Raw genomic sequence first — 57,671 nt, 5'->3', positions numbered from 1 at the left:
CTCGAAATATATCAGCGATTTTTGAAATATATCGACTTACCGACAAAACGCGATAATCTACGAAAAAAAAAGAGGCTGTCCGTTACGGCAGCCTCCCTTATTTTTAGAAGAACAAATGTAAGAAATCTTCTGTTGTAATATTACCGAAGTAGCGTTTAATATCTACGCCTTCTAAAGCTACAGTGAATGCATCTTTATCAAATTGTACACCTGTTAGACGCTCTTCAATGTCATGCACATCTAATGAACCGAAGAAGTCACCGTAAATTTTACATTCTGTTACTGTTCCTTTTTTCACTTCAAGACGAACGTCAACTTGTCCAACTGGGAAGCGGTGTGAATGTTGTAAGTTGAACTTCGGAGATTTTCCGTAGTTCCAATCCCAATTTTGGTAACGTTCTTCAGAAAGTTTATGGATCTCTTTCCAATCATTTTCTGTTAATTCGTACGTCGGAATTTCTGTTTCCCCTTCAAAAATTGTTTCTAGAAGAAGTTGTCTAAACTCTTCTGTCGTCATTTCTTCGTTTAGGAACTCTGTAATATTCGCAACGCGGCTACGGATTGATTTAATGCCTTTTGATTGAATTTTATCCATTTTTACTTTTAACGCTGATACGACGTGATCGATTTCAGAGTCAAATAGTAACGTACCGTGACTAAACATACGACCTTTCGTTGAGAACTGCGCGTTACCTGAAATTTTTCTACCTTCAGCTAAAATGTCGTTACGACCACTTAGTTCTGCATTTACGCCTAATTTACCAAGCGCTTTCGTTACAGGCTCTGTGAATTTTTTGAAGTTGCTGAAACTGTCTCCATCATCTTTCGTAATAAAGCTGAAGTTTAAGTTTCCTAAATCGTGATATACTGCGCCTCCGCCTGATAGACGACGAACGACATGAATTCCTTGTTCTTTTACGTAATCAGCATTAATTTCTTCTACTGTGTTTTGGTTTTTACCAATGATAATAGAAGGTTCGTTAATGTAGAACAGTAAATATGTTTCGTTAATATCTAAATTCTTCACACAATATTCTTCAATTGCTAAGTTTATTCTAGGATCTGTAATCCCTTTATTATCAATAAATAACATCGTATCACCTCATGAATTCCATACGTAGCCACTATGCGCTAGCGTAATATGGCCACTGAAAATTTGTTTTGCTTCTGTTACTAAATCAGATGTGTTGCCTGTATGCGGTAAGTGCGTTAATAAAAGTTCTTTTACATTTGCATCTTTTGCAATACTTGCCACTTCTGTACTATTCATATGCCCTGCTTTTGCAGCCTCTTGATGTGCATACATATTACACTCACAAATGAAAAGATCAGCATCTTTTGTGAATGGAATGAATTCAGGAATATAACTGGAATCTGCGCTATATACTACAGCGTCACTACCAGCTGTAATACGCATCGCAAAGCATGTAACAGGATGAACAGTTTTTAAGAATGAAATCGAGAACGGTCCAACTTGAAGTGTTTCTTCTGGGTTGTACGCGATTCCTTTCGTATGTGGTTCATGCGTTAAAGACTGGAATCCATTCTCGTCAAACGTATGACCGTATATTGGTAATTCCGGTAGTTGTCCCTTTGTCGCACTCGTAATTAATCTCGCATATTGCAATACCCCAATGTCTGCAACATGATCGTGATGATAATGCGAAAGTACAACTGCATCTATATCAGATGGTGTTATATATTTTTGAAGCTGTGCTAGTACACCACTACCACAGTCGACAAGTAAACGAAAACCATCGTGTTCAAACAAATATCCCGACGTTGCTTCTCCCGCTTCTGGAAAGCCGCCCCAAAAGCCGACAACAGTCATTTTCATATGTATCCATCCTTTCTAAAACCGAGTAGGAATGCATGTTTCACTTACATCCTACATTGTTAACTATAATCCATTTCCTAAACTTTTTCATTAATTTTCATTTTGTTATAAAACAGTTGTTGACTTTTATTTTTTGTACTAATACAATGATAGTAAGAAATGGAAATGGAGGGATTGACATGATCGATCAACCAATGGAGTTTTTCAGAAATTTACCAACAAAAACTTGTGCACATTGCGGGAAAGAAATTGATGAGCAGCACGAAGCATACCATAACAAATGTGATGACTGCGTTCACGAAGAATAGTAGTTTATGAACATAAAAAAACCTAGCAGACATAGTCTACTAGGCTAATAACATCGTATTCTTCTTCATCGTTGAACCTTTCACCAAGAGCTCCAGTTCAAACTCATATAATTCTTTTTGTCGATAATTTTTCGTATGGATTTTATCCATCATGAGGTCGACAACTTTTCGGGCCATCTCATCGATTGGCTGTTCAATTGTCGTAATACCTGGCTCTGTAATCTGTGATAATATTTGATTATCAAAACCGATAACAGCGAGATCATCTGGAATGCTCCAGTCATGGCGTTTTGCCTCTGAAATGATTCCAGCTGCAACCTCGTCGCCTCCTGCCAAAATCGCGGTAGGATTTTTTTTGTCCTTTAATACTTCATGAAATATTCTCTTTCCATCATCCCAAGAGAAAGCGTTTTCAAGAAAATCGATCGCTTCTACTTGGCGGCTCTTCTCCGTTATGGCACGTAAAAAGCCCATTTTTCGCTGTTGGCTAACCACTTTGGTTTCGTTTCCACGGCAAAAAATAAGATTACGATATCCTTGTTCTAACACATGCTTAGCAGCTATGTATGCTCCTTGTGCATGATCAAACTTCACTGTCGGAACATTTGCTTCCTCAATATATTCATTACATAACACGATTGGACCGTGCTGTAAGTATGGCTCTACATCTTCCCACGGATTTTCTAGTGAACATAGAATAATCCCATCTACTTGTTTCGTAGATAATAATTGTAAATACTCCATCTCTTTTTCCGGTAAATATCTTGTTTGACAAATAATCAGTTTATATTTATGTTCAGAAGCAGCAATCTCGATTGCTTCAATAAATCGACTGAAGAAAGGATTTGTAATCCTTGGAACTAGCACCGCAATTGTTTCCGTCTTTTGTTTACGAAGCCTTCTCGCCGCAGAATTAGGAACGAAACCTAAATGCTTCATTGCTAATTGAACCCTTTTTTTCTTCTCATCTGAAACATATGGATGATTATTGATTACCCTAGAAACCGTTGTCCTTGATAACCCCGCTAATTTCGCCACGTCCTCTATAGTCGACACGAAATTCTCCCCCTTTGCATGAAAACGTTTTCTTAAACTGATTATATAGTATATTATTGGAAACTGCAATATCGGTTGTTATGATTTTACTATATTAATATTATACATAGGGAAAAGTATGTTAATGGGAGGGAAATTTATATTAGTTTTAGAAGTTTACAGGAGGCATATTTATTAAAGATAAAAGGAGATATTTCATGAATCGGACGGATCGTTTATTAGCTATATTAATTGAGTTACAAAGAAGACAAACTGTTACAGCACAAAGCTTAGCAGAAAAATTTGAGACAAGTATAAGAACGATTTATCGAGACATGGATGCACTTAGTGAATCTGGCGTCCCACTTTTCGCCATGCCCGGCCACGGCTACTCATTAATGGATGGTTATTTCCTACCACCCATTCAACTTACGCCTGAAGAGGCTGTTACTCTTTTATTAGGCGGTGATTATATCGAGAAAACTTTCACTTCTTCTTTTTCTGTACATGCACGATCAGCAAAAGAGAAACTTGAGGTTATCCTACCTACTGATCAACAAAAGAAAGCCCAGGAATTACGAGGAACTTTTCGTTTCCTTTCTCCTATATTTTCACATCAGCAATCTGAACAAGAGAAGCTGGAAAATCAAATTTTCTTATTGCAAGAAGCTATTCAAAAAGAACAGGCTATCTCTTTTTCTTATCTGAAACCGAGAGAAACTACAAAAATAAAACGGACCGTTCATCCTTACGGATTAGTCAATATTTCAGGGATTTGGTACATCGTTGCCCATTGTTTACTTCGAAAACAAATACGTAATTTCCGTTTAGATCGAATGGATGGACTACAACAAGAACAAGAATTCTTTACAAAACCCGAAGACTTTTCTTTGCAAAAATATCAGCCTGAAAGCAACCGTACTGTGATGATTCATTTATTATTCCCAGCCCATATTGCACATAAAATTATTGAATCACGATACTTCTTTATAGATTCATACGAGCATAGAGAAAATGGTTTTCACGTCTTTTTGAAATCAAGAAACATAGACGAAGTATTTCAATGGGTATTAAGTTGGGGAAGCCAAGTACAAGTACTTGAGCCAAAAATTCTTTCTGAGAAAATCCGTGACGAAGCAAAGAAAATGTTACAACTTTAATTATTGCATTTCACTACTGACATAATGTTGTCAGCATTACTTCTTTATAGTAGGGAGTAACAAATACATTTTCATAAAAAGGAGTTAGTGATATGAAAAAATTTGAAGAGTTAGCAACGTACTACATAGAGGAATTAGAAAAGTACTCTATAGAACAATTTAGGATGAAGCCTTCTCATGAGGAATGGTCTCTCGGTCAAATGTATAATCACTTAATTTCAGCTACACGCATGCAGTTAAATGCAATCGTGAAATGCAGAACTGAAGCGCCTTCTGCAACTAACCCAAAAACGGATATGGGCGAAAAGGTATATATGATGGGAGCTTTCCCAGACATAAAAATCAAATTACCAGATCTTCCTGGATATACGCCTGAAAACCCAGCTAATAAAGAAAACGTACAGAAACAGCTTCTAGAATTAATTACAATTGTAAAAAACATAGAGCCAACACTTTCTTCTATCCCAAGTAATTGTAAAGTCGAACATCCCGGGCTTGGTTACTTACATGCAGCAGAATGGTTCCAGCTTATTTCTATGCATTTTGCACATCATCTTCGTCAGAAAGACAGACTGGAGACAAAAGTTTTAGTATAAAAAATGCTAAAAGGTGGTTTGATCTATATCCAAACCACCTTTATATTTCTACTTCCCATATATCTTTACGGTTTAGATATTTCCTGCATAAATCCAGCCATACTCGCTAATAAACTAGTGAAAACGAAAAGGACAATAATAAGAGGAATAAGTTTCTCCTTATGTAAATTTGTTATCGTTTTCAAACCGATGCCTAATAAAATGTAATACCAAATATTAAATATATCTATTCTTTGAGCGATTGTATGCAAAACCATGTTATCCGTTGCTATTGCCCCTAGACTCGTATAAGATATCTCATATCCATTTAGAGACAATGCAATGAATCCGTTTAAAATCATCCCTAATCGTAATACAAACGAAGCATAAATAATGATAGGAAATGTTTCTTTATAGGTAATATCAACCCCGAAAAAAATCATAATGTTTTTATAGAATATAGGCGCAAAAAATAAGGCTATGATTCCACTGATTACGGAAACCCCCAATGTAGTAAAGAAAGTTATATATTTCGGTACCGTAAATCCCGTTTTATCATGAAACATACTAAGCGCAGGATTGTTTAAAGTATTCCATGACATGAAAGCACTTGAAATTATAATTAGTACTATTAAAAGTACAAGTGGTAAAAGTATATTTCTTTGATTCTTCATCCTTTTAAATTGCAGTGTTGGCGAAGTGAATATCCCTAAAACTGATGGTTTTCCCGAAATCTCTTCACTTATAAGACTACTAGCTTGCAAGAAAATTCCCCTTCCTCATTACATTTATAACTCCTCCCACTTCGTCCAAACTTCTCTCCCGTTTATATGGTACATATTATCCTCTCGATCCATAAATCCGTGCACAATAAACTCACGTCTAATCGTACAGAAATCATCGTGATATTGTTTTATAAATGTATTAATTTCTTTTTCCGTATATTGATTTTCAGCGTTTAACTTTCTAATTAAATGCTCTAACAATACTAGTTTTTTCTTCTTTTGACCTGGAATCGATTTTAGGCGGTCCTCTTTATCGAAAAAGTTACGAATCGTCGTATCCCTGAATTTCATTTCACTTTCAGTCATTTTGTTGTCCTCCATTGATTTTTATACAATAAAACTTTATTGTTTGTCCTTACTATTCTTCTTCATTCTTTCACTTACAACATCCATAAGGTAATACCCGCTAATTAGCACATAGTAAACTAAAAGTATTCCTAGTGCATCTTTCATATTTATATATTTTTCTTTGTGAAACAAGATAGGTGAAAGGGCGTAAACAAGAAAGATGATTAGCGGATTTACGATAGAATAGTAAGTAAGATTTCCTTTCATCATATCAACTCCTCTGTAATATACTTCTGTTCAAATCGTTGCAATTCCTGTCCTTTTATTTAGCCCTACATTAAAATAAAAAAGCACCGAAAAGGTGCTTTTTTCTATGCTTCAACCGATTGGTTTTCCGCAATATTTCTAAATTGTCGTTTGTGCATCCAAGTTAAGGCTGCAATTGTTCCAAGTGATAATACAACGATGAAAATCATGAGTACTCCTACGTTTTGCCACATGAAGTTAAAGTCTCCACTTGATACGACTGCTTTCAATCCTGATACAGAGTATGTCATCGGTAACCAAGCATTGAATGGTTGTAAAAACTTCGGAATCAATTCTAGCGGGAATGTTCCGGCACTTGTTGTAAGCTGAATAATTAATGTAATGATGGCGATGAAACGTCCTGCATCACCAAATGCTGTTACTAAACATTGAATTAATGCGATAAACGCTAAGCTTGTAACGATGCTAAAGAGTATGAAATACGGAATACTTTGTACTTCTACACCTAATCCGAATAGTAATATAACATCCGCTACTACCGCTTGAATAATACCGACTGATAGTAATACGCCGAACTTACTAATAAACCAACTAAATCCTGATTTCGGAACGCCAACTGTATCACGTAATGGATATACGATAGATAATAGTAATGCCCCAACAAATAAACCGAGTGATAAGAAATACGGTGTAAATCCAGTTCCGTAGTTTGGAACTTCCGCCATTTTCTCCGTCTTCACTTTTACAGGACTTGCAAACATATCATACGTTTTATCCGTCCCTTTCACTTCACCAGTTTTCTCTGCCCCTTCGCCAAGTTTTTCAGCAAGTTCACCTGAACCATCATTTACTTTTACGAGGCCATCTGTTACTTTACCAGATCCGTCTGCTAGTTTATTTACGCCGTCGATTAGCTGGGTTGAGCCAGTTGACATTTTATTTAGACCACCATTTAGAGTACCTAAGCCAGTTGTTACTTGACCGGAGCCATCTGCTAATTGATTTACTCCACCTGTCATTTGGTTTGCTCCTACAGATAATGTACCTAAACCGCCTGTTACTTGGCTTGAGCCATCTGCTAATTGATTTACTCCACCCGCCATTTGGTTTGCTCCTGCGGATAATGTACCTAAACCGCCTGTCACTTGGCTTGAGCCATCTGCTAATTGATTTATCCCACCTGCCATTTGATTTGCTCCTGCAGATAATGTGTCTAAGCCGCCTGTTACTTTACCCGAGCCATCTGCTAATTGATTTATCGCATCAATTAATTGACCGGATTCGTTTTTAAATTTATTTGCGCCTTCTTTAGCAGTATTTAACTTCGCACCAAACCCTTGAAATTTTTCAACAAACCCTTTTTGTGCACTGGATAATTGATCAATACCAACAGTTAAAGATTTTAATTCTGCTGGATTTGGTAGTTTGCTTTGCCCATAACCTGTTTTTTGATCTATTTCACCTTTTAATTGTTTTACTTCTTCATTTAATTTATTTGTTCCACCCGCTACTCCAGCAGCTTTTTGCTGAACTGTCGCTGTATTTTTTACAGCACTTGTTATGAATGGTTGTAACTGCTCTTGATATTCTTTTGGTAAACTTTCAATTTGCTTTTGTAAATTCGCTACATCTTGCGCTGCATTTTTTGCATCTCCTGCTGTTGATTGCGTAAATTCATTTAACTGATTTACATTCGCCTCAGCTCCATCTATTTTCTCATTTACTGTATTCAATATAGAAGGGCCTTTCGACTGCATTTCCTCTAAGACTGCAGCAGACTTTTGTACGTTACTATTTAAATCTTGCAATCCCTTTTGAATTTCTTGAGACCATTTTTCTAATTGACTTTGCCCTTCAGCAAGTTTTCCCATACCATTTGATAGATCAGTTGTTCCTGTTTTTAATTCACCGGATTTACTTACTAATTGGTTCAAACCACCGGTCACTTTCTCAGATCCATCATGTAATTCACCAATTCCTTTTTGCATTTCACCCGTTTTACTATTTAACGTATTTAAACCGTCTGTTACTTTTCCAGAGCCATCTACTAATTTTCCGATACCTGTTTGCATCTCACTTGTTTTACTATTTAACGTATTTAAACCGTTCGTTACTTTTCCGGAACCGTCTAATAATTTCCCGATACCTATCTGCATTTCACCTGTTTTGCTATTTAGCGTATTTAAACCATTTGTTACTTTGCCTGACCCATCTACTAATTTATTAGATCCATCTGCTAATTTCTGAACTCCATCCTTCATCTCTCCAGACTTCCCTTGAAGTGTATGAAGGCCATCTGTCACTTTACTTGAACCATCATGCAGCTCACTTGATCCGTCGTGTAGTTTGTTTGCTCCTTCCTCCCCATCTGCTAATCCTTTTGAGACGTCTTGAATGGAATCAAACATTTTCTCTGCATATGTTTTCGTTAACGTACTTGATACTTCACCTTTAATTTTTTCAATGGCTGTTCCGCCAATTTGTGAAGATAAGAAATTTAAGCTTTCGTTCGGAATGTATTCTAAGTTTAATGGTTTTGGATCATCTTTTAATAACGTTGTAGCGTTACTTGAGAAGTTATCTGGAATGCGTACTAACATGTAATACTTTCTGCCTTCCATTCCTTTTTTCGCTTCTTTTTCACTTACAAATTCCCATTTAAAACTCTTATTGTCTTTTAAATTATCAACGAGCCCTTTTCCGACCTCAATTGGTTTCCCATCAAATACTGCACCTTTATCTAAATTGACTACCGCAACTGGTAAATCATCTAACTGTTTATACGGATCCCAAAAGGCCCATAAAAACATACCCGCATATAAAATCGGTACGAATAAAACAGCGATAATTGGAATTAATATTTTTTTACTTTTTATAATTTGTGTGAACTCTTTACGAAGTAACTGATTTCCTTTCATCATTTCTCCCCCTTTTTAAAATGACCAAAATGTTCAATTGGTCATTTTTACCCAAACAAAAAGGCTATACTGATTCATACATATGCCTTATCCCCGAATTTATACTATGCAACTTTTTCTTCATATGAAGTGAATATTTCTATTATCCCTCCCTAAAATAAATATATGACCATTTTGTTCAAGTGGTCACTTTTTTATAATAATAAAAGGATTATCTTAGTTTGACAATCCTTTTAATAAATAAAGTTCAAATAATTCTGCAATTTTTTCTTTTTCTAGCGGTTCATGATTTTTTTCCCAATCAAAAATAAGCGATACGTATAAGCGAAGCATAATAAATGCTGTAATTTCTGGATCACATTTGCTAATCTCACCTTTTTCAATCGCAATCTTTAAATACGATTGAATGACAGAAACGATTTCCACATCTACTTGTTGCATCACTTCTTGTACTTCTTTCGTTCCCATATCACGCTCTTCTTGAATTAACTTAATCATGAGCTGATGTTCTTTTCTGAATTCTAATATGCTATATAATGCTCTATGTACATTTTCAAAAAATGAAACATCTGAACGAATTGCATTTTCTGCAACTTGCTTCATTTCTGTAATTAAATTAGAAATAATTTCGCCAAATAGCTCTTCTTTATTTTTGAAAAAAGTATAAATCGTTCCTTTTCCTACATTCGCTAACTTCGCTACTTGATCCATCGTTGTTGCTTTATAACCGAACGCTGAAAAAGACTTTGTTGCAGCTTCAATAATAGAACGTTTTCGATCTATCGCCACATCGTCACCTCCAAAAATGACCAATTGGATAATATAGTCAATCAGTACATCTTTGATATTACCACACGCTTACATTGTATACAAGTTCTCTTTTTTATTATTTCCAGCATAAAAAATTCCAGTCAAGTTATATATTACTGTCCATAGTGTATCAGAAGAAAAGAGAAAAGGAAAAGGTGTTCTTAAGATATACAATTAAACCTTACTTAACAACAACAAATTTCCCTTTTTTCAAATAATCAAATAAAAAAACAAGAAAATGTTTACATTTAATAGTAATATAGAAAATAGACAAGTTTATCAAAATAGTGGAGGCTTTTTCAGTCATGATGCGTGCGCTTCGTTTAAATATAAAGCAAGCTTTTTGTAGTCGTATTTCTTTAATTATTATGTTTAGTGGATTCGTTCTTATTTGTATTTATCACTATTACTATGTAATTCGTTATTTAGGAGACGCAGCGAGTGGACCTATTTCAACAGATATAAAATGGATCGGATTTCGCGACAATGAAATGGATGTTTATTTATTATTAATGCCAGTTATTGCGAGTTTCCCCTTTAGTACAAGTTACAATTCGGATAAGTCAGATGGTTTTAAACCGTTTGTGAGTAAGGGGATTTCTTTATTTCCTTATTCAGTAATGAAATATATCGTTACGTTTTTTTGCGGAGGATTTCTTTATACATTTCCATTCATCTTATCGTTATTATTTTGCAAATTAACCATTCCAGACGGAACACCTACGATTGGTTCAGGCATCATAAATGCTGATGGAATGTTCGCAAACCTATATTTCGATGCACCTCTCACTTACATTACTGTATATATCGGAATTAATTTCTTATTTGCAGGTTTAATGGCCCTTTTAGGACTTGCTGCATCTGTATGGTCACAAAAGGACTATATGGCAATTCTCTTTCCATTCGCAGTTGCCTCCATTCCGTACGTCCTGCTAAATACAATACTTCCTTCAATAGGCGGAGCACCTATTCATTTATATGATCCGAAACAACCATTGCAAGGCATGTCACCGTACATTTTAACGATGCAATGTGCTTTCTTCCTTCTCGTTAGCTTATTCATGTATATACAAGGAGTAAAGCGGGATAGAAAAAAATATAGAAGAAGACTGCAAAAAAGAGATCGGTGTAGAAAAGCGTTTCAAGCAATTTCAGACTAAATGATTGAATGAATAAGAGCGTAATTCCCTAAGTTAGTTTAGGGAATTACGCTCTTATTCTCATTTACATTTATCAATCTTATAATCATCTCCCCTTTACGGCGTACCTGCCAATCCCCATAAAATAACGACCGCCGCAAAATAAATCGCTTTAATACCTACAACTGAACATAATAAAATAATTGCATATGTACTTAATTCTCTTCTTGCACCTATTAAAGTAAAAATGACTGCCAAACTAAACGTTACATAGGACGATGCTGTATGTATTAAGTTATATGTAATATCCAAATTTTGAGTAAGTCCTGTTACCTCCGCTACAAATTGGAGCATGACGATTGTACTAAAAAAAATCGCAAGCTGATTTATTAATTTTCCATTTAACCACGCTTGCATCTTTAACCTCCTCATTGTAAAAAGCTGAATTTTCAATTAATTTTAACATGATTTTTACAGAAAAAGAACGCTCAGTATATCTCTAAGCGTTCTTTCATGACTATTTAAGAAGCTTTCTTCAAGTCAATTTGAGCAAGTACTGGGTCGTGGTCACTTACACGTCCATGTTCTTTCATAATGTTTGAGTTTAAGTGTACTGGGTCTACAATTGTGTGTGGTGCGATGTTGTTTGTTACTAAAATATGATCTAACACTTGTGCATTTCCTTCATGAATGTACGTGTAGCGGTTCTCTTTCGGCACTGTGTTTAACATATTTTTTAAGTTTGTTCCTTCTAGTGCTTTTAGTGGTTTAGCGAACTCAAAATCGTTCATATCCCCTAACACAACAACTGGTGCATTCGTGTTCTTTTTCTGAATTCCTTGTACGAATTGATTTACTTCTTGCGCTAACTGAATTCGTTTTTCTTCACTCTTTAATACGAGCGGCTGCACTTTTCCAAATGGCGTTGCATCTCCTATTTTTGAGTTTAAGTGATTTGCAACGACAACAACGTTTTGTCCTTGGAATGTAAATTCTGCTGCAAGCGGTTTACGTGTACTTTCAAATAATGAACTTTCGTCTCCAATACGAACGACATTTTTATCAAGTAACTTCGGTACTGCTGCTAATTTCACGCGTGATGGGTTGTAGAAGAAACCGACGCGAATATTCGCTCCTGGTGCTCCCCCGTCTAGATTATTGTTCGGAGCAATTTCTACATACTCATACTTCGGTCCACGAATTTCTAAAACCGCATCAATGATACGTTTTGCGCTTAACGAAGCATCTGTTGTACCGTCATTAATCGTTCCGTTATTATCTTGCATTTCCTCTACACCGATAATATCTGGCATTTTTAAGTTGTATTTAATAGAATACGCTAACGCTTTTACCTTTTCGTCTGTTGTTTCTTTTTTATTCGCCGAGAAGTTTTCAATGTTATATGTAGCAACTGTTAACTTATCAAGACGAGGCTGAATATTCGCCCCTACTTGCTTAAATCCACCGTCCACTACAGATGGTAATTCCGTTATTGGTGCAATGCGGAACGCACCGTAATCATATCCGACTACCCCTGTTATATCTCCAGTGAAAGTATCTCCTACTTTCGCTACATAATCACGAGGGACTTTTACAGAAAGACGCTCTGGGTTTAATTGATTTTCATCTAATACAGGTGTGCCGTATTTCGTTACGACTTTATTTCCGCCATTTTCTACTGTTACATATAAATTTCCGTTTTTCTGAGGTGCAATAATTTTTGGCGTTGGCATCGTAACGCGCATACCTTCTATACTTTCATAAAAGTCGATTGCATCTTCATTTGGATCAAATAAACCGAATGCATCATTATCGATAATTTGATCAGGGATTTTCACACCGTTTTCTCCAAGTACAATCGGTGCTGGTAAAGGTTGATCTTTTGCGATTACAGCAACGCGGCTCGCTTTAATTTCCGTCGTCGTTAAATCTGTGTCAAACCTTTCTGCATACCCAGGTCCAACATATTCTTCTACTTCTCCATCAATTTGAATAAGATCTCCTACCGCTACATTCGCATCTTTTTTGTATACATACATACCTTCTGACGTAGCTGGATCATTATCCGGCTGGTTATCTTCTATATAAAAACCATTTTTATCAAGTGCTGTTACAATGCCTTCCACATTGTATACTTTCTTCCCTTTGTAAGGAGAAATATGTGATTTTCCTTGAATATCATGAATACGAACTGGTTCATTATTTACGATAATAAATGAAAATGTTGAAATCGCTGAAGAAGTAAGCCCTTCTTTCTCTGCGATTGCTTTAATCACACTATTTTCATTCACTACAATTTGTCCGTTATAACGAACACTCTTATTTGTAGGGTTAGAGCCATCTAACGTATAGTAGATTGTTGCTCCTTCTGTATTCGTTGTTAATGTTACCGCTGTGCCCTTCGCAACTTCTCCGCTACCAGGCGAAGATACTACATCGCTAACACGGTTTTGTCCTTCCCCTTGAAACTTATGAGACGTTACCGATTTTAAACCTGGGCTACTAAAATATAATTCAAGCGTCCCTGTTAAACTAACTTTCTTCCCGATATTTTCAGGATGATCTTTCACGTTTACTGCCGCTCTCACATCACCTTTCGGCAACTGAACAGGCATGATTTTGTCTGGATTCGTCTCATTTGGCGAATCTGCAATTGCTACGTTTGTATCATCAAACTTAGCCGGATCTTTCGTGTATTTAGAAGGACTTTGCGTATATCCAACGATGTATCCTTCCACTGTCCCCTTCGTTTTCCCTTGCTGTTTAAATACTTGAATTGCTTTTTCTACTGACATAGAAGTATTTTCTTCTGCTTGTACTAAAGTTCCAGTAAATGAAAGCAATAGTATGAATGATAAAAAGACACTTAACAATTTCTTCACAGCCATTTTCCTCTCCCTATTTCATATTTTCTCAGCATTTCTATCATATCAAATGATTCGTTATATAGAATGGTATTTCGACAAGTTTTACAAAAAATTTATTTAATTTACAAGCTTTCAAACTATAATACAAAATAATAATTTTACACCTTCTACAAATGCGCTCTATAATGTTAGAGAGAGAAAACAGAAAATATCGAAATTTCATTGGCATGTAAAATGGATTCATTTGAATAGGAGTGATTGGATGGAAGTGCAAACAGAAACATACCGCGCAGCTATGAATGGAACATTAGAACGTCATTTTTCAGATATGATTGCCGTTATACCAACTAGAATTACGATTGAACAGTTAAAACAGCGGCTAGAGACTATCTCTACTAAAGTGGATGAATTAAAAATTATTTACAGTGATGAGACAAGCCTTATTGTTGAGTTACATATGGATGAAACAATCATACCGTATGAACTGCATATTGATGAAACGAGCGATCCAGAAGAATATAAAATGTACAATAGACAAGATTCTACAATCGTAGATCGTAATTTTGAAGATGCTGCTTATGGCACTGAAATTTTCGCTCGTACGCTATTTGTAGGCGATGTGCTGGACTGCTTTTTCCAGCAGTTACAGTTTTTATGGAACCTCGCTCCAGATTTGTTATTTGTAATCGATTCAAGTGCAGCAATGAAAGTAATATCTAGAAGCTATATTAAATATCACGTTGAAAATGAATTATTACCTGACATTCCTGACTTGTATGTTATTCATTCTGTTTATGAAGACGATAAAGAAGGTGAGCCTACGCAATATTGGTTTCATACACATGGCCTTTTAAGAGCAGGCGTAACAGAAATAGAATTAATTATTCCAAATCGCATTTCATCCTACTACGGCATTGGTGATCTCTTTCAAACATTTGCTAATAATGCCGTTGAGAATGGACAAGTCCCTATGAATGAGCCTATCGTGATCGCGCATAGTCAGCAAGGTTCTATCCATACAGTAGCTGTTCCGTGGGAAAAGGGATTATCTTATATTGGGCATAAAACGAGTATGGATCAATTGTCTTCAATCGAGGATGAAGAAGTGAAACTACAACCAATAGATGCACAAAACATATTCTTAGGCGGCATGGATGACCGAGATGAATACCATCAATCTCCATCCGTTCTCTTATTCCAATTTAATACTTCAGAAGAATGTATCGAAAGCTTTTTCAAAGAACATGAGGAAGCTACAGGGCTTATGTTCTATAAAACAAATAGTGAAACCGATCGTATGGCTTATAATGCAAAGAATACTTTCGGGTATTTCAGCAACATTTTTCACATTGAACAATCAAATGAAGATTTTCGTTTCCTCGCTAAGTTTGGTGTCTCCTACGAAGAGGGAAAAAGTGAACATATGTGGTTTGAAATGCAAAACATTACGGAAGACTTCATTCAAGGAATACTCATTAATGAACCATATTTTATAGAAAATATGAGTGAGGGAAATAGTTATCAGTTAGAGTTTGAAAACTTAACAGAATGGGTTATTTATGCGGGAGATGCCGTTATAAAGCCAAATAATTTATATATGTTTATTGGCGAATAAGTATTTTATATAACAAACGAAACGCCTTCAATATGATTGAAGGCGTTTCTTATATTTTATTGTGCGAGTAATTCCGTCTCCATTACTTTTTCCAAATGAGATAGTACACGCTTTGCGGCTTTCTCACCTTGATCAATACAGTCCGGAAGACCAGAACCAGCGTAGGAACTACCTGCCAAGTATATACCTGGCAACTCTTTTTCCATAAATGTTGTGAGTTTCTTCATTCGCTCGTTATGGCCTACTGTATATTGGGGCATCGCTTCTTTCCAGCGACTTACGACTGTAAACTCAGGATCCTCTGTAATATCCATCGTCTTTCGTAAGTCTTCTAGTACAAGCTGAACGAGTTCCTCTTCTGTTTGTTCTACAACCGCTTCATCACCAGCTCGTCCAACGTAACACCTAAGAAGCGTTTTTCCTTCTGGTGTTGTATGTGGCCATTTTTTATGTGTCCACGTACATGCTGTAATTGTGTAGTCGCTATTTCGAGATACGACAAACCCTGTGCCGTCAATATCGCGCTGAATGGCTGATTGCGGGAAAGCCATTGCCACATTTGCAACTGATGTAGACGGAATATTGCGGAAGAAACGAAACTGCTTGTACTGTGCAAACATAGATGGCAATACTTTATGTGAGCTTGCCACTACGACCGCGTCCGCTTCTATTTCTTTTCCGTTACTAAGAGTAATCGTGTAAACATCACCAAGTTTTGCAACTTTTTCAATGCGAGTTCCCTTTATTATCGTACCTTCATGTATCTTCGCTTCGAGAGATTCTACTATAGATTCTAAACCTGTTTTCACTGTTTGGAAGATTCCCTTTTTCGGTTCAGATTTCTCTTTTTTCAGAGCAAGCGTACGCATACCGAGTGAAATACTGCGATGTTTCTGCTCAATTTGATACATTTGCGGGAATGTTGACATTAAGCTCATTTCATCGATATCCCCTGCATAAATACCCGATAGTAATGGTTCTATTAAATTTTCAACCACTTCGTTGCCGAGGCGATGTCTGAAAAAATGCCCGAGTGATTGGTCAGATACTGGCTTTGACCTGGGCATTAACAGATCAAAACCAGCTCTTAGTTTACCAATTGGGGAGAACAGCCTGGAAAATAGAAACGGCGTAATTTGCGTTGGAATTCCCATCATCGATCCGCTCGGCATTTTATGTAACCGATTGTTTACGAGGATAAATGATTGACCGGCCTTATTATTTACAAGTTCATCACCAAGACCTAATTCTCGCGCCAGTATAGAGGCACTTTCTTTTCGTGCTAAGAAAGAATCCGGTCCGCGTTCAATTGTAAATCCATCTTTTCGAACGGTTTGAATTTTCCCACCAAGTTTACCAGATGCTTCTATAAGTAATGTATCGATCGGCAAGTTCTTGTCATGAATATCTTTTTGTAAGTTATACATTGTTGTTAATCCTGTGATACCACCGCCGATGATTACAACTTTTTTCCTCAAGCATGCTCCCCCTTTCTTTTTACAATACAGATTCTTTTTTCTTTAATACAACATCTGTTAAGCAATCAATAAATGCGTCCGATGCATTTGGCATTTCTGGACGATAATATTTTGCGCCAATTTCATCTGTTACAACTTTACACTCAAAGTCATTGTCATATAAAACTTCTAAATGTTCCGCAACAAATCCAACTGGTGCATATACGAATGAAGTATAACCGTGCTTTTCATTTAGTTCTCTCGTTAAATCTTGTACATCTGGACCAATCCAAGGATCTGGTGTGTTTCCTGCACTTTGCCAGCCTACTGCATAGTTTGCTACTTCCGCTCCGCGCGCGATATAATCCGCCGTTTCATTTAATTGATCTGGATATGGATCGCCAAGCGCGATAATTTTTTCTGGTAAGCTATGTGCAGATACGATTAATACTGCTTTTTCACGCTCTGCTTCTGACATACCGTTATATATACCTTTCACTGCATCAACCCAGTACTGGATGAATTTCGGTTCTTTATACCAGCTATCAATGCCGTGAATTGTTAAGTTTCCAAGTTTCTCAGCTTCTTCTTGTGCTCGTCCTACATACGATTTCACGCTAAATGTAGAATAGTGTGGCGCAAGAACAAGTGCGATTGCATCTTGTATACCGTCGTTATGCATATCTTTCACTGCATCTTCAATGAACGGTTCGATATGTTTTAAGCCAAGATACATATGGTACTCTACTTCATCTTGTACTTCATTTAAACGCTGTTCTAACTTTTTAGCTTGCTCTAATGTAATAGTAGCTAAAGGAGAAATACCACCAATTGCACGGTAACGCTCTGTTAGATCCTCTAGCATTTCAGGACTTGGCTTTCTTCCTCTACGAATATGTGTATAGTAACGTTCAATATCTTCTTCTTTATATGGCGTTCCGTATGCCATTACAAGCAAACCAATTTTCTTTTTCATACAGCAATGCTCCTTTACTTCGCTAACTGCCCTTTAGAGTATTCATGAATAAATGTAGTTAAACGTTTTAATGTATCTGGATTTACTTCTGGGAATACACCGTGTCCTAAGTTAAAGATATAACCAGGCTGTTTCATCCCTTTATCTAAAATACCTTTTACATGTTCTTCAATAACAGACCATGGTGCAAGTAAGAATGAAGGGTCCATATTACCTTGTACCGCCTTATGAACGCCGCGTGCACGTGCTTCTTCGATCGGTAAGCGCCAATCTAAACCTACTACATCAAGCGGTAAGTCGTGCCATTCATTTACTAAATGCGCAGCTCCTACGCCGTGCATAATCATCGGTACACCCATCGTACGAACTTCTGCAAAAATACGCTCCATTGCTGGTTTAATAAATATGCGGTAATCTGCTACATTTACTGTTCCAACCCAAGAATCGAAAATTTGAACCGCTTTTGCTCCTGCGTTAATTTGCGCTTTTAAATATGTAATAACCATATCTGCTAGCTTATCCATTAAAGCGAACCAAGCTTTCGGCTCTGCATACATGAACGCTTTCGTATTATGATAATTACGAGATGGACCGCCTTCAATCATATAGCTCGCTAATGTAAATGGAGCTCCTGAAAAACCGATTAACGGTACGTCTAACATTTCTGTCGTTAATAAACGAATCGTATCTAATATGTACGGTACGTCATCTTCTGGATTGATTTCCCCTAGTTTTTCTACGTCTTGTAAAGAACGAATTGGATTATCAATAACTGGGCCAATACCTGATTTAATTTCTACATCCACACCAATTGCAGGTAGTGGTGACATAATATCTTTATACAGAATTGCTGCGTCTACGTTATATTGATCCACTGGTAACTTTGTAACGTAAGCACATAACTCTGGATTGTGTGTAATTTCAAATAAAGAATACTTTTCTTTTATCTTTCTATATTCCGGCTGCGAACGACCTGCTTGACGCATATACCATGCTGGTACATAATCAGTACGTTCCCCCCTACATGCTTTTAAAAATGTCTCATTTATAGTTCTTACCAAGACCCTTGCTCCCTTCCTTGCCAATGCTTTTGCTCTAAATACGTTCTATTCCGATATTTATCTTTTTTTACTATACAGCTTGTAAAAACAAAATGCATAACATTATGTACGTTGTTCATGAAATTGACACAAACATTCGTAAAACCGCTTACTATTTTCACAACATTCTTATTATAGCACAGAGAAAAACTATGGTTTAGCTACTTTTGACTTTTCTCCTTCACGTTTCGTTTGTGTGTTATATGGTACAACGTAAAAACTCGGTTTTGAAAAGATGTTAACGAACTTTTCCTCATATTCTCCGGCACCATTTACAGTGCCTACATGCGTATGAACTCCGTTTTCCACTCTATAAATACGATACATAATTCTTTCATCTGGAAGTGGTGTCCAGCTTAATTTTGCTTTAAATAAACCGAAAGGGCTAAACGCTAATTTCATTTTCACATCTTCAATCTTGCGCAAACGAATCGGAGCACCGATTGTTTCCACACCTTCTGGTTTCATAAACTGCTCTTTCTGTTCTACATTTGCCTTCGTTAAAATTTTCTTAAACAATTTCGTTGCTGACGCACTTTCTCCTTGCAACTGATGCTCTTTATCCGTACGGTCATAACCAATCCAAACAGCACCTACTAAATTTGGTGTATAGCCGACGAACCACATATCTCTAGCTCCATTTTCGTCATTTGGCAAGGAAGTTGTACCTGTTTTCCCAGCTAACGCCCCGCTATATACACCGGCTTTCGCTGTCCCTTCCTTTACAACTCCTTCTAACATTTTCGTCATATACCACGCCGTTTGTTTCGAGAATATTTTCGTTTCTACTTTTGGCGATTCTCCAATAACTGCACCGTGTCTATTTAACACTTTATCAATAACGTGCGGCTCAATAATAGCACCATTTGCTAAAAACGCACGATACATTTTTACAAGATCAAATGGTGAAACACCATTTTTCAATCCGCCAAGCGCTGTACTTAACCCTGCGTCTGCAATATGAACATTTCCTTTCTCTAAATATTGCTTTCCTTCTTCTACCCCTAACTCATTTAATAAAGAAACTGCCGGCACATTTGCTGACTCTAAAATCGCATCGTACATCGTCATTTCTTTCGAATATGAATGGTTATAATTTCGAGGTTCATAGCCTTCAAATGAATTTCTTTCATTCGTCAATAAAGAATACGGATTATACTTTTTCGTTTCGAGTGCTGGTGCATAGACGATAAGTGGTTTTAGCACAGAACCTGGCTGTCTTTTTGCGAAAATACGATTAAAGCCTCTCGGGACGTACTTTCTTCCGCCAATCGCCGCTTTAATTCCGCCCGTACGATTATCCATTAATAAAAAAGCACCTTGCGTCCCCTCTTCTTTCCCAGGGAAATTCCTTGCATCTTGAAACTGGTTATACGCTACCTTTTGAATCTTTTCATCCATCGGTACGACAAACGTATATCCTCCGCGCAGTACTTCTTGATGAGACAATCCGTATAAACGAGCTGCTTCATCTATAACCATATCAATATACGGCATATATGCGAGTTCATTCTCATCTAAGTTTTTATAAAGAGCAATGGTCTTTCCTTGATAACGTACGCTATCTTCGGCAGTCAAATAGCCTTGTTTATGCATAAGTGACAATACGAGATCACGGCGCTCCTTACTCTTCTCTGGAGAGAAATAAGGTGAATATCCATTTGGTGACTTCGGAAGACCTGCAAGCATCGCTCCTTCTTCTACTGTTAAATCTTCTACATTTTTATTAAAATACAATTTTGCTGCTGCTTGAATACCGTAAGCCCCATGCCCAAAATAAATATGATTCATATACATTTCAAGAATTTGTTGCTTCGTATATTTTTGCTCTAATTGAAGGGAAATTGCGACTTCCTTCAATTTACGCGTAACTGTTTTTTCACGAGTTAAAAAAACGTTTTTAGCGAGTTGCTGCGTAATCGTACTACCGCCTTCGACCTTCTCTCCAGCTAATGTATCTTTATAAAGAGCACGGAATATAGACGGATAATCAATTCCTTGATGCTCATAAAAACGAGAATCTTCCACCGCAATAAACGCCTGCTGGACATGCTTTGGAATTTGCTCGACTGGTACGAGATCTCTATTTTCTACATATAATTTCGTAATCTCTTTCCCTTTCTGGTCAACGATACGTGATGAAGAGTGGAAAACGAGCTGCTTTTCATCCATCATATAGCCACCAGCTAACACAATAAGTTTATAAAGTACAATCGCTAATACTAGCGTTGCGAATCCACCTAATAAAGTCCACTTTACTTTCTTCATACATCGGCCTTCTTTCCAAATGATGGTACATTTATTATTTGAAAAAGAAGTATCTTTATGTATATAATCTTCGAAGTTTTTTAAGAGAGTTGATATAATAGAAACAAACCATTAAGGGGGCATTAAAATGAAGGCTATTATTTCATACGAAACACCTCTAGAACAAGCACATTTCACTGCAAAAAATAATGAAAAAAATATGTTTTATAAAGAAAATACAGAAGAATCAGTAGAATCAGCGCTTCAATATGACGTACTAGACGCTGTTGGAGAATTTAAAGGACAACCTGGCTATATCGTTTGTAACAACATTTCTGTAACAGACGAAGGTCGCCCAGTATTTGAAAACCGTTTTAAAAACCGCGCAGGCCTTATTGAAAACGAACCCGGTTTCCAAGCAATCCGCGTTCTACGCCCATTAAGTAACGATACATATGTCATCTTAACGATGTGGGAAACGGAGCAAAACTTTAAAGATTGGACAGAATCACGTTCATTCGAAAATGCTCATAAAAAACGCCCTGCACAAGCGGAAGGACAAGCTCAGGCTCAGGTGCATCCACATGCAGAGCAGCAGAAAAGTATTTTCTCTCGTCCGTCATTTGTGACTACTTTTGATGTGTTAGTTTAAGGATTTTTGTACTGTGGTTTCTCCAAGGCTGCGGTACATGAAATTATATTAGCGATTTTTCGAATATATCGGCGCAACTCGAAATATATCAGTGATTTTTCAGATATATCAGCGATTTTTGAAATATATCGACTTATCGACAAATCACGACATAAAAAAGGAAACACCGTTACGCACCGGTGTTTCCTTTTTCTTTATACCAATTATATATACGAAGCGAATCTTTTTTTCTCATATGCTTTACTTCATAACCGCGCCCGGCTACCGCTACAAGAGTTGTACATAATTCATCTTTTCTTTGAAAATACGATTGATCATAACCTACTGCTTGAACATGTCTTCTTCGCATTATTCCTGTATATTTCGAAAAATTACGATATACAACCGTTAGTTGATTTTCTCTTAATTCATAACCACCACTTTTATATCTAGCATACGCAAGTAACGAAAACACGATAAATAACGGTAAAATAACAAACAACGCAATATATTGTTTAAAATATATACTCACGCTGGCAATTAGAACTGTGAGTATGATACTTATTAACCAGCCCATAATGAAATAACGACGCAACGCTGTTTTTGGTAAGTGAACGATCTCCGCTTCGATTTCATAAGGTAACTCTAAATATGTGAGAAGGGGCTGTACATCTTTTTTCTTCATAAATGGATGCAACATTACTTCGTTACTTGCTGCTCCAATACTTTGAATTGCTTCCACTTCAACAGCACAATAGCCAAACGGCTGGCGAAGCATACCTTCTTTTACAGTAATTGCTTGAATGCGGTGCAATTTTAAGACAAACTCTTTCTTTTCAAATAATCCTTGAACGATACGAATCTCTTCCCCTTTTCGCTCAATTTTAAAGTTTGCATATTTCAACACATATCCAGCCGTGGAAATAATCCATGAAATTACCATTAAAATTAATGCAATTACAATTAGTTTATAAACACCGTTTCCCATCACATACGCTTCTACTTTACTTGTGAATCCTTCAGGAAGAACAAAATCAAACTTTGTGTAAAGAAGTACTAGTCCAGAGAACACTAGTCCGAACCGACCAGATGTAATCGCTGCGGCTAAAACCTCTTTCGCTGTTAACTGATAAACCGTCTTGCTTTCTTCCTCTTCTATTTCTTCTTTTACAGTAGTTTCTTTCTTATGTAATAAAGAGATTAAATGTTTTGCCTCGTCTTCTTTAATACCAGCCAACACCACTTCTGGTTCATTACCACCACCCGCTACTTCTATATTTAACTTCATAAGTCCGAGCATTTGATAAATGATGTTAGAAGACGTACTAACATTTTGTACACGCTCTTTATTTAAATAGCTTTCCTTCTTTACAAAAACACCGTGCTTTATATGTAAAATATTATTCTCAATCCAGTACACTTTAAAATACCATTTAATTGCAGAAAAAATAGCCATGATGAATAAAACAACCAAAAGGAAAAGATAAAATAAATACCAAGGTTCCACTTGTTCATCAGGTTTAAATAAAACAAGAATAATAAGTGGCAACAAACTCGCAACCCTAATACCTAACAATATCGTGATCGGATGTTGCCTCTTATACATCCTCATCACTCACTTTCGCAAGTTCTCCAATTTGTCTTTTCAGCTGCTCTGCTTCTTCCTTCGTTAAACCTGGAATACTATGAGAAGTTGCTGCTGTGGAAATATGTAATTCTGCTAAATTATACTTTCTCATAATCGGGCCTTGTTCAATCGTTACGTGCTGCACACGAATCATCGGAATAAGTACGCGTTTTACAACGAACATTCCCTTTTGTATCTCAATCTCTTCTTCATTTAATCTGTAACTATAATAACGTTGACGTAAATTTGGAAACACGAAATAATCAAGCGGGATAAATGTAATAGCGCCTGTTACCAATAAGCCAAACAACCAGCCCCACCAGTTAAAATTGATCATAAAAAAGAAATACGCAATTACGACTGCTAGTATAACTGCCGCCCCAATTAAAGCGTGGATTCGCCACACTTTCAGCATATTAGAATGAATCTCCCTTTCTAACGGCTGCATCTCATCACTCCAATTATATGAATGTATTAATTATATATTAGTTGGTATATACATATTTGTAAAATTATAGTTTTCTACATCGTATCAATCATTTCCTTAAAATTCCCTTCATTAATCGAATACACTTGAAACTGAATGTAATCTATTTCATTTGTATTCGGACAGGCATATGGCAAAATGTTAAATTTAGAAGCAGATCTTCCTAACATATCTACAATCATTAGAGAAGCGTCAATATATTCGAAATCCACACGGAATACTACCGCTTCCCCTGTAAATTCATAATCTTTAATCGCATCATAAGACTTATTCGCACTAATTAACATCACCTTGAATAGTTGGTTTAAATTTTCTGGTTTAAAATTAATCATATACGCAGCTGCTACTAAAAATATAGACAAATGTATATTCTTAGAGTATTCCTGCTTCTACGTGCCCTGCCTCGCTAATCACTTGCTACTACAGTTTGCTATGACACTCCACAGGCGTAAATTCCGATGTAGCCCACCGTACATATATACAATCTATTTACGTTAGTATTGTATATTTTTTTGCTTGTAAAAGGTTGATCGCTGCGTTCAAATCTCTATCCATTACATTGCCACATTCACATGTATATACTCGGTCAGATAGTTTTAAATCCGCTTTCTTTTGACTGCAACATGAGCATAGCTTTGACGATGGATAAAACCGGTCTACTTGACGTAATTCAATTCCATATTCCTCACATTTCGTCAAAAGCCACGTTTTAAAAGCAAAAAAAAGACTGCTTGGCAATTGTTTTAGATAAATGTTTATTCTTCATCATACCTTTCACATTCAAATCTTCCACTGTAATAAACGTTGGCTTGGTTTTCACCACATTCGTTACAATAGACTTTACATACTCTATTCGAATATTCGCTAATCGAGCATGCAACTTTTGCACTCTAAGAACATTTTTATCTATATTCACTCTTTTATTAGTAACAGATTTTTCACCTCTCTTTTTTAGATTTTCAAATTTACGTGCTAAAGAGCGTTGTTCACGTTTTAACCGTTTTTCTATCTTTTTTACTTTTATTGTTTTGTTGATGTTTTCATGAACGATACCATCGCTACGTGTAGCAAAATCCTTCACTCCTAAATCAATCCCTAGACCTATTTTATTGAGTACTAACTTTGTTGCCATTTCTTCCAATTCGCAAAGTACAGATACAAAATATCTTCCTGCTCTTTGATATACTGTGCCACTCTTTACAGTTGCATTTTTAGGGATATACCCATATTCTTTTAACCTTGTCCAACCAATTGTGGGGATTTTTACTCTATGTCTTTCTACTGTCCAATCTGTTTTGTTGTTTTTCGGAAAGTAGCACTTCACATCTTGCTTCCTCTTTTTTTTATATCGTGGAAACTGAGATAAACCTTTAAAAAATCGCTTAAAAGCTTTATCTCCATTCATAATCGCTTGTTTTACCGCTTTGCTCGACACTTCTTTAATCCACTGATCACACTCTTTTGTATGAATGTTGTTTAGCCATTTGGAAAAGTCATAGCCACTAAGAAATTTCCCCTCCGACTCATATGCCTCTTTATTTTTAGAAATATACAGGTTATATACATATCGACACACCCCAATAGTTTGACGGATTTTACTAACTTGTTCAGTTGTCGGTTTGATTTCTATTAAATATGCTCTTTTCATAAGTCTCCATCCTCCGACATTTTCTTTTTGTATTTTCTCAACCCACATATTCTACAGCTAAATACATGAATGATAGATATTAAATCCTGAACAAGTTCTTCTTGAGGAGATAGTTTTTCATTGTTAACAATCATAATTTCCACTCCCATTTTACGAAGAAACTCTTCAAACCAATCATATCCAAAACGTACAAATCTATCTTTGTGTGCAATGATGATCGTCGAAATATTTCTTTCCATACAACTATCAGGTTTATTCCACTGTTTTCTTTTGTAGTTTAATCCGCTACCAATACCTTTGATAACTTTATCTACAATTATCCCTCGTGCATTTGCGAAACTCAACCTGATTTTCTAAATCATCTTTCTGACCTGGATTTGAATAACTACTTCGCCTACTTTATTTTCTTCTTGAATACTCATATATTCCTTATACTGTTCTTCTGTATAGTATCTTCTTCCTTTTTGGTTTCGCTAAGCAGGTAAAACACCTTGATTGTCCCACCTTTGCAATGTCTTAACAGAGACATTAAGCATTTCTGAAAATCCTTTTGGTTTATATTGTTTCATAATTACTTTTCACTATATATGCCTACTTTTGTCTATGTTTTTGTTTACTATTTCTTTCTCCTTTTTTTCAATAAAACACTATGAAAACAGTGTAATCTTATACTTTCATAGCTTTACACATCAATTATATAAAAAATAAAGCTAGTTTTTTATATATTTTTTGATATAATTACATACGGGAAACGGGAAGAATTTTGTCTTCCCTTGTGTTTTTATTTGCATCTAGTACTTTTGCTAGATGCTTTTTTTATGCTAAAAAAGGTACCCTCATATACTTTGAGGATACCTTTTCCATCAATTTAGTGCATTTCAACGATTGTACCATCTTCGAATACTTTAAATACACCAGTAAATCCTGGTCCACCTGCACCTTCTATTTTATATGTCGTACGCACTCTTATTTGATAATATTTCTTTCCATTCTCTACTTGCGTATTTTCTAGCGTGTAATCATAGTCTTCTTTATATTCATTTTTAATATATGCTTTCGCTTTCTCAAAAGTAAATGCATCTTGAGTCTTTCCTGTCTCTACTTTTTGATTCTTTTCTGCCTCAGTTTTGCCGTTCTTTTCTGTTACTGCCTTTTGATTTTTTTCTACCTCAGTTTTTTGAGTCTTTTCTGTTGCTACCTTTTGATTCGTTACTACATTTGTTTTTTGTGCCTTCGCAGCTTCATTCTGTGCAGTTTTTTCTTCTTCATTCATTTTAGTAACTAACCCTACCGCTTTTTTATTATATTCTTCAAGGTTTTTGTTATCTTTTGTTTCTGCAACTAGCTTATTTAAGATCTCTTTCGCTTCTGCATAATTTTTCTTACTTATTAACTCTTCACTTTTCGTCAGTTGCTCACTATACTTCTTGTTTTGCTCTAAGATGGCTAGTAATGCTGTGCGTTCTTCCTTTGCCTGTTTTACAAGCGTAGCATTTCCATTCTTCATGTTCTCTACTTTTTCAAATGACTTGATTGATTCTTCTATCTTTGTTTCTTCTTTTAACTTCACTGCTTCAATCATTACTTTCGTTTGTTCTACAAGCATCTTTGCATCTGAATCGTCTTTTTTCTCATCTAGCGCTTTTTCAAATGATGATAATGCATTTTTATATTCTTTATTCGTTAACGCGGTCTTCCCTTCATCCATTGCTTTGTCAAAATTTCCATTACTACACCCAGCTAACATTAAAAACGTAAGTCCAATTACCATTAATAACTTTTTCATTTTTTCTCCTCCTATATATCCCTAAAACGATAACAGCATATGTATAAAAGTCTGTGTAGTAATTAGACTGAAAATAAAGATGTACTTTGTGTGTGGGAAAGGAAGTACATTTCATTTACTATCATTACTTAAAACTCCCAAATAGTTGGTAGTTGGTTTTCTTCTTCTTTTAAAGACAGAAAGGAATTTTAATAATGTGCGTAAAGCTCTCACCAGGCTCTTTACTACACACACTCTTATACACATAGAAAAACTATTTTTAGGTTGCTATTTTTTTAGCTTTACATATTTTCGTAACATAAAGAAAAACAAAAGAAAACAAACCGTAACATAAGTTACCGTTTGTAACTTTTCTGTAACACAAATGTAACATAAGGTTTTTAAATATACAATAGTTTTTTTTACATTATTTTCCCTTATCTATATTTCAAGGTGTTAATACAGTGCTAAAACGAGTTTCATCTCCCACCTGCTATTGGACTATCATCCTTTGAATACTTTAGGAAAAAGCCCTCTTTCTTAAAGTACTCAAACAAACATTACGAAGGCCTTTAACCTTTTATTTTCACATTAAATATATATAGTTTTTTTGATATAACAATATTAAGAAAAAAGGACGAATTTTTTCTTCCTTTTTGTTTCTATTTGCATCGTGTTCTTTTGCTAAATGTTTTTTATGCCAAATAAAAAAGGTATCCTCCAATACTTTGAGGATACCTTTTCATTTTTATTATCTCTGCTGTTTTCTACCTAATACGAGCAATCCAAAACTCATCATGATAAGAAGTGCTCCCATATATGGTTCCACAGGCATTTTCTGTCCTGTCTTCGGTAATTCTTTTTCAGGTTTTTCTGGATCCGTCGTTTCTGGTTTTTCTGGATTCGTTGTTCCCGGTTTCTCTGGATCCGTTGTTTCTGGTTTTTCTGGATTCGTTGTTTCTGGTTTCTCTGGATCCATTGTTTCTGGTTTTTCTGGATCCGTCGTTTCTGGTTTTTCTGGATCCGTCGTTTCTGGTTTTTCTGGATCCGTCGTTTCTGGTTTCTCTGGGCCTGGTGGTGCTAAAGAAGTCAATTTGTTTAATACTTCTAATTGAACTGGACTTATCATTCCTTTTGTAATTTCAAATGGAATTGGATTAGTTAATTTTTCATAACCCTTTGGTGCTTCTACTTCTACAAGTGTGTAGTGACCTACAGATAAGTCTGAGACTTTCGCTTTTCCTTCTTTATCTGTTGTTACTTTCGTTACTACTTTGCCTTGTTCGTCATGAACTTCAAACACTGCCCCTGATAATACATGCTTACTTTCAGCAGCCATTTTTGTAATTTCTACTGAACCTTTGTCTAACTGTTCATTCTCTACTTTTAGTAATAAAACTTCTGTCATACCTTTTTTGATTTCGAATGATACTGGTTCTGTTAGTTTTTTGTAACCTGGTAAACTCTCCGTTTCTACTAATTTGTATTTTCCTACTGATAGATCTAAAACCTTCGCTTTTCCTTCTTTATCTGTTGTTACTTTTGTTACTACTTTGCCTTGTTCGTCTTGTACTTCGAAGACTACACCTGCTAATGCTTTTTGACTATCTTTATCTACTTTTGTTACTTCTACATTTCCCTTGTCTAACATTTCATTTTCTACTGTTAAAGCAAGAGATTTCGTCATACCTTTTTCAATTTGGAAAGTAATCGGATCTACCAATTGCTTATATCCTTTTGGTGCTTTTACTTCTACTAGCTTGTATGTGCCAACTGATAAATTAGTAACTTGTGCGTGTCCTTTTTTATCTGTCTTTATTTTAGCGACTACTTGTCCTGCTGCATCTTGAATCTCAAATACTGCATCAGCTAAAGCATCTTTCGTTTCTTTGTCTACTTTTGTAATTTCTACATTTCCTACATCCACTAATTCATTTTCTACAGTCAATTGTAATGCTGTAACTCTACCTTTTTCAATTTCGAATGAAATTGGCTTTTCTAGTGGTTTGTATCCTGCTGGTGTTTCTACTTCTACTAACTCATACTTTCCAATAGATAAATCTGAAACGTTTGCTTTTCCTTCTTTATCCGTTGTTACTTTCGCAACTACTTTTCCTTTTGAGTCACGTACTTCAAATACAACATTTTCTAATGGTGCTTTACTGTCTTTATCTATTTTTGTGATTTCTACATTCCCCGTATCTACCATTTCATTTTCTACAGTGAACGCTAAAGATTTTGTCATACCTTTTTTAATTTCAAATGGTACAGGCTTTTCTAATTTTTTGTAGCCTGGTAAACTCTCTACTTCTACTAGCTTGTACTTTCCTACTGATAAATCTGCAACTGTTGCTTTTCCAGCTTTATCTGTCGTTACTTTCGTTACTACTTTGCCTTTGTCGTCTTGAACTTCAAAGACTACACCTGCTAACGGTGCCTTATTATCTTTATCTATTTTTGTAATTTCTACATTTCCCGTATCTACCATTTCATTTTCTATTTTTAATGATAGAACTTCTGTCATTCCTTTTTTAATTTCAAACGATACTGGCTCTGTTAATTGTTTGTAACCTGATAAGCTTTCTTTCTCTACTAATTTGTACTTTCCTACAGATAAGTCTGAGATTTTTGCTTTACCATTTTTATCTGTTTTTACTTCCGTTACTACTTTGCCTTTTTCATCTTGTACTTCGAAAACTACGCCTTCTAATGCTTTCTGACTGTCTTTATCTACTTTTGTAATTTCTACTGAACCTTTATCTACTAGTTCATTCTCTACTTTTAGTGATAAAACTTCTGTCATTCCTTTTTTAATTTCAAACGATACTGGCTCTGTTAGCTTTTTGTAGCCTGGTAAATTTTCTGCTTCTACTAGTTTGTAATTCCCTACAGATAGATCTGAAATTTTCGCTTTTCCTTCTTTATCTGTTGTTACTTTTGTTACTACTTTGCCTGCTTCATCTTGGATTTCAAAGACTACGCCTTCTAATACTTTTTGACTATCTTTATCTACTTTTGTAATTTCTACTGAACCTTTATCTACTAGTTCATTCTCTACTTTTAGTGATAAAACTTCTGTCATACCTTTTTTGATTTCAAATGATACTGGCTTCGCTAGTTTTTTATATCCTGGTAAGCTTTCTACCTCTACTAGCTTATATTTTCCTACTGATAAATCAGCAATTTTTGCTTTTCCTTCTTTATCTGTCGTTACTTTTGTTACTACTTTGCCTTTTTCATCTTGCACTTCAAATGTTACGCCTTCTAATAACGCGCCACTTTCTTTGTCCACTTTTGTAATTTCTGCTGAACCTTTATCTAACAGTTCGTTCTCTACTTTCAATGATAAGACTTTCGTCATACCTTTTGTAATTTCAAATGATACTGGTTTTTCTAGCTTTTTATAACCTGGTAAACTTTCTACCTCTACTAATTTGTAACTTCCCACAGATAGATCTGAAATGTTTGCTTTTCCTTCTTTATCTGTTGTTACTTTCGTTACTACTTTACCTTTTTCATCTTGTACTTCAAAGACTACGCCTTCTAATGCTTTCTGACTGTCTTTATCTATTTTTTTAATTTCTACTGAACCTTTATCTAACTGTTCATTCTCTACCTTTAGTGATAAAACTTCTGTCATACCTTTTTTGATTTCGAATGATACTGGCTCTGTTAATTGTTTGTAACCTGGTAAGCTTTCTTTCTCTACTAATTTGTACTTTCCTACAGATAAGTCTGAGATTTTTGCTTTACCATTTTTATCTGTTTTTACTTCCGTTACTACTTTGCCATTTTCATCTTGTACTTCGAAAACTACGCCTTCTAATGCTTTCTGACTATCTTTATCTACTTTTGTAATTTCTACTGAACCTTTATCTACTAGTTCATTCTCTACTTTTAGTGATAAAACTTCTGTCATACCTTTTTTGATTTCAAATGATACTGGCTTCGCTAGTTTTTTATATCCTGGTAAGCTTTCTACCTCTACTAGCTTATATTTTCCTACTGATAAATCAGCAATTTTTGCTTTTCCTTCTTTATCTGTCGTTACTTTTGTTACTACTTTGCCTTTTTCATCTTGCACTTCAAATGTTACGCCTTCTAATAACGCGCCACTTTCTTTGTCCACTTTTGTAATTTCTGCTGAACCTTTATCTAACAGTTCGTTCTCTACTTTCAATGATAAAACTTTCGTCATACCTTTTTTGATTTCGAATGATACTGGCTCTGTTAATTGTTTGTAGCCTGGTAAGCTTTCTTTTTCTACTAATTTGTACTTTCCTACAGATAAGTCTGAGATTTTTGCTTTACCATTTTTATCTGTTTTTACTTCCGTTACTACTTTGCCGTTTTCATCTTGTACTTCGAAAACTACGCCTTCTAATGCTTTTTGACTATCTTTATCTACTTTTGTAACTTCTACATTACCCTTGTCTAACATTTCATTTTCGACTGTTAAAGCAAGAGATTTTGTCATGCCTTTTTCAATTTGGAAAACAATCGGATCTACTAATTGCTTATATCCTTTTGGTGCTTTTACTTCTACTAACTTGTATGTTCCAACTGATAAATTAGTAACTTGTACTTGTCCTTTTTTATCTGTCGTTATTTTAGCGACTACTTGTCCTGCTTCATCTTGAATCTCAAATACTGCATCAGCTAAAGCATCTTTATTTTCTTTGTCTACTTTTGTAATTTCTACATTTCCTGTATCCACTAATTCATTTTCGACTGTTAGCTTTAACGCTGTTACTCTACCCTTTTCAATTTCGAATAAAATTGGTTTTTCAAGTGGTTTGTATCCTGCTGGTGTTTCTACCTCCACCAACTCATACTTCCCAATAGATAAATCTGAAACGTTTGCTTTTCCTTCTTTATCCGTTGTTACTTTCGCAACTACTTTTCCTTTTGAATCACGTACTTCAAATACAACATTTTCTAATGGTGCTTTACTGTCTTTATCTATTTTTGTGATTTCTACATTCCCCGTATCTACCATTTCATTTTCTACTTTTAATGATAGAACTTCGGTCATGCCTTTTTTAATTTCAAATGATACTGGTTTTTCTAACTTTTTATAACCAGGTAAACTTTCTACCTCTACTAATTCATACTTTCCTACAGGTAAATCTGAAACACTTGCTTTTCCTTCTTTATCTGTCGTTACTTTTGTAACTTCATTACCCTTTTCATCTTGTACGATGAATGTTACTCCCGCTAACGGTGCTTTATTATCTTTATCTATCTTTGTTATCTCTATATTTCCCGTATCTACCATTTCATTTTCTATTTTTAATGATAAGACTTCGGTCATGCCTTTTGTAATTTCAAACGATACCGGCTCTATTAATTTCTTATAACCTGGTAAACTTTCTTTTTCTACTAATTTATACTTTCCTACTGATAAATCATCAATTGTTGCTTTTCCATCTTTATCTGTTGTTACTTCTTTTACTACTTTATCTTTTTCATCTCGTACTTCGAAGACTACGCCTTTTAATGCTTTCTGGCTGTCTTTATCTACTTTTGTGATTTCTACTGAACCTTTATCTAACTGTTCATTCTCTACTTTTAATGATAGGACTTTCGTCATACCTTTTGTAATTTCAAATGACACTGGCTCTGTTAGTTTTTTATAACCTAGTAAGCTTTTCGTCTCTACTAATTTGTACTTTCCTACTGAAAGATCTGAAACGGTTGCTTTTCCTTCTTTATCTGTTGTTACCTCTTTGACTACTTTATCTTTTTCATCTCGTACTTCGAAAACTACGCCTTTTAATGCTTTCTGGCTGTCTTTATCTACTTTTGTAATTTCTACTGAACCGTTTTCTAACTGTTCATTCTCTACTTTTAATGATAGGACTTTCGTCATACCTTTTGTAATTTCAAACGATACTGGCTCTGTTAGTTTCTTGTAACCTGGTAAGCTTTTCGTCTCTACTAATTTGTACTTTCCTACTGAAAGATCTGAAACGGTTGCCTTTCCTTCTTTATCCGTCGTTACTTTTCTTACTACTTCACCTTTCTCATTTTGGACTTCAAATTCGACATCCGCTAATGCTGAACCGTTTTCTTTGTCCACCTTTGTAATTTCTACATTACCTTTATCTGTCATTGCATTTTCTACTGTTATTGGGAATATGCCGTCCCCTGTTACATTTACTTCGAATTCTGTTTCTTTTAATTGGTATCCTTCAGGCGCTTTCGTTTCTTTTAAAATATATTTTCCTGGCGCTAACGGTTTAGAAATTGCCTTACCATCTTTATCTGTAATAATATGCTCAACTACTACACCATCTTTTACTATATCAAACTCTGCATTTGCTAATGGCTTTTCACCATTTTCCGAATCAATTTTCTTTAATTCAATTTGACCCTTTTGTATAGTATTTTTAATTTCAATTGTTTTTGTTTCTCCAGCTTGAAGTGTAACCTCTACTGGTTCTTTTAATTTTTGATATCCTTCTGGTGCTACTGTTTCATAAATTTTATACGTCCCAGGAGCTAAAGTTTGAGGTACTGAAAAGCCATTTTCGTCCGTTATCAGTTTTGCAACAACTTCATTTGCACTATTTCGAACTTCAAATTCGGCACCTTTTAACCCTTTGTTCGGATTCTCAGCATCTATTTTATGAATCGATACTGTACCTTCTTTTGGAGCTTCAGGCGGTGTAACAGTTACTTCTTTCGATGTTAATGTTTTATCATCAAAATGTAATTCTGCCTTATTAGGAATCTTCTTATCTACGTAAGAAGATAAGTCTGCATTAGCTTTAATTTTCGCCTTAATACTAAGGTTAATTACCTGGTCTTCATATGACTTATAGTCAAAACTCTCACCGAACGTAAATGTTACTTCACTTTTTTGTTTATCTATCTTTAGTGTTCCTTTAGAAGTAATATCTTGGCCATTTTGATCATATACTTTTGCCTCTAATACTTCTAAAACATCCTCTAAATCATCACTAATTACCATTGACGTATAATTAGACGGATTTTTCGGTATATGTGTACCAACTTGGTATTGAATAGGTTGATCCATTTGCGCTAACTGCTGATTCTCTACAAGCTTACCATTCTCATCAACTATATTTTTTTCAATACTAGGTGGATTATCGTCGCCTGAACCGGTTCCTCCCCCACCACTTACGAATACTTCTCCTACTTTTTCTTCAGTTTTAATATTTTTGCCTTCTAATTTCACTGTATTTTTATGAGGCTTTGCAGCAGGATTAGTAATCTTTGTTTTATATCTTAAAATATAACCTTTTGAACTGTCTGGAAATTCAATTGTAAATCCAGTCTTCGTTGCATTGATTTTAATTTTAGATAAATCTGCTGGCTTAATATTTGTTGGTGCATAGCCATCTTCAAATACAGCCTCTTCTAATACTAAGCTATCTGTAATTAATTCATGTCCAGGTCCTAATGTGTCTGTTAATTTAAGATCTTGCATTTCTGTTCCAGTTGCATTTACATATACAAGCCAATCAGCAATGGATGGATCTTCTTGATTATAAGAACCCCATTTCAATAAATTATCTGTATTGGGATGTGGCTTCGGTCTCTCTGTCGTATTATTTACACTTACTTCTTTATTAACGATTTGACCATCAACGTTAAATTCTAATGGAATTTCTTTGACACCATCATATGCTTCTAGCCCAAAGTAGAATTCTACGAATAAAGAACCTTTAACGTTATTCTTTCCTTCTACGTAATCACCCATAGTACACGTCAATAGACCTTTTTTCATCTCACATGTACCAACTGTTTTTCCTTCAGCATCTTTTAAAGGAAAACTCATATTCATAAGATCTTTTCTAAATTCTTTTGGCATATCAATTGTGAATTGATCTCCACTTTTTATTTTTTCTTTAGCTGACCACTTCACTTCTACTTTCATGCCATCTGAGGCTTGATATGGTTCAGACGTTGTACCATCAGTACGGGATATATTAATCTCGTCCACTGGATTTTTTATCACAGCGGCTTGAATAACTGGAGCCCACACATTTAGCACTGAAAATAATACTAGAAAAACTAATGAAACCATCGAAATATGCCTCTTAGTACTTTTCATTTGCATAATTCCCTCCTATTTTTTATATTTATATAATAAAAAAAGACCGTCCGGTTGCATCAAAAATGTGCAACCAGACGATCTTAGTAACCAATATGTATTACCGTAGACTCTAAGCTTTGCGGCCTATCCTTTCGAATAGTGTGCTAAAAATATTTTTTATTCTTTTTTTGTTTCATTTTCCTCTTAAACCAAATATTACTATACCGTCTGGACGGTTATAATTCAATACTCTATAAAATTGTTCTATTTTTCTAATAAAAAAAACAATTCACCAGTGCATTAAATAAGCAATGGTGAATTGTTTTACATTATATAGTTCGTATATTCTATTTATATGAATTAAAAATAAGAGCTTGAATCACTTTTTCTCTTAATTCGGGGCTTAGTCTTCCAACCCCTAAATATTCCGAATACCATAATCCATCTGCCGCTAATCTAATAATTGTGGCACAAACTGAATCTATCTCATCATTTTCTATTTTATTTTGCAGTTGCTGAAATGATTGTTGTAACGGTTCAAGTAATTCAGGTTTTAGCATTAATGCTGCCATCATACTACTCCCCAGCTCTTCTACTCTTCTCTCATTACTTAATCTTTCCTCTACAAAAGAACGTACCCACCTTCCTTTCTTCTCTAAGTCCTCCGCTACTTTACTGTGAATGGCTTCTTGATACTCCTCCGTCCCTTTGAGTATCATCCCCTCTATTAAAGCTTCTTTAGTTGAATAGTGATACAACAATCCACCTTTACTTATCCCCGCCTCTTTTGCTACCGCTTCTAAAGTTAACTTAGCAACCCCTTTACATTGCACAATTTGAGAAGCGGCTGCTAAAATTTTCTGCCTTGTTATACTTATACTCATTCCTTTTTAAAACCCCCATTTCTACTAAATTTATATAAATACGTATCTTATTTTTAATATCGCTGAGTAATAATAAATATTTTCTTTATACCACAAAGGCTTCATTACCTTTGAATTGTTCGTTACTTCTTCTATTAAAAATTTCCATATCATTCAATATGATAACATCAAACACTCACAATTGACTATACATCTATACAATTATATTCGTTGAAAATATATCCATAAACACAAAATGCATACAAATTGATCATCCTTATATATTCAATCTATAATTTAAAGAGGTTTATATGTTCATAAAAATAAAGTGAAATTTTATAAGGATGATTCCATTGAAAAAATTTTCTATTAGTTATTTAATATGCTTACTGGTTTTTTCTGTCATTGTGAACGTTTTACAGTATACACTAGTTCCAAATTATGCTGACTCCTGGGGACCGATTTGGGTATCCATTATTATGTTTCCAATTATTGGAATCACCCCTGTTCTTATCGGTTGTTTATTAGGTGAATTTTGTTATAGAAAAATAAAAGGAAGTCACGAATTAAAAATTGGAATCCCTTTATTTATATTGTTAGGTATTTCTTACAATCATTTACTCTTTATGTGGTTTAACAAAAGAGATTTTCTATCCTTTTATTTAGAAGCTTTTCTGGATACTGTCCTTCCTATTACTGTGTCATCCGTACTGTTTTATCTTGTCAGACGGCGTTAATTCTTTCATCATTACATAAAAAAATGTTATTACTCCTGATAAATTGAGTAATAACATTTTATTTACTAAATTTGCTTCCAACTAGCATCCTTCACATCTTCACTAGTCGGTTTTCTAACTGATCTAACAAAACATTCCTCACAAGCACCAAATGCAATGAAGTTTTTCTGTGCTTGTCTTAACGAGACTTCATTCGCCCCGCCTTCAAAGTCAGGACCGTTAAACTGAACCTCATCATTTTTTCCTATCCTATCATATAAATCAAGTGCCGTTACTGAAATAAAGAAACTTAATATAGAAAATGAATACAGAATTAAAAACTTGCTCGCTCTCATTCACCTCGCTTTTTTGTTTCACATATATTATTCATTATTTTCACATGAAAAAATAGCCCTCTATGCTAAAACATAGAGGGCAGAATTTTTATATAAAAACCTATACCTTATCCTGAAGTGCTCCCCATAAACAGAAGATCTAAACTATCTGTGCCCTATATTCTTTAGGGGGATAGGTGGTTATTAGAAAGTAGTGTCTTCTTTTTTATAATATTCTTTTGAAATCTCTTCATAAAATGCAGCTGATGTCGTGTAGAAATAAGGTACTAACCATAAGAAACCGATTCCTACAGTAAGAATACTTAAAATGAACCAACCTAAGAAACTTAAGCATAGTAAAAAGTAATCCATTTTATGCCCATTCATCATACGACGACTTTCAGTAATCGCTTGATTCGCTGTATATTCTGGATGATCATTCAAAATAAAATATGTCATAGAATAAGAAAATGATTTAATAATACCTGGAATAATAAGAAGTAATGTCCATAGAGTCAAGTATACATACATTAGTAAATATGTTAAAAACGACTTCATCAACTTACTTCCATCGCTAAACCATCTAAATATATGACCAATGCGAGCATCAGTCCCACGAATTGCATTTAAAACAAGATAATAGGCACCTATTGTTAATGGACCAATAACAAGCATTACAATAATACTTACTGTAAGTGAATCACTTGCTTCTTCCCAACCCCAAAATATCGAGAAAATACCTGTGGTTAGCATTTCAACAGCTCCAATAAGGATTCCGACTAATAAGGTTGCCCCTACCGCTAATCCCCATTTTCCTTTTAATGCATCAAGTGCTTCTCTTTTTAACTGACTTATCATATATAGCCTCCTAATACTTTTTCTATATTAGTATACCATTTATATTAAAAATCCCACAGATTTCCTTGAAATAGAAGTATACTACTTTTTCGATATATATGTGCTGTAGCTGTAATAATATATATGGAGGAAGCCCCTCATTTTCCTATAACAAAAAAAGCCTACCTTTCATAATAGGCAAGCTTTTTCAAGTTAATCTTCACTTAATTCCTTCTTATACCAACCCTGCATTCTCTCCGCATCTTCTACTCTCGTATGCTCTAATTTATAATTTGATGATGCGTTAGAGAATTTGTACGTACATAAATCCGCACGGCGCTGGAAATAGGATTGTGTCTTTTCCATTGATTGGACGTGCCTTCTTCTAACAAGCCCTGTATATTTGCCGACACTGCGATATACAAGCGTAATTTGCTCTCCGTTTACACTGTAACCATTTGTTTTAAATGTTGCGTATCCAAGTGTAAAGATGAGAATCGCGAGCGGAATGAATGCCCACATGATGTAATACTTTTCAAAGTATATACTTATTCCAGTAAGCGGGATTGCTAGCATAGCGAAAAAGATGAAACTATCAATGAGATAGCGGCGCAATGCTGCTTTTGGTAATGCAATAATGTTTGTATTCAGTTCATATGGTAGTTGTAAATGTGCGAGTAACTGTTGTACGCGATCTTTTCGAATGATAGGATGCAGTGTAACTTTTTCTTTCTCGTCACCCAGTCCTTTACTTTGAATCACTTCTACTTGTACAGCACAATAACCGAATGGCTGACGTAAAATACTTTCTTTTATCGTAATACCTTGAATGCGGTGTAATTTTAGAACGAGTTCTTTTTTCTCAAGTAATCCTTGCGAAATGCGGACTTCATCATTTCTTCGATTCACTGTGAAATCTCCATGTTTTAGCGCATAACCGATTGTAGATATAATCCATGAAAGGACAATCAAAATAGCTATCATGAAAATCCAGCCATATATATCATGTTCCATTACATACGACTTGACGCCATTCTCTATCCATTTCGGAATGTACTCATCTACTTGGTGATACACGAAAAAGATTAATGAGAATAATAGTCCAAACTGACCAGATGTAACAGACGCTAGCAAAATTTCTTTCCAAGTTAATTTATATTCAGTCGCTTGCTTTTCCTCTGTTACGATTTCTTTCTCGACTACTTCTTCTGATGTTTCTTCTGCTTTCACTTCTGGAGTTGGATCATTTAGCATTGCAATAAGCTCTGTTGCTTCTTCTACTGTAATACCAGCTAAGCTTACTTCTGCATCGTCGCCTCCGCCAGCTGTTTCGATTTGAATTTTCTTTAAGCCAAGCATTTGATACAACACGTTAGAACTTGTATTAATCGTTTGAACACGTTCTTTATTTAAATAGCTCTCCTTCTTCACAAAGAGCCCTTGCTTCACATGTAATACGTTATTTTCGACCCAATATGTTGTGTAATACCATTTTTCAAATGCTGAAAAAACGGTGAGTAAGCCGAATGCAGCGGGAATTAAATACCAAAACGGGAATTTTCCATTTAAGCTAAACATGAAAATAATGAGTGGTATAAAGTCTGTTATTTTTAATTCTAATAACATCGTGATTGGATGCTGTCTCTTATACATCCTCATCACTCACTTTCGCTAATTCTGCGATTTTCGTTTTCAACATTTCTGCTTCATACATCGTTAAGCCTGGGATACTGTGAGAAGTTGCAGCTGTTGAAATGTGTAATTCTGCTAAGCCATATTTCCTCATAATCGGCCCTTGTTTAATCGTCACGTGCTGTACACGAATCATCGGTACTAATACGCGCTTTACGACGAAAAGACCGTGCTGAATTTCAAGCTCTTCTTCATTTAATTGATAACTGTAATAACGTTGACGTAGTTTCGGGAATAAAAAGTAAGAAAATGGTACGAACACAACTGTCAGCCCAATCATTACATACAAAATCCACGCCCACCAATCAAACTTTATCATGAGGAAAAGGTAAGCTAAAATGACGAGAATACCGATTCCTTCTTCAATTACAGCACGAACTTTCCACACCTTGACCATGTCAGGGTGAATTTCATTTTTCAATGGATCCATGTAACCACTCCAAATCTAGTAATCTAATATACGAATACTCTCAATCTATATTTTACATAACTTTACATAAAATTGAAATTTAATCTTCTTTCTTCTCAGGAATAAAATATCCGAACCAAAGTAGCCAAATGAAGCCAATTAACTTCATCCAACTTCCATCTGCTTGAAAAGCTTCAATCATACCTGGTATTTTATAAATCCCAATAAATCCAAGAAAACCGAGCCACCAGTTTTTTTGCATTTTCATTTTTATTCCTCCTTCATTACGTTTTTCACATTTTGAATCCAAATTTCTTTATACTTTAACTGGAATCCCATCAGCATGTAATTACTCATATTATCGATTACGAGCGCTAACGTATGAGCATTTTCTTCCGTTGCATGTTGTGACACAACGTCAAGTTCTACACCTTTCTTCAATAAATCGTGGAAACCATTTAAGAAATCTTCTTGTATTTCAAATAAGCGTTTCTGATACTTTTCATTTCGCGCCGCAGTTACGATGAATTCATTTATAACACGTAATATTCCTTCTTGCCCTTCATACTCAGAGAGCATATGTAAACCATCGGCATTTAATTTTTCTGCAAAGTTTTCTTTCGTATATTGTTCTTTATTGAAATAACTTACGAAATGATACCCAGAAAAAATTTCTTCAAATAAAAAATCAACTAACGCTTCTTTAGAAGAAAAATGATAATAAATAGCCGGTTTTGAAATACCTACCTCTTTCGCGATCATGGAAAGGCTCATTTTCTCAATGCCGTGCTCTGCCATGAGTTTAAATGATGCCTCTACAATGTTTTGCGATGTTTGTAAATTCTTTGTCATACTGTACCTCACTTATTTTTACTTACCGGTCGGTAAGCAAATTATAAAATGAAACGAAATGATTTGCAAGTTAGTTAGAGTGACAGAAGGGATTTATTGGTAAATGCAGAAAAGTATAAAGTAAAAGCAACATATAACAATAAGGAGGATATTCCTATGGGACTTGGCGGTAAAGGTGGTAGTGGTGGCACTTGTGGCGGTGAAGCTGGACAAGACGGTAAGAGCGTTAGTAGTGGGTATATAGTACTCATTGTGCTCTTTATCGTATTGATTGTAGTCGGAGTTGGCTATAACGGCATTAACTTCTAAAAAAAGCATCCTACATTACACATGTAGGATGCTTTCTTTCTAATTTCTATTAAGTATTCGCATACGATAACAATTCATCGTCACTTCTCCGAGCCTTTGCAGTAATTGATAGTTCGCATATGCGCCGACCGGGGCACCGATTATCGGTACGAGCTGAAGCATTTTTGCTAAATCGATATAGTCTCGGTACTCTGTTTGGAACTTTTCCCAGTCCATATGATTTTCTTCTTCTGTATCCCACGTTTCGATTGCTTTCCATATTTCTTTTCGGTGATCGTCACTTGAAAAGGCAAGCTGGAAAACGTGAAGGATAAAAAGGCGCTCTTCTTTATCGCTCGTATCAAATCCGTACAACGTTGCTGCATCGAATAAAAATTTAATTTTAATGCCGAGTAAGAGCGGAAAGTCAGCAAGGCCAAGGAGAATACCGCCAGCTCCCGTCCCTGCTCCTTCTGCCGCTGCTATTTTTTTGTACTCATCCATTTTTTTACGTACTTCGTCGTCTCTTCTTTGCAATGACCAATTCGTCTCTTTTAATTTCGGCTTTATAAAGTTTGATCCGGCACTAATCGTTTGCACCATCATCCGAATCGTTTCTGTTAATACTTTTTGCACTTTCGCCGGAATAAGCTGTTGTACTTTCGTCTGCACTTTCTTAGAGAAGCGTGTCATCATAGAAGAATCTTTCATGAATGTAGCTTTCCACTGCTCCAATTCTTTTATAACCTTCTCTTCGTATGTAATCATAGGTTCATTCCCTTCAATTTAAACGCTCAATACGTTTCGCCCCGTATTGATAAACGAAACCGATACTAAATACTATGCTTACGACTAGTAAAATTCCCGTCATCATGAAATCTTTCGTCGCAAGGGCGAATATAACTGTAAATACAACGCTGCCGGTAATAAGGATCGCATTTAATAAGACAAGAAAATCTTTCTTCTTCTCTTCTCCCCCTACCGGATACAAATCAAGCCAAATCTTCATGCGGTGATGTTTCCATAAAGTTAATAACTGATAACCGATTAAGTATAGGAAAATAAGGCTTACGATAAATCGTCCATATAAAAACGGAATGAAGTAAAGAATAACTCCTCCAAGAGCGAGCAAACGCACATATAAGCCGAAATAGTTACCAGATCGTAAAAACGTTCTCGTATATAAGTATAAATATGTACGCTTTTCGCCAATCATCGAAAGAATGAAATCAAGCCATTTTCTACGTGCTACTCTTTCTTTTAATGCAGGTACATCAACGAACATATTCGCGATGCGGTACAACAGCATCATCTTCTTACCTTCTTCAGAAATTAAGTACTCCCAGTTTAGCGGCTTTCCCTTCACCATTTGATGCAGTACTACAAGGTATAACACCATGAGAAGGACGATTCCGCCAACAAAAATAACGGAAGTACGCTCTACAAGGAAGTACACAAATAAACCGTTTAAAATAAAACGAATGAACCAATCAGCTCTTTGTATATTTTGATCTGTTAAAAATGATTTTTCCCATGCTACGAATAAGTTCCATGCTTTTACAATGACAAACGCGAGTACAATCCATATGTAAGCCGCTCCTGTTTGCTTCATTTGCTGGAAGTATAACGGGGCAAGCGCTGCCGCTACGATTGCGATTATGTATAACTGAATCATAAACGTAAAGAGAAATGCCTTTGTGAAGTACGGTTTTAACTTTTCTTCAACTGGCAGCAAGTAAACGAGATCTGCTTCTTTTAATAACGTTTGAATAGATCCGGCCGTTAATACGAGTCCGAGCAACACTGCCATAACGAGCGCCGCCGGAAACGAAGGTGTTAACGTTTGTAACCATTGCTGGTAATAATACGCTCCTGCGCCGATGATAAATACGAAAATAAATTTCAAATGATCATTAAATACGTATTTACTATATGTACGAACTTCTTTTAGAAAGTGACGAAATCGTTCTTTCCATAATGCTGTGCTATTCATAATCTTCTTCCTTCGTTAATGCAATATAAATATCATCTAACGTTGCACCTGGCATATTAAAATCGGATTGCAGTTCAGATAATGTTCCCTTCGCTCTTACTTCGCCTTGATGCAAAATAATAAACGAATCACAATAACGCTCTGCCGTCGCTAAAATATGTGTACTCATTAAAATACCTGCACCGCTCTTTTTCATTTGATCCATCATTTGAAGGAGTGATTGAATCGCTAACGGATCAAGCCCAACGAAAGGTTCGTCCACAATGTAAAGAGATGGTTCCACTAAAAAGGCACTCATAATCATTACTTTTTGTTTCATCCCTTTTGAGAAATGAGACGGAAACCATTTTAAACGATTTTTCATACGAAATTCTTGTAATAGTTGTCCTACACGTTCTTCATATTGTTTTTCATCGACACCGTACGCCATCGCTGTTAACTTCAAATGTTCTTCTAACGTTAGCTCATCATATAATACTGGTGTTTCTGGGATGAACGAAAAACTAGAACGGTACGCTGTCATATCGTCACGAATTGTTTTCCCATTAATTGTGACAGTTCCTTTTTTCGGTTCCATTAAACCGATAATATGTTTAATCGTCGTACTTTTACCCGCTCCATTTAAACCGATTAAGCCGACAAGTTCACCTTTATTCACAGAGAACGAAACATCTTTTAGTACAGGTCGTTTCGTATATCCTCCTGTAACATTTTCTACACGCAATAACTCGCTCATACGACACCACTTTCTTCATTTATATTCGTTCTATATTCATCTTACCAAAAATTACGCTGTACTACATAGTATCGATGCGTTCAAAAAAAATTTAAATTTGTTCGCATATATTTTTACGAAAGCGGACATCATAATTAGTGAAGAAGGAACACATTGAAAAAGCAACCACCTATTGATGAGTACAACAACATAGTGAAGTCATCATGAAATGGGGTGTCCATGTTGGACAAAGAAATTTACACATAACCAGATCATTTGTTTCATTTTAGAAACGGGGTGTCTCCGAAAGAGCATATACTGTTTTAAAAAATAAACAATTTCCTTTTATAAAGATTGCAATTCATTTCACTTGAAAATGGGGTGTCTACGGCAGAAACTTTAGCCGATTTACCGTGCATTTCTTAAATAAATGAGGTGTCTGCGAAACGTAAATTACGATAATGCTTTTTCAATCCCTCTTCAGAAAACAGGAAGCTGAGTCAGCTTCCTGTTTTTCGTGTTTGTTCTCTTATATAATTATGGTAAAATACGGCTAAGGCTACTTGAAAGGATGAGATCAATGAACCATACAGCGGACAATTGTATTTTTTGTAAAATTATTGACGGGCAAATCCCTTGCTCAAAAGTATACGAAGATGAACATGTGCTTGCATTTTTAGATATTAGTCAAGTAACAAAAGGACATACTCTTGTTATTCCAAAAGTTCACAAACAAGACATTTTTGCGTTAACGCCAGAAATCGCATCACACATTTTTTCTGTCGTTCCGAAAATCGCAAATGCGATTAAAGCAGAGTTTAATCCAGTTGGCTTTAACCTACTTAACAATAACGGTGAAAAAGCTGGACAAACTGTGTTCCACTTCCACCTTCATTTAATTCCACGCTACGGTGAAAACGATGGTTTCGGTGCTGTTTGGAAATCACATCAAAATGAATACACAATGGAAAATTTACAGAACATCGCAAGTACAATTGCAAATAGTGTGGAATAGTGACACTATAATAAGAAGTAATACATAACAAGCCACTTTCCTAAAGTGATTACATATTGCATGGCTTGTTTCTCCATTCAAGATGCTGGGGACTGTGCACTGCACACTTTTCTTTCCCTTGTCTTAAAGATATGCATATTTTTTCACATCATGAATACGAACAAAAAATAAGGAGGTTTCCTTTTATGTCAAAAGCTAAATCCTTTATTACAGGTGTCATTTGCGGCGGAGCAGTTGCTGGATTAGCCGTTCTTTTCTCTACTCCTTCTTCTGGTAAAGCTATGCGCGGTAAGCTGAAAGAAAAAGGAACTGATATTAAAAAGACTTTAGCTGATATTACAGCTGATACAAAATTATTAAAACGTCAAATCGTTGAAACTGCTTCGGAAGGTAAAGAAGTGTTTCAAGAATTAAAAGAAGATATGCAAGACACGCTTTCTAACTGGAAGCAAGATATTTCTCAAAACAAACGACATATTGAGCAAGAAATTTTGGACATTCAAAAATCCATTGAGAAACTACAAGAAGCTGTTCCGGAAAAAGCGTAAACAAATTCCTGCTTAGTTTTTTGCATATAACAAATATTTTTTATATAAATTGACCTTAACACGGCATATCACATAGATATGCCGTGTTTTTATGCATTTACAATATATGTTATCACTTAACATGTAAGGACAACACATGTATTCACGACTCATAAAACGCTTCCATAGTTATGCATGATTTGTATAGAATGTCATTTTTCCGAAAAATTTTCACAATTCTCACAAAAAGACTTTATTAATTTTTACTTTACTGGCATAATAGATAGTAATGAAAAAGAATGTTAAAGTGGGTGAGTAAATGAAAAGTGGAGAAAAAGATTACTCGGTAAAAGAAGCGATGATTTTCAGCCAACGCATTGCTCAATTATCGAAAGCGTTATGGAAATGTGTAGAGAAAGATTGGCAACAGTGGATTAAGCCTTACGATTTAAACATTAATGAGCATCATATTTTGTCAATCGCTTATCATTTAAAAGGGGCTTCTATTTCTGAGATTGCTAAGTTTGGAGTTATGCACGTATCAACGGCGTTTAACTTCTCGAAAAAGCTGGAAGAACGCGGCTATCTTGTATTCTCGAAAAAAGAAGATGATAAACGAAATACGTACATTGAGATTACAGACAAAGGGGAAGAATTACTACTTCGCTTAATGGAGGAGTATGATCCTGAAAATAACTCTGTATTTAATGGGGCTCTTGCACTTCGTAATTTCTATGGTAAGTTCCCAGAAAATATCGAACTTATCGCTATCTTGCGCAACATTTACGGACAAGACTTCATCGATATTTTTGAGAAATCATTAGAGAATATTGAGGAGAATTTTACGGAATCCGATCAGAAGTTAGTTAAGAAGTAATCTATTTATTGTTTCGCAATCATGCTTAAGAATTCATTCATAAGCGGCTTAAATAAACCTTGTTTTGCTAGCGCTTCCGCAGTTTCGTGTACTTCGAGCTGATGTGGAAGCGCTTTTTCAAATTGATCTAACAGCGCATCGAACAAAAGAAGCCCTTCTGCTTTCTCCACTACATATTGCTCGTTCAATATTTCACAAAGATTTAGTATACGTTCAATATCTTTTTTACGAGCTTTTTTCTTTATGATCAAAGAATAAAATGGACACTTTTCTTCATCAATCATTTTAAATAGTAGGTCTACGTAGTATTCAGCTTGTTCTAATCTTCTAACAACGTCCATTTTCTCCCTCTCTTTCTAACACAAAGTCTTCTATTTCTGAATTTTATAACACGAACAAAATATCGTATGATACAATATATAAAGTATATGTATTTTACCAAAAGGAGGTCTCGCCTCATGACACTTATAACAGTTGTTTTTGTCGCATTCGCACTTCTTGTTATATTTTACACGAATTTCATGACACATACACTGTGTGAACGAAAACAAATAGCTGCGAGCCGCCAACCCGGTGTCTTTCGGGTTATTAATGTATGTATAACAATTTTATTAATTTCTAGTTATATAGAAATTATATTTCATGGAAAGTGAGGAAGGAAGCCCCTTCCTCACTTTTTTCCTCTATAAGCAAATTATACCTACTATAACCAATAAAATAAACAGTACAAGTAATAAAATAAGTTGAGAATTCATCCCCATCCCCTCCTCTTTTCTGTATATGCGGCATGCGCCCAATATGGAACACCTTCAAAATCTGACACGTACTGGTTAAATTTTCTTTATCAATATGAAATCGAGTCGAAATATGATATATTAAATTTTGTACATATTGCTTATACTATGAAATAAATGACACGCATCTTAACTTTATCCTCAAGCCTCGGTAAGCCCTGTTAAGCGCGCTTTACCAATATACAAAGCAAAAGTATCAGTGAGACTTAATCGGGCTCTTATGAACTAAAATTCATTGGTGTAGGATAAATTAAAAATACATAATAGTAGGAGTGTTTATCGAATGAAGAAAGCTATGCTTGCCTTAGCCGCAACAAGTGTAATCGCATTATCAGCATGTGGAACAGGATCATCATCAGACAAAATCGTTACATCTAAAGCTGGTGACATTACAAAAGACGAGTTCTACAATCAAATGAAGACACAAGCTGGTAAACAAGTACTAAACAACATGGTTATGGAAAAAGTACTTATTAAAAACTACAAAGTTGAAGACAAAGAAGTAGACAAAAAGTTCGATGAAATGAAAAAACAATACGGTGATCAATTCGATACACTATTAAAACAACAAGGTATTAAAGAAGAAACTTTAAAAACTGGTGTGCGTGCTCAATTAGCGCAAGAAAAAGCTATCGAGAAAACAATCACTGATAAAGAATTAAAAGATAACTACAAGCCTCAAGTTAAGGCAAGCCACATTCTTGTAAAAGATGAAGCGACTGCTAAAAAGGTTAAAGAAGAACTTGGACAAGGTAAATCTTTCGAAGAGTTAGCGAAACAATACTCTGAAGATACTGGTTCAAAAGAAAAAGGTGGCGACTTAGGATTCTTCGAACATGGTAAAATGGTTAAAGAATTCGAAGATGCTGCTTATAAACTGAAAAAAGATGAAGTAAGCGAACCTGTAAAAACACAATTCGGTTACCACATCATTAAAGTTACAGACATTAAAGAGCCAGAAAAATCATTCGAGCAATCAAAAGCTGACCTGAAAAAAGAGTTAGTTGCGAAGAAAGCACAAGACGGCGAATTCATGAACGATCTTATGATGAAAGAAATCAAAAAAGCTGACGTAAAAGTTGACGATAAAGATTTAAAAGATCTTTTCGAAGAGAAAAAAACTGACGCTAAGAAAGACGAAAAGAAATAATGAATTGAAAAAAGCTTGGGCTTCGGCCCAAGCTTTTTTTGTTTGCCCTCTCTTTGCGATACATTACGTGCAGATTCGGTAAATGAAATTATATAATTACTTCCCCGATTCTCCAAAAAAGATAACGTCTTTTTTCGTTTTATGGATCGTGTAAAATCTTAGTTACTTATATATTTACATAATCTTCGTTAACAAAAATTGATTTTGTCATTCATTTAACTAAAACCATTTTTTATGCATTTCATTTAAAAATGTTTCTGTAATTTTAAATCCAGAACTTTCTCCGATAATAGAGTCAATCCCACAATGCGGACAAACTGCTGTGTTATCATCATCCCACCACTCTGTAATTTTGTCTGGATTGAAAATTTCCAAACAATAAAAACAACCACATACAACATCTTTTTCTAAATGATTTCTATTACGAGAACAAAAACGATGCGCTTCCTCAAAATGTTTTTCCATCAGTATCCCCCTATTCCTGACTTTCTTTACTTAGATTCTCCTCAACAAAATTGCAATTCTTTCTTAAAGAAAAGCAAAAAACCTTGATTTCATCACACACGGAACCAAGGTTTATCTTATTATCATTGATTAAATTAAAAAACTATGTTAAATTAGTACAGAAACACGTTTTCAAAAATATAAGGAACGTATTTATCCGTATCTTAATTGTACACCAAAACATATCTTCAGTCAACCTCTATTTTTCACTTTTAAAGGAGTGCTTACATATGAACAAAAAACTTGATCAAGAGCAAAAACGATTGGATACCGTAATTGAAACGATTACGGAGCAAATTGATAAACTGGAGAATGAAACTGGCAGACGCCGGGCAGAAGTAATCCATATTCGTAAACACTTTTGGGATGACGTGAAAGTGAATACCGATACTTTCGATGATTACCTTGAAACAGTTATCAACTTAAGACAACAAGCTCAGTCACTAGCTGTCACACAAATTACCCATAAGCACACCTTTAATCGACTTGCCGCATTAAGACGTATGCATAAAGCACCTTATTTCGGACGAATTGATTTCAAAGAAGAAGGAGAATCTGCTGCGGATCAAATTTATATCGGCGTAGCTACACTTACTGATGCAAGCGGAGAAAACTTTCTTATATATGACTGGCGCGCACCTATTTCGAGTGTGTACTACGATTATCCACCAGGGCCAGCTGAATACAGTACACCAGGCGGCGTAATTCACGGTAATGTGGAGAAAAAATTACAATACATTATTCAAAATGGCGAGATTGATTCTATGTTCGATACGAGCCTTACAATTGGCGATGAAATTTTGCAACAAGCGCTCGGAAAAGGTACGAACAAACATATGCAAAGCATCGTCGCTACAATTCAGCGCGAGCAAAATGAAATTATCCGTCACGATGAAGGCCGACTACTTATCGTGCAAGGAGCTGCTGGTAGCGGGAAAACGTCAGCTGCATTGCAACGAATCGCCTACTTACTATATAAATATCGTGAATGGTTAAAAGCAGATCAAATTATTCTCTTCTCCCCTAACTCTATGTTCAATAGCTACGTTTCTAACGTACTACCTGAACTCGGCGAAGAAAATATGCAGCAAGTTACATTCCAAGAATATTTAAACCATAGACTCAGTAAGGCATTCGACGTTGAAGACCCTTATGAACAATTAGAATATATGTTAACTGAAACGAATAGCCCTACCTATAAAACGAGAAATGCTAGCATTCGCTTTAAAGCATCTACTCAATTTTTCGAAATGATTAGAGCGTACAGACAATCTCTTGAATCTTCAGGTATGCTATTTAGAGGAATGAAATTTAGAGGAAAGTTAATTGTTTCTGCTAAAGAAATTACAGAACAATTTTATAATACGGACTCCTCCCTCCGCTTCCATAATCGAATTGAAAAGTTAACGGATTGGCTAAATAAACAAATAGATGCAATTGAAAAAACAGAACTGAAAAAGCCTTGGGTAGAAGAAGAAATTGAATTACTTAGTAAAGATGAATACCAAAAGGCTTATAAATATTTACAGAAAAAAGGCGAGTTCGAAGACAACTCCTTTCATGATTATGAGAAAGAAACGAAAGTACTTGGACGTATGATTGTCCGTAAAAAATTGAAGCCACTTCGTAAAGGCGTTCAAACATTGCGCTTCATCAATTTCACAGGCATATATAAACAACTCTTCACAGATGCATCATGGGTTACTGGGGAAAAACCGAAAGAGTGGGATGACATTTGCTCATTAACAGTAAACATGCTTGATGAAGGAAAGCTATATTATGAGGATGCGACTCCATTTTTACTTTTAAAAGAATTAATTGAAGGCTTCCAAACGAACAGATCGATTAAACACGTACTCGTAGACGAAGCGCAAGATTACTCGCCGTTTCAGTTTGAGTTTTTAAAACGCCTCTTCCCTGCTGCAAGAATGACTGTACTCGGGGACTTTAACCAAGCGATATTTGCCCATGCGAGTGAAGCAGTGAATTTCAATACACTTACTAGCTTATACGGACCAGATGAAACGAACGGTATCAACTTAACTCGTAGCTATCGCTCAACAAAACCGATTATTGAATTTACACGTGCTCTCGTACCGGAAGGAGAGAACATTCACGCCTTTGAACGTGACGGCGAGAAACCTACAGTGACGAAAGTATCAAATGACAGCGAACTGCATGAACATATTACTGCCAAAGTTGCTGAACTACAAAAACAACAGCACAATACGATCGCAATTATATGTAAATCTGCAGCTGAAAGCGCCGCTGCCTACGAAGCACTTAGTCATATCGAGAATATTAAACTTGTGAAAAGTAACTCAGCCGAGTATGAGCAAGGCATTGTCGTGATTCCTGCTTACTTAGCAAAAGGTATCGAATTTGATGCTGTTATTATTTACAATGCTTCTAAAGATGTATACAGCGACGAGAGCGTTCGTAGATTGTTCTACACTGCTTGCACGCGTGCAATGCATGAATTGCAACTTTATAGCGTTGGCGAGGTTAGTCCTTTTATACTTGGGGCTGATGCGGAGAGTTTTGAGCTTATAATGAAAACACCTTGATAATTGAAGTGAGCCCCGAAAACGGGACACATATTAAAACACCTCCCGAATTCGCATATTAAGTATGCAAATTTAATGGAGGTGTTCTTTTTATCATTTAGACTTGTAAAATGCTTCGTATTTCTTCTAAACGTAAATTTGTAAACTTTGCAATATCTTCGATTGTCATTCCATTTTTATGCATTCCACGAATTAATTGAATCTTACCTTCTTCAATCCCCTCTTTCTTTCCTTCATTACGAGCATGAGCGAACTTTGCAGCTTCATCCATCAAAGCTTTCTCTCTTGCCTCATATGCTTGTCGGAAAGAAGAATCTTGACTCATACGCTCCCATTTATTCATCGCTTTTTGTAAAATCGGATCTTGGTTCATCGCAATGTCCTCCAATGTTTGGGTTAGTTGTTCATCCTCGTTTGCCGGAAGTAATAATAACCAACGAACAAACAAATCTTCCCAAGGATTTACTTGTTCATTCCGCCACTGTTGCATAAGTTTCGAAATCTCTACAATGTGAACTTCGATATCACTACTCAACATTTTATGTTGTTGTCGATTCCATAAAACTCCTGTTGTGTGGAATGCCTCGTATTCAGGAAACATAACGAAATTTAACAAATTGATTGTAATTGTTTTATGAAGAGAGCTGTATGGCATTCCCTTTTGAAGTTGAGATGTGTATAGCCTTCCCCAATAATATAAACTACGTTTAATCATATCATGATTATTATTGAGTTGTATTTCTACATTGACTTTTGTTCCTGTGTCTAATGTAGCTGAAATATCTAAGATAGATAACTTATCTTCTTCATGTTCCCTGTGTAAATGTGGATCTGCAAATTGTAACGAAACAATGGGTGATTCTAAAGAATCCTGTAACATCGCATTTAAAAAAGCAATTAAAATATCTTCATTTCCACTTGTGCCAAATAATGAATTTCATATACAACTTATAATAAGTATCAAGGTGTTTTTCTCATTCTAAACGACATATCTTTACGTCGATATACACTCAGCACAATCCCCATTATAAGCGCATGAAATACAGTCGGCGTTAATCCGTAGCTAATAAAAGGTAAGGATATAGCAGCATGCGGCAATAATCCTAGTATCATTCCAACATTATAAATGAACTGGAATACAAAAAGAGTCACTCCACCAACAAGTAGCAATTTACCATACCGATCATTTATTTTATAAGATATGACTACTAATCTTGCTGCAAAAAGAGAAAGAACGAAGACAAGAATGAGCGCAAGCCAATACCCATAATAGTAAGTCAAACTTGCAAACACAAAATCAGTATCCGCAGCAGGGATGAACTTTGTATCTCCAGCTGTACCAAACCAACCTGCTGACGACATTACCTCTTTTAAACGTATATACATAAACCCTGCGCCATGTGCATCACGCTCTGGATTTATATACCCTAAAAATCTCTCCAAGTAATATCTTTTTGCTGAGACCATGGAAAAGGATACCTTAATAATAAATAAACAAATGGGTACAACCGTAATAATCAATGCCTTTTTCTTTCCTAACTTACTCCACCAAAGCATAACGAATACCATCGTGATATAAATAAAAATTGTTGAAATATCTGATCCAAATAAAAATAAATACAAAGAAAATAAATATAAAGCCACAAAGTATCTAACTTTCAACCTACTATTATTGAAAAAAGAAGCCCAAGCTAGAAAAAAGAACGGCAATACCATTAAACGACCAATTGCAACGGGACCAATTTTTATTAACGGTTCTCCATTCACGTAAGCACTCGGAAAACAATTTAATATTAACAAAATAAGTGCACCAATTGTATAAAATAGCCATCCTAATCTTTCTAATTTCCGATAATCAGTCAGCATCATAACTACAACTGTTACAATACCGAGAATAACAGATATCACTTTATTCATTAGTAAATCATTCATATATCCAAAAGCTATAACCGGTAAAAACCCTAACCCCATAGCAGCCACTAATAAAATAAGTAAGAACCAATCCACCTTTGGCTTATGCAGTTTATTAAGCTCCTGCCCTAGTTTAATTGGACTTCCCATTTGTTCCACAGCTTTATTTTCAGCAACTTCCTCACTTAAACCTTTTTCTGTCCATGTGTTCTTCGCCTGTTTTAAGTGAAACTCTAGTTCAGTTGCTACAAAGCTCTTTGCTTCTTTTGATTTAATATGATTCGTAACTTCGCTTACAAAACGCTCCCCTTTTTTATTCAATTTCGCCTCACTCCTGTACTAAGCCTTTTAATATAAATTGTACCTTCGTAGCATTTTTTTCTGCCTTTCGCAGCATCTTTCTTCCTTTATCATTTAGTTGATAATATTTCGCTCCTTCATGATCCCAACTTGAGTGGATAAAACGATTCTGTTCTAGACGATGTAATACGGTATATAAAAACCCTTCATTTCCTTCGAATTTTCGAATCCCTCTCCCTCTTAGTAGCTGTGACAATTCGTATCCTGTTTTTTCATTACTGAGGAGTTGTAAAATCGCTAAAGAGATGTCCTCTTCTTTTTCGTTTGACGCATTGATTTTTTCGCGCACCTGCTTTCGATGTTGATCAGAAAAACTCAAATGTTTAAACGTTGTATTCTCCATTGATTTTCGCAGGCCTTTTAATCGATCTTCCATTTGATTATTCCTCCAATCCTTTCTTCAAAAGCTCCTTCGCTTTTTTCAGTCTCGTTTTTATTGTGTTTTCTTTCACGTCTATTACAATAGCAATTTCTTTAATTGGTAGTTCTTCATAATAAAATAGATAAATGACTTCTCGATATTTTATCGGTAAACTCATCACTGCAGAAGCGAGCTCACGGTCCTCCGCATTTTGAATGACAATTTGTTCGACACTATCATTTTGAACCCCAATATAAGCAGATTCATCCTCTGCCACGATCACCTTTTTGTTATACCAACTCTTTATATAGTCCTTACATTGATTAATCGCAATTCTCCATAACCACGTTTTCACATTCGACTTCCCTTTGTATGTATGAAGAGATTTATAACATTTCACAAATATATCTTGCGTTACATCCTCAGCAACCTCTTTATTATTCACATATGAATACACAAGTTGTAAGACTTCTTGTCCATACTTGTTCATGATTTCATCGATAAGGAGTTCCTTATCTTCTATTTCAAACGCTTCTACCGTTAATTCATCCACATCATTTCCTCCTTCCCATATATTAGACGACGCACTGTATGGAAAAGTTTTATAAATTCATAAAAAAATACGGATGGCAATAATATTTTTATAAAACACTTTCCAGCTACTTACATATAATAAACCGAATAGTCGTTATAATACATTTACTTAAAGAGCGCCTCTCTCCCAAGGCGCTCTTTAAGTTTGTGATAAGGATTTTTATAGTCAAGATTCCCCTCAGCTCTAAAGACCGCTAAATGAAAAAGAGAACCCATTTAATCGAGTCCTCCTTCTTCCTAACGCTCACTTAAAGAATCTAATATTTCATGGCCATACAAAGAGGGCTTCATAATATCAAAACCAATAAAGTCTTCATACTGCTTATCTGAAAAATAAAATACAACATTTTGAAATAACACTTTTTGCAAATAATTATCCTGAGAAACTCTAAATGAATATATGTATGCATTATCGTTTGAAGCTTTCTTTATATATATTTTACTCCTATTTGTTAATTCTTTTAATTTATGAGCATTTTCTCCAAAAAGCTCAATCCCCACTATACGATCAAATTGATCTATATCTAAATTTAGTTTTGGATTTTCTTCCAATTCTTCAGTCGATTCAATCTCAATTTCTGAAGTGAATGGAATTACATACAGATATGCCATCTGGATTTCAGCATCATACGTAATTAATTTTTTCATGCTGCACCTCATATCCGTATTCATTTGTCTTGTTCCCTATTTTAAAACATAATACAATTGAAATGTAACTTAATAAGCTATAACTAGTAGGTGTGATAATCATCTCTTCCATTTTGAAAAAAAGGGGGAGGTGATAAAATGATCGCGATGTTTGTAATTAAATTAGTGTATGGTATCCTAACCGGAGCTGGCGTTGTCATCGGTAGAAGATACGTCGGTCCGTGGCTAATTTCTGTATACAAAAAAGCGAGAACCACCCTGCTTCGTGGAAAAGGTAAGGGCGGTTCTCGGCTAAAACGTTAATGTAATTGTCTTATAACCGCACCTACTACCACCACAATAGCAAGTTAGGTTACACAAGGCAGAAGTTTCTCAGGCTTCTGTCTTCTTTATTTTATGCAAAATTCATACTATATACTCTATCATCATTGTAACACATTTTATTTATTTTTAGTCAAGATAAAAACCACCTAAAGGCTCCCCTTCAGGTGGTTTCTATTTTACGCTAATGCAGCTGCTTGTTCTTGTTGATCTACAGGAATGACAGCGTCTGTTAATGCTTTTTCTAATTCTGCTGTGTATTTCATTTGCTCTTCTTTGCTCCAGCCTAGTTTCGCAGCCATGTAGTTGATTACTGCTTCTTTCCACTCGTATACCCAGTGAATGTTGAAGAATACAGCGCCTCTGCGGCGTACGAAGAAGTCAACTGGTTTTGCTGTCATTTCGTAATCCATTGCGTATACAAGTGGGATTAGAACGTCTAGCGGCATGTTGTATTCTTTCGCTTCGTCTTTATGTTTTTTCGCTAAGTCGAACAGTACGTCAACGTTAGAGCCATAGAATTTCGCGAATTCTTCTGCTTGTGCTTTCGTTAAACCAGATTTCGTACCTTCGTCTGCTTTTTTCGCAACGAATGCTGGGAATCCGTGTGAACCACTTACATGTCCACCAGAGATTGGCATATGTTTCGTGTCGCTCTTCGGATATGCACTATGACCCTCTTTTTGTAGTAAGTTCGTTACGTAGTCTACTACCATTTCAGCCATTTTACGGTATCCTGTTAATTTACCACCAGCGATTGTAATTAAACCAGATTCAGAAGTCCAAATTTCATCTTTACGAGAAATTTCAGATGCATTCTTACCTTCTTCATAAATTAACGGACGTACACCAGCCCAGCTTGACTCCACATCTTTTTCTGTAATTTTCACACTTGGGAACATGTAGTTAATCGCATTAATGATATATGTGCGATCTTCTGTTGTCATGTGCGGTACAGCTGCGTCTTTATCATAGAACGTATCTGTTGTACCTACGTATGTTTTTCCGCCGCGAGGAATCGCGAACACCATACGTTTATCTGGTGTATCGAAGTAAATAGCTTGCCCTAATGGGAAACGTTTTTGGTCAATTACTAAATGCACACCTTTTGATAACTGAAGTACTTTCCCTTTTTTCGAGTTATCTTTTTCACGAAGTGTATCTACCCAAGGGCCAGCTGCGTTTACAATTTTCTTACCGTACACTTCATATACTTCGCCATCTAGTAAATCGATTACACGTACACCGCATACTTTTCCATCTTTATATAAGAAACTGTCTACTTTTGCGTAGTTAACAGCTTTCGCACCGTGTTCAATCGCTTCTTTCATTACTTCAATTGTAAGACGCGCATCGTCTGTACGATATTCTACGTAGTAACCGCCGCCTTTTAATCCTTCTTTTTTTACAAGAGGCTCTTTGTTTAATGTTTCTTCACGGTTAAACATTTTTCTGCGCTCGCTTCGTTTTACGCCTGCTAAGAAGTCATATACACGAAGACCAATTGATGTACTGAATGATCCGAACGTACCGCCTGTATGGAACGGAAGTAACATCCACTCTGGTGTTGTTACATGGGGACCGTTCTCATATACGATCGCACGCTCTTTCCCCACCTCTGCTACCATTTTCACTTCAAGTTGTTTTAAATAACGTAGACCACCGTGTACAAGCTTCGTTGAACGACTTGATGTACCTGCTGCAAAGTCCTGCATTTCAAACACAATTGTTGATA

The 57,671-nt window shown here is 35.5% G+C and carries 52 protein-coding genes, 3 pseudogenes and 1 riboswitch (1 of these 56 only partly in view); of the genes and pseudogenes, 15 read left to right on the top strand and 40 right to left on the bottom strand.

Features of this window, described 5'->3' with window-relative positions; translation table 11 throughout:
* Positions 1-103: 103 nt before the first annotated feature.
* Together lplA and ABH961_RS00900 are read right to left on the bottom strand one after the other, a co-directional pair.
* Positions 104-1,093 (bottom strand): lipoate--protein ligase, encoded by a 990-nt coding sequence (gene lplA / locus ABH961_RS00905; protein ID WP_098077615.1) that lies wholly within the window; start codon positions 1,091-1,093, stop codon positions 104-106.
* 9 nt (positions 1,094-1,102) lie between these two features.
* Positions 1,103-1,837, bottom strand: coding sequence for an MBL fold metallo-hydrolase (locus tag ABH961_RS00900; protein WP_048545296.1), 735 nt, complete (start codon positions 1,835-1,837; stop codon positions 1,103-1,105).
* A 179-nt stretch (positions 1,838-2,016) separates the two neighbouring features.
* Between ABH961_RS00900 and yhfH the strand changes: the two genes are divergently transcribed.
* Entirely contained in the window at positions 2,017-2,145 is a 129-nt protein-coding gene (gene yhfH / locus ABH961_RS00895) for a protein YhfH (protein WP_000567010.1), read from the top strand.
* A gap of 39 nt (positions 2,146-2,184) precedes the next feature.
* Here yhfH and ABH961_RS00890 read toward each other — a convergent pair whose 3' ends face one another.
* Positions 2,185-3,201: a LacI family DNA-binding transcriptional regulator gene (locus ABH961_RS00890; protein WP_000103725.1), complete on the bottom strand. Its 1,017-nt coding sequence runs from the start codon at positions 3,199-3,201 to the stop codon at positions 2,185-2,187.
* Positions 3,202-3,398: 197 nt separating this feature from the next.
* Between ABH961_RS00890 and ABH961_RS00885 the strand changes: the two genes are divergently transcribed.
* Complete coding sequence (locus ABH961_RS00885; RefSeq protein WP_048545298.1) at positions 3,399-4,340, top strand: helix-turn-helix transcriptional regulator; 942 nt, start codon at positions 3,399-3,401, stop codon at positions 4,338-4,340.
* A gap of 92 nt (positions 4,341-4,432) precedes the next feature.
* A complete protein-coding gene (locus ABH961_RS00880) occupies positions 4,433-4,936 on the top strand; it encodes a DinB family protein (RefSeq protein ID WP_098642654.1) in 504 nt (167 codons plus the stop codon).
* A 65-nt stretch (positions 4,937-5,001) separates the two neighbouring features.
* Here the strand turns inward: ABH961_RS00880 and yknW are convergent, their stop codons facing one another.
* From yknW to ABH961_RS00855, 5 genes are all read right to left on the bottom strand, one after another.
* Positions 5,002-5,679, bottom strand: a complete 678-nt coding sequence (gene yknW, locus ABH961_RS00875; protein ID WP_098642653.1) for a YknW family membrane protein — start codon at positions 5,677-5,679, stop codon at positions 5,002-5,004.
* A gap of 24 nt (positions 5,680-5,703) precedes the next feature.
* Positions 5,704-6,006 (bottom strand): DUF2087 domain-containing protein, encoded by a 303-nt coding sequence (locus ABH961_RS00870; protein WP_142330299.1) that lies wholly within the window; start codon positions 6,004-6,006, stop codon positions 5,704-5,706.
* 36 nt (positions 6,007-6,042) lie between these two features.
* Complete coding sequence (locus ABH961_RS00865) at positions 6,043-6,258, bottom strand: hypothetical protein (protein WP_098077602.1); 216 nt, start codon at positions 6,256-6,258, stop codon at positions 6,043-6,045.
* 101 nt (positions 6,259-6,359) lie between these two features.
* On the bottom strand, positions 6,360-9,173 hold the full coding sequence (locus ABH961_RS00860) for a YhgE/Pip family protein (protein WP_404518750.1): 2,814 nt from the start codon (positions 9,171-9,173) through the stop codon (positions 6,360-6,362).
* A gap of 216 nt (positions 9,174-9,389) precedes the next feature.
* Positions 9,390-9,962 carry a TetR/AcrR family transcriptional regulator gene (locus ABH961_RS00855; protein WP_000963378.1) on the bottom strand — a complete coding sequence of 191 codons (573 nt, stop codon included), beginning with the start codon at positions 9,960-9,962 and terminating at the stop codon, positions 9,390-9,392.
* A gap of 326 nt (positions 9,963-10,288) precedes the next feature.
* On the opposite strand from ABH961_RS00855, the gene ABH961_RS00850 reads away from it, so the two are divergent.
* Positions 10,289-11,143, top strand: a complete 855-nt coding sequence (locus tag ABH961_RS00850; RefSeq protein ID WP_048545315.1) for a hypothetical protein — start codon at positions 10,289-10,291, stop codon at positions 11,141-11,143.
* 96 nt (positions 11,144-11,239) lie between these two features.
* Here ABH961_RS00850 and ABH961_RS00845 read toward each other — a convergent pair whose 3' ends face one another.
* A complete protein-coding gene (locus ABH961_RS00845) occupies positions 11,240-11,539 on the bottom strand; it encodes a hypothetical protein (protein WP_048545317.1) in 300 nt (99 codons plus the stop codon).
* A gap of 104 nt (positions 11,540-11,643) precedes the next feature.
* Entirely contained in the window at positions 11,644-14,010 is a 2,367-nt protein-coding gene (locus tag ABH961_RS00840; RefSeq protein ID WP_098077596.1) for a DUF6359 domain-containing protein, read from the bottom strand.
* A 241-nt stretch (positions 14,011-14,251) separates the two neighbouring features.
* Here ABH961_RS00840 and ABH961_RS00835 point away from each other — a divergent pair, with 241 nt between their 5' ends.
* Complete coding sequence (locus tag ABH961_RS00835) at positions 14,252-15,604, top strand: DUF4026 domain-containing protein (RefSeq protein ID WP_404518748.1); 1,353 nt, start codon at positions 14,252-14,254, stop codon at positions 15,602-15,604.
* A gap of 56 nt (positions 15,605-15,660) precedes the next feature.
* Here ABH961_RS00835 and hemY read toward each other — a convergent pair whose 3' ends face one another.
* The 4 genes from hemY to ABH961_RS00815 form a co-directional block, all read right to left on the bottom strand.
* Positions 15,661-17,082, bottom strand: coding sequence for a protoporphyrinogen oxidase (gene hemY / locus ABH961_RS00830; RefSeq protein ID WP_048545322.1), 1,422 nt, complete (start codon positions 17,080-17,082; stop codon positions 15,661-15,663).
* 19 nt (positions 17,083-17,101) lie between these two features.
* Positions 17,102-18,037 carry a ferrochelatase gene (gene hemH, locus ABH961_RS00825; protein ID WP_098049024.1) on the bottom strand — a complete coding sequence of 312 codons (936 nt, stop codon included), beginning with the start codon at positions 18,035-18,037 and terminating at the stop codon, positions 17,102-17,104.
* Positions 18,038-18,051: 14 nt separating this feature from the next.
* Positions 18,052-19,098 (bottom strand): uroporphyrinogen decarboxylase, encoded by a 1,047-nt coding sequence (gene hemE, locus ABH961_RS00820; protein WP_098077593.1) that lies wholly within the window; start codon positions 19,096-19,098, stop codon positions 18,052-18,054.
* Between the two features lie 189 nt (positions 19,099-19,287).
* Positions 19,288-21,405, bottom strand: a complete 2,118-nt coding sequence (locus tag ABH961_RS00815) for a transglycosylase domain-containing protein (protein ID WP_098049020.1) — start codon at positions 21,403-21,405, stop codon at positions 19,288-19,290.
* Positions 21,406-21,532: 127 nt separating this feature from the next.
* Here ABH961_RS00815 and hmoB point away from each other — a divergent pair, with 127 nt between their 5' ends.
* Complete coding sequence (hmoB, locus tag ABH961_RS00810) at positions 21,533-22,036, top strand: heme-degrading monooxygenase HmoB (RefSeq protein WP_048545330.1); 504 nt, start codon at positions 21,533-21,535, stop codon at positions 22,034-22,036.
* A 169-nt stretch (positions 22,037-22,205) separates the two neighbouring features.
* Here the strand turns inward: hmoB and ABH961_RS00805 are convergent, their stop codons facing one another.
* The 8 genes and pseudogenes from ABH961_RS00805 to ABH961_RS00765 all read right to left on the bottom strand — a co-directional run bounded on the left by ABH961_RS00805 (position 22,206) and on the right by ABH961_RS00765 (position 36,491).
* Positions 22,206-23,621, bottom strand: a complete 1,416-nt coding sequence (locus ABH961_RS00805) for a PH domain-containing protein (RefSeq protein ID WP_098068663.1) — start codon at positions 23,619-23,621, stop codon at positions 22,206-22,208.
* Complete coding sequence (locus ABH961_RS00800) at positions 23,614-24,090, bottom strand: PH domain-containing protein (protein ID WP_001182711.1); 477 nt, start codon at positions 24,088-24,090, stop codon at positions 23,614-23,616. The genes ABH961_RS00805 and ABH961_RS00800 overlap by 8 nt, the downstream gene beginning before the upstream one ends.
* Before the next feature lie 74 nt (positions 24,091-24,164).
* A complete protein-coding gene (locus tag ABH961_RS00795; protein WP_098068694.1) occupies positions 24,165-24,461 on the bottom strand; it encodes a protoporphyrinogen oxidase in 297 nt (98 codons plus the stop codon).
* A 157-nt stretch (positions 24,462-24,618) separates the two neighbouring features.
* Positions 24,619-25,777 (bottom strand): annotated as a pseudogene (locus ABH961_RS00790) (RNA-guided endonuclease InsQ/TnpB family protein).
* Positions 25,774-26,346, bottom strand: a pseudogene (locus ABH961_RS00785) (IS607 family transposase). Before ABH961_RS00785 ends, ABH961_RS00790 begins: the two co-directional pseudogenes overlap by 4 nt.
* A gap of 299 nt (positions 26,347-26,645) precedes the next feature.
* The gene (locus ABH961_RS00780; RefSeq protein WP_098080582.1) at positions 26,646-27,563 is read right to left on the bottom strand and encodes a hypothetical protein; all 918 of its coding nucleotides are present in this window, start codon (positions 27,561-27,563) and stop codon (positions 26,646-26,648) included.
* Between the two features lie 730 nt (positions 27,564-28,293).
* Positions 28,294-35,631, bottom strand: coding sequence for a SpaA isopeptide-forming pilin-related protein (locus tag ABH961_RS00770; protein ID WP_483862359.1), 7,338 nt, complete (start codon positions 35,629-35,631; stop codon positions 28,294-28,296).
* Between the two features lie 59 nt (positions 35,632-35,690).
* Positions 35,691-35,783: riboswitch (cyclic di-GMP riboswitch) on the bottom strand.
* 171 nt (positions 35,784-35,954) lie between these two features.
* Entirely contained in the window at positions 35,955-36,491 is a 537-nt protein-coding gene (locus ABH961_RS00765; RefSeq protein WP_098079700.1) for a TetR/AcrR family transcriptional regulator, read from the bottom strand.
* A 332-nt stretch (positions 36,492-36,823) separates the two neighbouring features.
* Between ABH961_RS00765 and ABH961_RS00760 the strand changes: the two genes are divergently transcribed.
* Positions 36,824-37,207, top strand: coding sequence for a hypothetical protein (locus ABH961_RS00760; RefSeq protein ID WP_098079702.1), 384 nt, complete (start codon positions 36,824-36,826; stop codon positions 37,205-37,207).
* Positions 37,208-37,272: 65 nt separating this feature from the next.
* Here the strand turns inward: ABH961_RS00760 and ABH961_RS00755 are convergent, their stop codons facing one another.
* The 6 genes from ABH961_RS00755 to ABH961_RS00730 all read right to left on the bottom strand — a co-directional run bounded on the left by ABH961_RS00755 (position 37,273) and on the right by ABH961_RS00730 (position 41,311).
* On the bottom strand, positions 37,273-37,542 hold the full coding sequence (locus ABH961_RS00755; RefSeq protein WP_098079704.1) for a CPCC family cysteine-rich protein: 270 nt from the start codon (positions 37,540-37,542) through the stop codon (positions 37,273-37,275).
* Between the two features lie 183 nt (positions 37,543-37,725).
* Entirely contained in the window at positions 37,726-38,379 is a 654-nt protein-coding gene (locus ABH961_RS00750) for a DUF975 family protein (protein ID WP_048545365.1), read from the bottom strand.
* Positions 38,380-38,571: 192 nt separating this feature from the next.
* Positions 38,572-40,011 (bottom strand): PH domain-containing protein, encoded by a 1,440-nt coding sequence (locus ABH961_RS00745; protein ID WP_098079706.1) that lies wholly within the window; start codon positions 40,009-40,011, stop codon positions 38,572-38,574.
* Positions 40,004-40,480 carry a PH domain-containing protein gene (locus ABH961_RS00740; protein ID WP_098079708.1) on the bottom strand — a complete coding sequence of 159 codons (477 nt, stop codon included), beginning with the start codon at positions 40,478-40,480 and terminating at the stop codon, positions 40,004-40,006. Before ABH961_RS00740 ends, ABH961_RS00745 begins: the two co-directional genes overlap by 8 nt.
* A gap of 79 nt (positions 40,481-40,559) precedes the next feature.
* Positions 40,560-40,727 (bottom strand): hypothetical protein, encoded by a 168-nt coding sequence (locus tag ABH961_RS00735; protein ID WP_000783808.1) that lies wholly within the window; start codon positions 40,725-40,727, stop codon positions 40,560-40,562.
* A gap of 2 nt (positions 40,728-40,729) precedes the next feature.
* A complete protein-coding gene (locus tag ABH961_RS00730) occupies positions 40,730-41,311 on the bottom strand; it encodes a TetR/AcrR family transcriptional regulator (RefSeq protein ID WP_098079710.1) in 582 nt (193 codons plus the stop codon).
* A 156-nt stretch (positions 41,312-41,467) separates the two neighbouring features.
* Here ABH961_RS00730 and ABH961_RS00725 point away from each other — a divergent pair, with 156 nt between their 5' ends.
* Positions 41,468-41,620: a sporulation protein YjcZ gene (locus ABH961_RS00725; protein WP_141520049.1), complete on the top strand. Its 153-nt coding sequence runs from the start codon at positions 41,468-41,470 to the stop codon at positions 41,618-41,620.
* Positions 41,621-41,659: 39 nt separating this feature from the next.
* On the opposite strand, the gene ecsC is transcribed toward ABH961_RS00725, so the two are convergent.
* Genes ecsC through ecsA form a run of 3 tightly spaced genes read right to left on the bottom strand, consistent with a single transcriptional unit; the run spans position 41,660 to position 44,328 of the window.
* Entirely contained in the window at positions 41,660-42,367 is a 708-nt protein-coding gene (gene ecsC / locus ABH961_RS00720; protein ID WP_000634124.1) for an ecs operon protein EcsC, read from the bottom strand.
* A 13-nt stretch (positions 42,368-42,380) separates the two neighbouring features.
* On the bottom strand, positions 42,381-43,592 hold the full coding sequence (gene ecsB, locus ABH961_RS00715; protein WP_098079714.1) for an ABC transporter permease EcsB: 1,212 nt from the start codon (positions 43,590-43,592) through the stop codon (positions 42,381-42,383).
* The gene (gene ecsA / locus ABH961_RS00710; protein WP_071711167.1) at positions 43,585-44,328 is read right to left on the bottom strand and encodes an ABC transporter ATP-binding protein EcsA; all 744 of its coding nucleotides are present in this window, start codon (positions 44,326-44,328) and stop codon (positions 43,585-43,587) included. The genes ecsB and ecsA overlap by 8 nt, the downstream gene beginning before the upstream one ends.
* 559 nt (positions 44,329-44,887) lie before the next feature.
* Between ecsA and ABH961_RS00705 the strand changes: the two genes are divergently transcribed.
* The 3 genes from ABH961_RS00705 to ABH961_RS00695 all read left to right on the top strand — a co-directional run bounded on the left by ABH961_RS00705 (position 44,888) and on the right by ABH961_RS00695 (position 46,726).
* On the top strand, positions 44,888-45,322 hold the full coding sequence (locus tag ABH961_RS00705) for an HIT family protein (RefSeq protein ID WP_001016839.1): 435 nt from the start codon (positions 44,888-44,890) through the stop codon (positions 45,320-45,322).
* 185 nt (positions 45,323-45,507) lie between these two features.
* Positions 45,508-45,870 carry a YtxH domain-containing protein gene (locus tag ABH961_RS00700; protein WP_000030297.1) on the top strand — a complete coding sequence of 121 codons (363 nt, stop codon included), beginning with the start codon at positions 45,508-45,510 and terminating at the stop codon, positions 45,868-45,870.
* Between the two features lie 298 nt (positions 45,871-46,168).
* Positions 46,169-46,726 (top strand): HTH-type transcriptional regulator Hpr, encoded by a 558-nt coding sequence (locus ABH961_RS00695; RefSeq protein ID WP_000834920.1) that lies wholly within the window; start codon positions 46,169-46,171, stop codon positions 46,724-46,726.
* Positions 46,727-46,731: 5 nt separating this feature from the next.
* On the opposite strand, the gene ABH961_RS00690 is transcribed toward ABH961_RS00695, so the two are convergent.
* Positions 46,732-47,067, bottom strand: a complete 336-nt coding sequence (locus ABH961_RS00690) for a DUF1878 family protein (RefSeq protein ID WP_000383652.1) — start codon at positions 47,065-47,067, stop codon at positions 46,732-46,734.
* A gap of 117 nt (positions 47,068-47,184) precedes the next feature.
* Between ABH961_RS00690 and ABH961_RS00685 the strand changes: the two genes are divergently transcribed.
* A complete protein-coding gene (locus ABH961_RS00685; protein ID WP_000172690.1) occupies positions 47,185-47,379 on the top strand; it encodes a hypothetical protein in 195 nt (64 codons plus the stop codon).
* Positions 47,380-47,409: 30 nt separating this feature from the next.
* On the opposite strand, the gene ABH961_RS00680 is transcribed toward ABH961_RS00685, so the two are convergent.
* Positions 47,410-47,523 (bottom strand): hypothetical protein, encoded by a 114-nt coding sequence (locus tag ABH961_RS00680; RefSeq protein WP_002007073.1) that lies wholly within the window; start codon positions 47,521-47,523, stop codon positions 47,410-47,412.
* A 280-nt stretch (positions 47,524-47,803) separates the two neighbouring features.
* Between ABH961_RS00680 and prsA the strand changes: the two genes are divergently transcribed.
* Positions 47,804-48,670 (top strand): peptidylprolyl isomerase PrsA, encoded by an 867-nt coding sequence (prsA, locus tag ABH961_RS00675; protein ID WP_098079716.1) that lies wholly within the window; start codon positions 47,804-47,806, stop codon positions 48,668-48,670.
* A 219-nt stretch (positions 48,671-48,889) separates the two neighbouring features.
* Here prsA and ABH961_RS00670 read toward each other — a convergent pair whose 3' ends face one another.
* The gene (locus ABH961_RS00670) at positions 48,890-49,135 is read right to left on the bottom strand and encodes a cytoplasmic protein (protein ID WP_098079718.1); all 246 of its coding nucleotides are present in this window, start codon (positions 49,133-49,135) and stop codon (positions 48,890-48,892) included.
* Positions 49,136-49,404: 269 nt separating this feature from the next.
* Here ABH961_RS00670 and helD point away from each other — a divergent pair, with 269 nt between their 5' ends.
* Positions 49,405-51,741, top strand: a complete 2,337-nt coding sequence (gene helD, locus ABH961_RS00665; RefSeq protein WP_098079720.1) for an RNA polymerase recycling motor HelD — start codon at positions 49,405-49,407, stop codon at positions 51,739-51,741.
* A gap of 97 nt (positions 51,742-51,838) precedes the next feature.
* On the opposite strand, the pseudogene ABH961_RS00660 reads toward helD, so the two are convergent.
* The 5 genes and pseudogenes from ABH961_RS00660 to ABH961_RS00640 all read right to left on the bottom strand — a co-directional run.
* Positions 51,839-52,672, bottom strand: a pseudogene (locus tag ABH961_RS00660) (Rpn family recombination-promoting nuclease/putative transposase); the annotation flags it as partial.
* Between the two features lie 29 nt (positions 52,673-52,701).
* The gene (locus ABH961_RS00655; protein WP_098079722.1) at positions 52,702-53,973 is read right to left on the bottom strand and encodes an FtsW/RodA/SpoVE family cell cycle protein; all 1,272 of its coding nucleotides are present in this window, start codon (positions 53,971-53,973) and stop codon (positions 52,702-52,704) included.
* 7 nt (positions 53,974-53,980) lie between these two features.
* On the bottom strand, positions 53,981-54,388 hold the full coding sequence (locus ABH961_RS00650; RefSeq protein ID WP_098079724.1) for a PadR family transcriptional regulator: 408 nt from the start codon (positions 54,386-54,388) through the stop codon (positions 53,981-53,983).
* A gap of 4 nt (positions 54,389-54,392) precedes the next feature.
* Positions 54,393-54,926, bottom strand: a complete 534-nt coding sequence (locus ABH961_RS00645) for a sigma-70 family RNA polymerase sigma factor (RefSeq protein ID WP_098079726.1) — start codon at positions 54,924-54,926, stop codon at positions 54,393-54,395.
* A gap of 278 nt (positions 54,927-55,204) precedes the next feature.
* On the bottom strand, positions 55,205-55,615 hold the full coding sequence (locus ABH961_RS00640) for a DUF2283 domain-containing protein (RefSeq protein WP_098079728.1): 411 nt from the start codon (positions 55,613-55,615) through the stop codon (positions 55,205-55,207).
* 138 nt (positions 55,616-55,753) lie between these two features.
* On the opposite strand from ABH961_RS00640, the gene ABH961_RS00635 reads away from it, so the two are divergent.
* Entirely contained in the window at positions 55,754-55,918 is a 165-nt protein-coding gene (locus ABH961_RS00635; RefSeq protein WP_000561154.1) for a hypothetical protein, read from the top strand.
* Between the two features lie 197 nt (positions 55,919-56,115).
* On the opposite strand, the gene glpD is transcribed toward ABH961_RS00635, so the two are convergent.
* Positions 56,116-57,671 carry the 3' portion of an aerobic glycerol-3-phosphate dehydrogenase gene (gene glpD / locus ABH961_RS00630; protein ID WP_000672824.1) on the bottom strand. The gene runs 127 nt beyond the window's last position, so the window shows 1,556 of its 1,683 coding nt (coding positions 128-1,683); the start codon falls outside the window, past its right edge; its stop codon occupies positions 56,116-56,118.

Source organism: Bacillus sp. RC251, from assembly GCF_044908765.1.
Lineage (GTDB): Bacteria > Bacillota > Bacilli > Bacillales > Bacillaceae_G > Bacillus_A > Bacillus_A wiedmannii.
This window is presented reverse-complemented; position numbering and strand designations above follow the sequence as displayed.

Bases quoted from the DNA above. Each gene is read 5' to 3' on its own strand.
- ABH961_RS00805 (WP_098068663.1), bottom strand. From the start codon at position 23,621: ATGTATAAGAGGCAACATCCGATCACGATATTGTTAGGTATTAGGGTT.
- ABH961_RS00700 (WP_000030297.1), top strand. From the start codon at position 45,508: ATGTCAAAAGCTAAATCCTTTATTACAGGTGTCATTTGCGGCGGAGCA.
- ABH961_RS00650 (WP_098079724.1), bottom strand. From the start codon at position 54,388: ATGGAAGATCGATTAAAAGGCCTGCGAAAATCAATGGAGAATACAACG.
- ABH961_RS00685 (WP_000172690.1), top strand. From the start codon at position 47,185: ATGACACTTATAACAGTTGTTTTTGTCGCATTCGCACTTCTTGTTATA.
- ABH961_RS00670 (WP_098079718.1), bottom strand. From the start codon at position 49,135: ATGGAAAAACATTTTGAGGAAGCGCATCGTTTTTGTTCTCGTAATAGA.
- ABH961_RS00780 (WP_098080582.1), bottom strand. From the start codon at position 27,563: ATGAAAAAGTTATTAATGGTAATTGGACTTACGTTTTTAATGTTAGCT.
- ABH961_RS00865 (WP_098077602.1), bottom strand. From the start codon at position 6,258: ATGATGAAAGGAAATCTTACTTACTATTCTATCGTAAATCCGCTAATC.
- ABH961_RS00705 (WP_001016839.1), top strand. From the start codon at position 44,888: ATGAACCATACAGCGGACAATTGTATTTTTTGTAAAATTATTGACGGG.
- lplA (WP_098077615.1), bottom strand. From the start codon at position 1,093: ATGTTATTTATTGATAATAAAGGGATTACAGATCCTAGAATAAACTTA.
- ABH961_RS00735 (WP_000783808.1), bottom strand. From the start codon at position 40,727: ATGAAAATGCAAAAAAACTGGTGGCTCGGTTTTCTTGGATTTATTGGG.
- helD (WP_098079720.1), top strand. From the start codon at position 49,405: ATGAACAAAAAACTTGATCAAGAGCAAAAACGATTGGATACCGTAATT.
- ABH961_RS00845 (WP_048545317.1), bottom strand. From the start codon at position 11,539: ATGCAAGCGTGGTTAAATGGAAAATTAATAAATCAGCTTGCGATTTTT.
- ecsB (WP_098079714.1), bottom strand. From the start codon at position 43,592: ATGAATAGCACAGCATTATGGAAAGAACGATTTCGTCACTTTCTAAAA.
- ABH961_RS00635 (WP_000561154.1), top strand. From the start codon at position 55,754: ATGATCGCGATGTTTGTAATTAAATTAGTGTATGGTATCCTAACCGGA.
- ABH961_RS00640 (WP_098079728.1), bottom strand. From the start codon at position 55,615: ATGAAAAAATTAATTACGTATGATGCTGAAATCCAGATGGCATATCTG.
- ABH961_RS00835 (WP_404518748.1), top strand. From the start codon at position 14,252: ATGGAAGTGCAAACAGAAACATACCGCGCAGCTATGAATGGAACATTA.
- ABH961_RS00850 (WP_048545315.1), top strand. From the start codon at position 10,289: ATGATGCGTGCGCTTCGTTTAAATATAAAGCAAGCTTTTTGTAGTCGT.
- ABH961_RS00880 (WP_098642654.1), top strand. From the start codon at position 4,433: ATGAAAAAATTTGAAGAGTTAGCAACGTACTACATAGAGGAATTAGAA.
- ABH961_RS00740 (WP_098079708.1), bottom strand. From the start codon at position 40,480: ATGGATCCATTGAAAAATGAAATTCACCCTGACATGGTCAAGGTGTGG.
- ABH961_RS00745 (WP_098079706.1), bottom strand. From the start codon at position 40,011: ATGTATAAGAGACAGCATCCAATCACGATGTTATTAGAATTAAAAATA.
- prsA (WP_098079716.1), top strand. From the start codon at position 47,804: ATGAAGAAAGCTATGCTTGCCTTAGCCGCAACAAGTGTAATCGCATTA.
- ABH961_RS00885 (WP_048545298.1), top strand. From the start codon at position 3,399: ATGAATCGGACGGATCGTTTATTAGCTATATTAATTGAGTTACAAAGA.
- yhfH (WP_000567010.1), top strand. From the start codon at position 2,017: ATGATCGATCAACCAATGGAGTTTTTCAGAAATTTACCAACAAAAACT.
- ecsA (WP_071711167.1), bottom strand. From the start codon at position 44,328: ATGAGCGAGTTATTGCGTGTAGAAAATGTTACAGGAGGATATACGAAA.
- ABH961_RS00695 (WP_000834920.1), top strand. From the start codon at position 46,169: ATGAAAAGTGGAGAAAAAGATTACTCGGTAAAAGAAGCGATGATTTTC.
- ABH961_RS00765 (WP_098079700.1), bottom strand. From the start codon at position 36,491: ATGAGTATAAGTATAACAAGGCAGAAAATTTTAGCAGCCGCTTCTCAA.
- ABH961_RS00690 (WP_000383652.1), bottom strand. From the start codon at position 47,067: ATGGACGTTGTTAGAAGATTAGAACAAGCTGAATACTACGTAGACCTA.
- ABH961_RS00870 (WP_142330299.1), bottom strand. From the start codon at position 6,006: ATGACTGAAAGTGAAATGAAATTCAGGGATACGACGATTCGTAACTTT.
- hemH (WP_098049024.1), bottom strand. From the start codon at position 18,037: ATGAAAAAGAAAATTGGTTTGCTTGTAATGGCATACGGAACGCCATAT.
- ABH961_RS00795 (WP_098068694.1), bottom strand. From the start codon at position 24,461: ATGATTAATTTTAAACCAGAAAATTTAAACCAACTATTCAAGGTGATG.
- ABH961_RS00755 (WP_098079704.1), bottom strand. From the start codon at position 37,542: ATGAGAGCGAGCAAGTTTTTAATTCTGTATTCATTTTCTATATTAAGT.
- hmoB (WP_048545330.1), top strand. From the start codon at position 21,533: ATGAAGGCTATTATTTCATACGAAACACCTCTAGAACAAGCACATTTC.
- ABH961_RS00900 (WP_048545296.1), bottom strand. From the start codon at position 1,837: ATGAAAATGACTGTTGTCGGCTTTTGGGGCGGCTTTCCAGAAGCGGGA.
- ABH961_RS00750 (WP_048545365.1), bottom strand. From the start codon at position 38,379: ATGATAAGTCAGTTAAAAAGAGAAGCACTTGATGCATTAAAAGGAAAA.
- ecsC (WP_000634124.1), bottom strand. From the start codon at position 42,367: ATGATTACATACGAAGAGAAGGTTATAAAAGAATTGGAGCAGTGGAAA.
- ABH961_RS00815 (WP_098049020.1), bottom strand. From the start codon at position 21,405: ATGAAGAAAGTAAAGTGGACTTTATTAGGTGGATTCGCAACGCTAGTA.
- ABH961_RS00860 (WP_404518750.1), bottom strand. From the start codon at position 9,173: ATGAAAGGAAATCAGTTACTTCGTAAAGAGTTCACACAAATTATAAAA.
- ABH961_RS00730 (WP_098079710.1), bottom strand. From the start codon at position 41,311: ATGACAAAGAATTTACAAACATCGCAAAACATTGTAGAGGCATCATTT.
- ABH961_RS00725 (WP_141520049.1), top strand. From the start codon at position 41,468: ATGGGACTTGGCGGTAAAGGTGGTAGTGGTGGCACTTGTGGCGGTGAA.
- ABH961_RS00800 (WP_001182711.1), bottom strand. From the start codon at position 24,090: ATGCAGCCGTTAGAAAGGGAGATTCATTCTAATATGCTGAAAGTGTGG.
- ABH961_RS00770 (WP_483862359.1), bottom strand. From the start codon at position 35,631: ATGCAAATGAAAAGTACTAAGAGGCATATTTCGATGGTTTCATTAGTT.
- ABH961_RS00840 (WP_098077596.1), bottom strand. From the start codon at position 14,010: ATGGCTGTGAAGAAATTGTTAAGTGTCTTTTTATCATTCATACTATTG.